The organism is Paenibacillus doosanensis, assembly GCF_025060755.1.
Lineage (GTDB): Bacteria > Bacillota > Bacilli > Paenibacillales > NBRC-103111 > Paenibacillus_S > Paenibacillus_S doosanensis.
The window spans coordinates 57672-99048 of the sequence record NZ_JANYUY010000028.1 but is presented as its reverse complement, the minus strand read 5'-3'; the positions used below and the strand labels follow the sequence as shown (position 1 = coordinate 99048).

Annotated in this window: 25 protein-coding genes (1 of these 25 running past the window's edge); 1 reads left to right on the top strand and 24 read right to left on the bottom strand. The window is 56.3% G+C overall.

The window, feature by feature from the left end:
- Positions 1-352: 352 nt before the first annotated feature.
- The 18 genes from N0M98_RS19945 to N0M98_RS19860 all read right to left on the bottom strand — a co-directional run bounded on the left by N0M98_RS19945 (position 353) and on the right by N0M98_RS19860 (position 22497).
- On the bottom strand, positions 353-817 hold the full coding sequence (locus N0M98_RS19945) for a nucleotidyltransferase domain-containing protein (RefSeq protein ID WP_259618938.1): 465 nt from the start codon (positions 815-817) through the stop codon (positions 353-355).
- Between the two features lie 85 nt (positions 818-902).
- Positions 903-3257: an AraC family transcriptional regulator gene (locus tag N0M98_RS19940; RefSeq protein ID WP_249865259.1), complete on the bottom strand. Its 2355-nt coding sequence runs from the start codon at positions 3255-3257 to the stop codon at positions 903-905.
- A gap of 35 nt (positions 3258-3292) precedes the next feature.
- Entirely contained in the window at positions 3293-4618 is a 1326-nt protein-coding gene (locus tag N0M98_RS19935) for a sulfatase-like hydrolase/transferase (protein ID WP_259618937.1), read from the bottom strand.
- 72 nt (positions 4619-4690) lie between these two features.
- Positions 4691-6211 carry an extracellular solute-binding protein gene (locus tag N0M98_RS19930; RefSeq protein WP_259618936.1) on the bottom strand — a complete coding sequence of 507 codons (1521 nt, stop codon included), beginning with the start codon at positions 6209-6211 and terminating at the stop codon, positions 4691-4693.
- A gap of 58 nt (positions 6212-6269) precedes the next feature.
- Positions 6270-7148, bottom strand: a complete 879-nt coding sequence (locus N0M98_RS19925) for a carbohydrate ABC transporter permease (RefSeq protein ID WP_259618935.1) — start codon at positions 7146-7148, stop codon at positions 6270-6272.
- Position 7149: 1 nt separating this feature from the next.
- The gene (locus tag N0M98_RS19920) at positions 7150-8115 is read right to left on the bottom strand and encodes an ABC transporter permease (RefSeq protein WP_375295506.1); all 966 of its coding nucleotides are present in this window, start codon (positions 8113-8115) and stop codon (positions 7150-7152) included.
- 224 nt (positions 8116-8339) lie between these two features.
- A complete protein-coding gene (locus tag N0M98_RS19915; protein WP_259618941.1) occupies positions 8340-9257 on the bottom strand; it encodes an NAD(P)/FAD-dependent oxidoreductase in 918 nt (305 codons plus the stop codon).
- 23 nt (positions 9258-9280) lie between these two features.
- Positions 9281-10168: a class I SAM-dependent methyltransferase gene (locus N0M98_RS19910; RefSeq protein WP_375295508.1), complete on the bottom strand. Its 888-nt coding sequence runs from the start codon at positions 10166-10168 to the stop codon at positions 9281-9283.
- A gap of 107 nt (positions 10169-10275) precedes the next feature.
- Complete coding sequence (locus N0M98_RS19905; protein WP_259618934.1) at positions 10276-10683, bottom strand: Rrf2 family transcriptional regulator; 408 nt, start codon at positions 10681-10683, stop codon at positions 10276-10278.
- A 120-nt stretch (positions 10684-10803) separates the two neighbouring features.
- Positions 10804-11634, bottom strand: coding sequence for a response regulator (locus N0M98_RS19900; protein ID WP_259618933.1), 831 nt, complete (start codon positions 11632-11634; stop codon positions 10804-10806).
- Positions 11635-11813: 179 nt separating this feature from the next.
- Positions 11814-13625, bottom strand: a complete 1812-nt coding sequence (locus N0M98_RS19895) for a cache domain-containing sensor histidine kinase (protein WP_259618932.1) — start codon at positions 13623-13625, stop codon at positions 11814-11816.
- A gap of 181 nt (positions 13626-13806) precedes the next feature.
- Positions 13807-14592, bottom strand: a complete 786-nt coding sequence (locus N0M98_RS19890; RefSeq protein WP_259618940.1) for a carbohydrate ABC transporter permease — start codon at positions 14590-14592, stop codon at positions 13807-13809.
- Between the two features lie 159 nt (positions 14593-14751).
- On the bottom strand, positions 14752-15621 hold the full coding sequence (locus N0M98_RS19885) for a carbohydrate ABC transporter permease (RefSeq protein WP_249865267.1): 870 nt from the start codon (positions 15619-15621) through the stop codon (positions 14752-14754).
- Between the two features lie 133 nt (positions 15622-15754).
- Positions 15755-17089 (bottom strand): ABC transporter substrate-binding protein, encoded by a 1335-nt coding sequence (locus N0M98_RS19880; RefSeq protein ID WP_249865268.1) that lies wholly within the window; start codon positions 17087-17089, stop codon positions 15755-15757.
- A 248-nt stretch (positions 17090-17337) separates the two neighbouring features.
- Complete coding sequence (locus N0M98_RS19875) at positions 17338-18636, bottom strand: NCS2 family permease (RefSeq protein WP_259618931.1); 1299 nt, start codon at positions 18634-18636, stop codon at positions 17338-17340.
- A gap of 60 nt (positions 18637-18696) precedes the next feature.
- Entirely contained in the window at positions 18697-20205 is a 1509-nt protein-coding gene (locus tag N0M98_RS19870) for a bifunctional metallophosphatase/5'-nucleotidase (RefSeq protein ID WP_249865270.1), read from the bottom strand.
- Positions 20202-21674: a sulfatase family protein gene (locus tag N0M98_RS19865; RefSeq protein WP_249865271.1), complete on the bottom strand. Its 1473-nt coding sequence runs from the start codon at positions 21672-21674 to the stop codon at positions 20202-20204. The genes N0M98_RS19870 and N0M98_RS19865 overlap by 4 nt, the downstream gene beginning before the upstream one ends.
- Before the next feature lies 1 nt (position 21675).
- Positions 21676-22497 carry a purine-nucleoside phosphorylase gene (locus N0M98_RS19860; RefSeq protein ID WP_249866274.1) on the bottom strand — a complete coding sequence of 274 codons (822 nt, stop codon included), beginning with the start codon at positions 22495-22497 and terminating at the stop codon, positions 21676-21678.
- Positions 22498-22815: 318 nt separating this feature from the next.
- Here N0M98_RS19860 and N0M98_RS19855 point away from each other — a divergent pair, with 318 nt between their 5' ends.
- Positions 22816-24033 (top strand): ROK family transcriptional regulator, encoded by a 1218-nt coding sequence (locus N0M98_RS19855; RefSeq protein ID WP_259618930.1) that lies wholly within the window; start codon positions 22816-22818, stop codon positions 24031-24033.
- A 31-nt stretch (positions 24034-24064) separates the two neighbouring features.
- Here the strand turns inward: N0M98_RS19855 and N0M98_RS19850 are convergent, their stop codons facing one another.
- The 6 genes from N0M98_RS19850 to N0M98_RS19825 all read right to left on the bottom strand — a co-directional run.
- On the bottom strand, positions 24065-26239 hold the full coding sequence (locus N0M98_RS19850) for an arylsulfatase (protein ID WP_259618929.1): 2175 nt from the start codon (positions 26237-26239) through the stop codon (positions 24065-24067).
- Between the two features lie 91 nt (positions 26240-26330).
- Positions 26331-27740 carry an MFS transporter gene (locus tag N0M98_RS19845; RefSeq protein WP_259618928.1) on the bottom strand — a complete coding sequence of 470 codons (1410 nt, stop codon included), beginning with the start codon at positions 27738-27740 and terminating at the stop codon, positions 26331-26333.
- 639 nt (positions 27741-28379) lie between these two features.
- A complete protein-coding gene (gene csaA / locus N0M98_RS19840) occupies positions 28380-28709 on the bottom strand; it encodes a chaperone CsaA (protein ID WP_259618927.1) in 330 nt (109 codons plus the stop codon).
- A 213-nt stretch (positions 28710-28922) separates the two neighbouring features.
- Complete coding sequence (locus tag N0M98_RS19835) at positions 28923-29609, bottom strand: S1 family peptidase (protein WP_249865277.1); 687 nt, start codon at positions 29607-29609, stop codon at positions 28923-28925.
- Between the two features lie 30 nt (positions 29610-29639).
- A complete protein-coding gene (locus N0M98_RS19830) occupies positions 29640-39263 on the bottom strand; it encodes a chitobiase/beta-hexosaminidase C-terminal domain-containing protein (protein WP_259618926.1) in 9624 nt (3207 codons plus the stop codon).
- A gap of 134 nt (positions 39264-39397) precedes the next feature.
- On the bottom strand, positions 39398-41377 hold the end of the coding sequence (locus tag N0M98_RS19825) for an S-layer homology domain-containing protein (RefSeq protein WP_259618925.1). 5649 nt of this gene lie beyond the right edge of the window; the window shows 1980 of its 7629 coding nt (coding positions 5650-7629); its start codon lies beyond the right edge, outside the window; the stop codon is at positions 39398-39400.

Genomic DNA, 41377 nt, shown 5'->3' with positions numbered 1-41377 from the left:
TCGATACGTCTAAGCCTACGTATTTTATGGTATCCTTCATAGTACAGACTCTCCTTTGCAATTTAGCTCTGATTTTGGTTTTGGTTTAGCTTCTACTACACCATTATTCCCAAAATTAACCTAAGACATTGCACTGACGGGGAGTCTGTCTCGTTCATGATAACTGTTGTAGCCGGATTTCTTTCATTTTAACCCCTCACACGGGGAAAATCCGTCTACAAAGGCGACCGCGTACGCTGTTCCAACTCTCTACCGACTCTCCGGCCACTTTTTCACCGCTCTCTTAGAAGCGTGGTGAAAAAGTCCGCTGCGGCGTCCATTTGATCCTCCAATCGCTGTCGATAGCTTCGCTTTAAGACGACTGCCACAGTCTGATCATTTCCGCCTTCTCGAATCTCCCCAGCTTCCGGTACGCCTCCGCTTCATAGTCCGGCGACAAGACGGGAAGCCGCATATCCCCCGCTTGCACGATTCGCTTTATGGACGCGAGCGGAGGCGTCTTTTCCCACTGTCCGTCTACCAATTTTTCGATATCGCCCATTATTTCCACTTCGATGCCGTCAACGAGCAGCTTGCCGAAATGAGATCGTATCCGGCCGTTGGATGAATAGGCTACCGGCTTGGCGATATAGCTCGCAAACATGCGCTCCATTGCATAAGCTCCCGCTTCATCGGTTTGAATATCTATATCGTTGGGCTGTACAGGCAAGCCTTGATAAGCCAAGCCGGCACTGCCCGTCAAAGCCCAGTTCAGTTCCGTTGCGGCAAGCCGCGAATAAATAAATTGCACAACAGAGGCAATTGCAGATGAAACCATTCTTTCCCACCGGCCTTTCTTTATCTCAAAATGTTCTTAACGTTCGGCCGCTTATCCTCCAAACCCAACCGGGCCGGAAGCGGCGCTACAGTTTGACCGCTTCCCGGTAGCGGCTCGGCGTAACTCCTTCGATCTTTTTGAAAATGCGGTTAAAATACGTCGGCTGGTAGCCTACGCGCTCGGCGATCTCGTTGATCTTCAAATCCGTTTCCGCCAGCAGACGCTTCGATTGATCCATCCGGATTCGGGTCAAGCAATCGATAAAGTTGCTCCCGGTCGCCTGCCTGAATATGCGGCTGAGCGTCACCGGATTGACGCCGTAGGCATCCGCGTACGACTCCAGCGATACCTCGCTATGATACGAAGTGCGGAGCGATTCGACCATGCTTTCGACGATCCGCCTGTGCTTCGCCTCATGCGTCTCGGCCGTTTGCCGGACCTCCTCCACATAAGGACCGACGACCTTGTGCCGGAACCAGCCGACCGCTTCCTCGGGATCGGTTATCCGGCTCAGCTCCGCATACGGATCGAAGGATGCCGCGTGCGGGTACGGATCGAAACCGGCCTTCAGAAAGTGGAACTGCATATTGCCGAACAGCTGAAGCAGACCTTGCGAGAATAACCGCTGCGTGCTCCTATGCCGGTGGAGCTCGCGGCAGAATCGTTCAGCCGCCTCCATCGCTTCGTCCAGCTGCCCGTCCCGGATCGCCTGATGCAGCTCCGTCTCAGCCACAAACGGATAATGGACCGGCGCGTGCTCTTCGCGGCTGTGCTCCTCGGCGTCCAATATTTGATTCCCTTCGATCAGCTTGCGGTTGCGAATTTCCTGTCTCGCCTCGTCCAGAACGACGGGAATCCGCGTTGCAGCGGGAGTGATCCGGCCGAGGCAAACCGTGACCTCCATGCGGATCGTCGAGCTGATCGCTTGGGTCAGCTGCTCGGCGAATTCATACAGCTCCAGCTTCGCCTGCCGGCTTGACACCCGCGCCGGATAACGGACGAGAAGACCTGCGGACATATCTTGAAAGTTAATCACTTCCGCATGATCGAATTTCGATTGGGCCAGCTCTTCCGTAATATTGGAAGCGGCATAGGACAGATGCTGAATATCGCGCTCCTTGTAATGGGCCGATGACCGCTTGGTCATGCCGTGAAGCTGAATGACGACGACGGCAAAGCTGTCGTCCCCCGGCTCCCAGCCCAGCTCCTCCATCCGGCTTCGCACCTCCGTCTCCGTCCAGGTGTAGAAGTGCCCCTGCACCAGCTGCAGCAGGAAGCCTACGCGCAAGCTCGGCAGCTGTCTGGCCGACAGCTCCCGCAAGCTTTGGCTTTCCAGGCTCAGCTGCCTCCATTCCCGCTCGATGAACGCGACCTCGTTATGCTCGCCGTCCGCGTCGGCCGGCCTTCGGTTGACCCGGATCAGCCCGGTCAAATACCGAATCGGCTCGTACAGCTTGCGCGAGGCGAAGATGGAGATCACGATTCCCGCGAGCAGCCCCGCCAGGCTGACGGCATAGAGCAGCCTGGAGGTAAGCAGAACCGGCGCGGTCATCTTGGATAAGGATACTGCGGATACATAGATCCAGCCGCTGCCGAGCCGGTTCAAGGTGCTGTAGGAGACGGAGTAGCTCTCCTTCCCGTTTGCCGCCGCATAGACGAAGGTGCCGCTGCGCCGGCCCTGGGACAGCACCGCCCGCTTCAGCTCCTCCTCCCTGGCGGAAGGCTGTCCGGAGCCGGCCTCGGCGATCCATACGCCGTCTGCCGCAACCATAAAGGAACTGGCCTCTCCCCCCGCAGTCGGTTCGCTCAGCAATTGCGCCAAGGCGCCCTTGTTCAAATAAATCGCAAGCGCGGCAAAGGGCTGACCGATATCGGCCGGAAGCCGGTAAATCAAGGCCGGCGCCTCCTTGTCCATCTGCTGCAGCAAACCAAGCGACGGGAGCCAGTACGTCGTGTATGGCCCGGCCAGCAAGGAATGGAAGCGCTCTCTATCCAGCGCGCCGAGCGCCGTCACGCCGCCGTCCTCGGAATAGACGGTTCCCGGCCGATCCATATACAAATAAGCCTCCTGAATCAGCGGATTGGAGCCCTTCAGCAGCACCAGCGAGTGAAAAATCTCCCTGATATGCTCGTAGTCGTAATCGGTTTGCAGGTTTAACAGCTTCAGGCCGAATACCGGATTAAACGCCCATTGAGTCGCATTTTTCTCCAGATGCGTCAGCAGCTCGTCCGCTCGAACGACTGCCTGGCTCACCTGCAGCTCCCTCGTGGCGGCGACGGATTTCTCCAGTTGTCCGATGCCGATCCGGTTAACGCAAATGCCGACCAATAAGGTCGGCAAACAAGTAATCGCGAGCACGATAAGCAAGCTCTTGCGGTAAGTTCGGCGCTGTACCCATGAGATAGCCGGCATGTGAAAGGGAAGCTTCCATCCGTTCATCGGTCATCGTACCGCCTTTCTCCTTCGTCTCAGCGCTAAAAGCGCAGCTCCTTCGCGCGCTCGCGGAACTGTGCGACGGCTTCCGCATACTGCGGGTCGGCCATGTAATTGACCGTCTCTTCCTTGTTGCGCGCCAGATCGAACAGCACTTCCGATCCGTCCGTATCGTAATACTGGTATTTCAGATGATCGCGTTTAATCATCAGATTGGTTCCCCCGAATTGGGACACCGTCTCGTTATCCCATCCGGCGGAATCTCCTGCCATCAGCGGCTCAAGGCTGCGGCTATCCAGCCCTTCCGGAGCGGGAATGCCGCACAGATCGCAGATCGTCGCGAACAGATCGCATAGATTCACATTTTCCTCCAAGGTTCTGCCGCCTTGAAACCCGGCCGGATATCGGATGATCAGCGGCACTCTGGCGCTCGCTTCGAAAAACTTCTGCTTCTCCCATACGCCGTGCTCGCCCAGCATCTCCCCGTGGTCGGACGTATAAATGATGATCCAATCGTCCAGATTTTGGCCGACATGCTCCAGCGCCGCCATCACTTGTCCAAAATATCCGTCGATCGTCTCGATCATTCCGTAATAAGCCGCCGTCGCCCGGCGAATGTCCCGCTCGGTTGCGTCGACTCCGGCATGTACGCGGAATTTGCTGAGGAACGGATGGTCGAACAACGGTTCATTGAAATTCGGCGACACCCTGTTCAAGTAATAAGTGAATTTCTCCTCGCTCGTAAAGTAAGGATAATGCGGCTGCAGGAAGCTGACTTTCAATAGAAGCGGCTGAATCTGCTCGCGGTCGTAGTACGTGCTGTTGAAATAATCGTCGATGAATTGCAGCGCTCCCTCCAGCGCATATTCATCGTGGGAGATACACTGTCCGCGGCCGACCCCGGCCCGGCTCACTTCTTTAGGCTGCGGCCATTTCTGGGACGGGACGCGGTACTTCGCATATTCGTCCTCCTGCTTGCCTTCGATATAGCCCGGCTCTGTCTGCATATCGCCGCAGATCCGCCGCGTCCAGCCCATCATCTGGTCGGTTCCCGTATGATGAAGCTTGCCGCTGACGACGGTCTGGTAGCCGTACTGCGACAATCGTCTGGCAAAGGTCATATGCCCGGGCGGCAAATCCTGCCCGAACGTTTCGCATCCGGTCGTTCGCGGGAACTGTCCCGCCATCATGCTCTGCCTGCTTGGAATGCAGATCGGAGAAGGCGTATACGCATTGCGGAACACCGCGCCGGTCGATGCGAGCCGGTCCAGATGAGGCGTGCGTATAACCGGATTGCCTTCATACCCCGTCACGTCCGCCCGATGCTGGTCGCTCATCAAAAACAATATGTTCGGCTTCTTCTTCATCTCGCCAACCACTCCTTTTTTTTTCATTTTTATCCACATGGACCATGAACGAGTCAAAACCGGCGAAGCGACCTACTTTCCTTTTCGCTTCGCATACTCCGCGTTAATCTCCTCGTCTATTTTCCGATACTGTGCATCGGCCTTCAGCTTCGCTACGAACTCGTCCCATGCCGCAATCGGCTCCCGCCCGAGAATAATTTTCACTTTCAAATCCTGAATCTTTTTATCGTAATCTTTGCCTATTTTCAAATAAGTTTCCGAATTCAGCCCTACGGCGGGGTCGGCTACGCTGTATTTGGCCCGCTCGTCGATAATCTGCTTGTTTCTGTTCAAGAAATCGGCCGGAATGCCGGTCTGGTACGCCCTTTCATAGCGATCCAGATTGGCGAACAGGTGCAGGAACACCCCGACATTATCTTTGGCAGCCTGCTCCGTAGGCGCGATGACGCCGTCCTTCACGGTATAATGAACGTCCTTCAAGCCGAAGCTCGCCAGCATCCATCCTTCCTCCGTCGCTCCGTAATCCATGAACTGCAGCAGCTTTTTCATTTTGGCTTCGGGCACCGTCTTCGGGATTACATACATCCCGTACACTCCGGAGTCCTTGGGAACGAATTTGCCGTTCGGCCCTTCCAGGTAAGTGAGCGGCAGCAGATCCGCCTGCGGGTTCGTCTTCCGCATCTGCCCGGTCAGCAGCCATGACGGCTTGATCGCATCGGCAAATATGCCGGCCTTGCTCGTCGTGATCAGGTCGCGCACCTGCGTCGTCTTGAGCGTCGGGAAGTCGGGGGCGATGATACCGTCCTGATACGCCTTCGTCAGCCATACCAGCGCCTCGCGCGTACCCGGCTCATATACTGTATTCAACAATTTGCCGCCCTTTTCCTTCCACCGCCCGTTCGTTCCGTTGAACACGTTCTCTACCCAGCCGAAAGAGCCCATCCCGTCGGAGCTCACCAGTCCGGAGAAGCCGATCGTATCGTTCTTGCCGTTGCCGTCCGGATCTTTCTCCTTGAACGCCTTCATCGTCTCGTACATCTGATCCATATCGGCAGGCACCGGCAAGCCGAGCTTGTCGAGCCAATCTTTGCGGATGAGCGGGAAGGAGCCGGAGCCTTCGAGCGGCCTGACCCGCGGAATGCCGTAGCTGCGGCCGTTGATGCTCGAATTTTGCCAGGACAGAGCCGGAAGCTCGCTTAAATGCTTGTAATCCTTAATATAAGGCGTAAGATCCCAGAACGCCCCTTGGGCGGCCATCGTTTGGACTTGCGGATGATAAGGGTCGAGCACGAGCATCAGCTCCGGAATGTCTCCCGACGCCAGCGTCACATTCATTTTATCGTCGTAATTGTTGCCCGATACCCAGGAGATGTTCAGCTTCGTATTCGTATTTTTCTCGATTTCCTTCTTCGTCACATCGTCTTCCCCCGGAGGCTCCGGCGTGAAGAACACGGTCATGACACTGATCTGCGTCGGACCGGCGTCCTTGCCGGCGTCCGCTCCATTCTGCTCCGCGCCTCCCGAACAACCAGAGAGCAGCGCCGCCGCTCCTACGACGGATGCCAGCGCCAACGTCCATGCTTGCTTTCTCATCTGTATTCAGCCCCTTTAGTTTAATATGAACCCGTGCCTTGGCAGCGCCGACCGGCAGTCATTCCTTAACCGACCCGACCATCGCTCCTTTGGCGAAATGCTTTTGCAAAAACGGATATACGAGCAAAATCGGAATCGTCGCGACGACGACGGCGGCCATCTTCAGCGTCTCCGGCGGAATCGGCTGGTCGCTGGTCAGCTCCAGAGCGGCCGAACCTCCCGATGCGGTGGACGCGTCGATCAGCATATTTTGCAGCAGCACCTGCAACGGCCAAATGTTATGGTTGTTGATGTACAAGATGGCCTGAAAAAACGTATTCCAATAGCCGACGGCGAAAAACAGCCCGAAGGCGGCCATCGCCGGAAGCGATAGCGGCAGAACGATGCGGACCCATGCCTGAATATCGTTGCAGCCGTCCATCGTAGCGGCTTCCTCCAGACTGTCCGGTATGCTGTCGTAGAAGCCTTTCATAAGCAGCACGTACCAGCCGCTGCTCAGCACGGGAACGATCAGCGACCATACGCTGTTGATCAGCCCCAGTTCCCTGACGAGCAAATAATTCGGGATGATGCCCGGCTGAAATAAAGTCGTCAAAAGAACCATCAGCATCAGCATTTTGCGCCCTTCCATCCGTTTGCGCGACAGCGTATAGGAGAGCGCCGAAGTAACCGCCAGCGAGAGCAAAGTGCCCGCCGTTGCGAGAAATCCGCTGATTCCGATCGCATTAATAAACGATTTGGTCGATAAAATATACCGGTAAGAGATAAGGCTCCACGATTCCGGGAACAACACGAAGCCTCTGCTGAAATATTCGTCCGGGTTCGTAAATGAAACGATAAACACGTAGTACAAAGGAAATACGCTGATCAGCCCTACCATTGACAGGATCAGCACATTGACTGCCGTAAACCACCGGTCCGCCGCTTGCCCCCGCATATCAGTACACTCCTTCCTCGCCCATTTTTTTAGCCGCTTTGTTCGCCGCCACGACAAGAATCAAGCCTACCAGCGATTTGAACAGCCCGATCGCCGTGCTGTAGCTGAATTGCCCCTGCTTGATGCCGACCCGGTATACGTAGGTTTCGAACACGTCGGCCACATCGGAGACGGCGCCGTTCATCATCAGGAACACTTGCTCGAACCCGACGTCCATCATATGGCCGATTCGCAGGATAAGCAGAATGACGACGACGTTGCGGATGCAGGGCAGCGTAATATGCCATATTTGCCTGAGCCTGCCCGCCCCGTCCATTTTCGCCGCTTCATACAGTTGCGGATCGATGCCGGCAATGGCCGCCAGGAATATAATCGTCCCCCAGCCCGCGTCCTTCCAGATCGTTTGGGCCGTCAGCAGCAGCCAGAAATAACGGGGATTGGTCAAAAAGTCGATCTGGCTCCAGCCTGCGCTCTGCAGCATCTTGTTTATAACGCCTTCGCTATGCGACAGCATTAAGAAGGTAATCCCGACAATGATCACCCACGAGAAAAAATGCGGCAGGTAGACGATCGTCTGCACCGTCTTCTTGAATGTTTGCTGCTTCAGCTCGTTCAGCAGAACGGATAACAAAATCGGCAGCGGAAAGAAAAGCACAAGGTTCATCACATTAATGCCAAGCGTATTGCGGAACAGCTTCAGAAAATCCGGATTGGCGAAAAATCGCGCAAAATGCTCGAAGCCGACCCACGGGCTGTGCAGCAAGCCTTGGTAAGGGGAGTAATTTTGAAACGAAATCAGAACGCCCCACATCGGCACATATTTAAAAATAAGAAAAAACAAAATGCCCGGCAGCGCAAGCAAGTACAAATACCGGTTGCGCCTCCACATTTTTATCCACCGCTTCTCCTTAGGCCTCTCCGCAAGCCGGTCGACGCCGCGGACTCCGCTGGCGCGTATTGGTGTCATCGCTATCCCTCGTTTCCTCCGTAATGTACCCCCATCATAGCGATGTAAGCGATTACCGGCAATAACACTTTTTTTTGCCGTCCGCCGCGCGCGGTAACACATTTTTAACGCGTTGCACTTTTTTTCGCGAACGCCAAAAAACCGCTCCTCTACAGAAGAAAGCGAGTATTGCCCGCCGTATCTGCAACAAGGAACGGTTTCTTTATGTTGTAGCTTCGCGCTTCTTAGCCGTTGCTTCTCCAAGCTTCCAAGTTCATTTCATTGTTCATGGCTGCCGCGGCGAATGCGCCCATAGAAGCGGCAGCAATAACCTGATGGCGCTGCGAGGCCGCATCCCCCGCGCTGTAGACGCCGGGAATGTTCGTTTTGCCGAACTCGTCGGTAACGACGACTCCCGCTTCCGTCACTTCGCATCCGATAGCCTGCGGCAAATCCGATCCCGGAACCAGCAGCGGTTTGAAAAAGATCCCTCGGCACGGAATCGCCGTTCCGTCCTCAAGAACGACTTGGCGCACGATGCCTTCATTCGAATCAACCGAGCGGATCGGCGCATCGAATAACGGGATTTGCCGGCGGCGCAGCTCCTCGCGCTCCGCATCGGACAGCCCGTCCGGCCCGTTCGTGCAAACGACAAACCGCTTCGTCCAGCCGGATATAAGGGGAGCGAAGTGCATGAGCTCAGCCCCCTGGTGAATAATAACAAGCGGTTCGTCTCTTAATTCCCAGCCGTCGCAATACGGGCAGACGAAGGCGCTTTTCCCGTATACCTCCGCCAGCCCCGGTATCGCCAGCGGCCGGTCCTTCATGCCGAAGGCAAACAGCAGCTTGCGGCTCGCAAAGGTTTGTCCATTCGCCGTCGCTATGCGGAAGCTCCCGTCCGTCCCGGCAACCGATACGGCTATGTCTTCGACGAACGAAACGGACGGATAAGCTCCGATCTGTTCCTTGGCGATCCGCCGAAATTCGTCCGGTTGAATCCCGTCGCGGGTCAGAAACCCGTGGGATTCCCGCGTGACCGCATTGCGCGGGCGGCCTTCGTCGATGACCGCCACCTTTTTCCTTGCCCGTCCCAGCATGAGCGCGGCATTAAGCCCCGCCGGGCCTCCTCCGATAATGACTGCATCGAGAAGCTGATCTTCCATCATTTCTGCACCTCCGTAGTATATTAACCTAGCATATGCTGATGCTTCAAGCGAACCAGCACCTTGCCGAAACGGCCTCCCTGCCGGATTTCCACCTTGCCGTGCGGGTAATTGCTTGCCAAGTAATCGGCGACGATGGTCCGGTTCCGCTCGTCCGTCGGCACCTTCCACATATTCAGCCAGTTGATGGCGTCCTCGAGCGCCGTTTCAACGGAAACCTCCGTCGTTTTCATTTCCCTTGTGACCAGCGTCTCGAAGGAATATCCTTTAAGCAGCAATAAATTCAGCAAATAGGACATCTCCAAATGCTCGGCCCTGCGGGGCTTGTCTGCGAGCAGCGGCCAGACGGCATCGACCAGGCTGTGCTCTCTGGAGCCTACCGAAAGACTGATATAGCAATAATCCCGAGCGCAGCTCAGCACCTTCTCCACGCTCTCCCAATCGACAATGACCGGACACATCGAGACAAACACGAAATCGAAAGCTTTTTCCCATCCTTTGGCTTGAATATCAATATCCTCAAACCGCTCGGCGGCAATTTCCACTTTCCCCGGGGCGATCCCCGCGGCCGCGGTGTTTTCCTTCAGCAAGTCCACCAACGGGGGAGAAGACTCCACGGCGGTGACGCTGGCGCCTCTTAAGGCGAACGGCACGGTAAATCCGCCCGACGCCGCTCCGATATCCAATATCGAGGCGTCTGCAAAGGTTACGCCCCGTCCTTCCAGCCAGTTCATAATCCGCTTCGCTCTTCGTCTGCCCTCTTCGTTGAACGCTTGCTCGTTGAACGCCTTGGCCTTGTTGTCAAACGAGCGCGCCGGATCGATGCCGGCCTGTTTCATCTTGTTCACTGCCGTATGCGCATCTTCCTTCCAAGCCGTTTCCCAGACGTTCTCATCCCATAGTTCCTTGATCACGCTGCATGCCTCCTCATTTTTGGTAAAATACATTCATTGCAAGCAATTATAAAGATATTAAAGACATATTATATCTATAATATAACCAAAAATAGAGCCGCCCTTCACGAAAGAGGAAGATGCGGTAAGTTTTTGGCGAGCTCCGCCATATTTTGCTTTCGTAAATAAGCTTCCATCTCCTCTTCCGCAGCTACCATCACCTTCCGGATCAAACAATCCGGCCCGTGATTGAAGTCGCAGTCGAATAAGGAAGCGGTCCCTTCAATGGCATGAATAATATCGAGGAACGAAATGTCTCCCCAGTTCCGTCTTAACCTGTATCCGCCGTTGGCGCCGGATGCGGATTCAACCATCCCCGCCTTGGCCAGCTTGGTAAGAATTTTTGATAAATACGTAGGCGAAACCTGCTGGTGCTCGGCCAGCTGCTGAACGCCGATATGTTTATCCGGGGCGGCTGCCGCAAGGAAGAGCATCGTGTGAAGAGCATAATTCGTCGCTTTGGAAAACTTCATTGCGCAGTGTCCACCTCGATTACAGACTTTATTTATCTACAATAACCTTTATTCAGACAGTTGTCAACAACCCGGCAAGATTATAAAAAAGCCGCCGAAACCATCGGCAGCCGTGCCTCGTCAGCCCCGGCCGGATAAAAATCGGGCACGGTAGGCGCTTGGCGTCAATCCGGTGAACCGTTTGAATATTTTAATGAAATAATTGTCGTTCTCATACCCGACCTGCGCGCCGATCTCCGATACCTGCAAGCTCGTTTGCTCCAGACGCCGCTTCGCTTCGCCGACACGGATTTGATGCAGGTAATGAATGACGTTCGTCCCCGTCTTTTTCTTGAACAGCGCGCTGATATATTTCTCGTCCATCGACACTTCTTGAGCCAGCGTCTTCAGCGAAATCATCCGGTCGTAATTATTCTTCATAAACCGGATCAGCTTGTCGACTTCCTTATGCCCCGTCTCGCCTTCCGGTCGGCTCGGCCCGGATAACAGCGGCGCATCGCGGTCCTGCTCCCGGCTTAGCTCCGCCTCCCGCGGCCTTGCCTCGCCGGCGGCAGTCTGCCCGCCCGGCTTCCGCTTCTGCAGCTCCGCCTCTACCTTGACCAGCGCATCCACCAGCGACTGCACGTTCATCGACAGCTTCAGAATATAGTTGGAGGCTCCGAGCTCCATCGCCTGCCGTACGTATTCGAAATCGCCGAGGCAGGAGAGCATAATAAACCGGCTTTCGATCCCGGCCTCGCGCACCCGCTGCAGCAGCTCCACGCCGTTCATCTTCGGCATCAGAATATCGCAGATGACCAGGTCAGGCCGCCGCTGCACGATGAAGGCGAGCGCCTCCTCGCCGTTGCCCGCCTCGCCGATCACATCATAGCCGAGACGATGCCAATCGACGATGCGCCTGACGGATTCGCGGACGAACACTTCATCTTCTACCAGCAATACGGTCCACATCGTTATGCCCCCTCCGCTCCTCGTCTTGGCGTATCCCGATAATACCATGCATTCATCTCTCATCGTACCACGGAGAAACCCGCGGCGCATATGAACAAATTCCTGCTCCGAATAGAACAAAATCCTGCATTTTTACGGCATGGCCCCTACGCAATAGAACGATTTCCCGCAGCTCGCCGTCATTCGCCGCCGGCAATTGCCGGATCGTCCGGCGGGCTAGTCCGGACCGGGGCTTCATACGGCTTCGACAGCAGCAGCGGCAGCGAGAAGCGGATCAGCGTCCCCTGGGCAAGCGGCACGATGTCCAGCGCCGACCGCCCCTTGAACAGCAGCTCCAGCCTTTCCCTCAGGTTGCTGATGCCGATGCCCGGGCGCGTGCGTCCCGTCTTCTCCCGCGGCTTGATCCCCGCTCCGTTATCCTCCACCTCCAGAATCAGGCTGCCGCCCCGTGCATAGGCCCGGATCGTGATCAGCCCTTCGCCGTCCAGCTCCATCAAGCCGTGCTGAATGCTGTTCTCGACCAGCGGCTGCAGACTCAGCTTCGGAATCAGCGCGTATTCCAGTCCGGGCTCGGTTTCGTAGCGCATCTCGAACAACTGCTTGTAACGGAAGCTTTGAATATGGACGTAAGACTTCACAAGCTGCAGCTCGTCCTGCACATGAATGAGCTCCAGCTCCGAATTGAGTCCCGCTTCCAGCAGCTTGCCCAGACTGACGCAAATGTCGGCGATATCCGTCTGCTGCTCCACCAAAGCGAGCCATTTGACCGTATTGAGCGTATTCAGCAAAAAATGCGGATTTGTCTGCGACAGCAGCACCTGGAAGCGAACCGCCTCCTTCTTCCGCTCCTCCACCTTCAGACGCTGAACCAGCTCCTCCATATCCTCCATCATCCGGTTGAATGCCCGCGTCAGCTCCAGCACTTCCCCGCGGCGGTTCGCCTCGGGCAGCTTCACCCGAAAGCGCCGGTCTACGGCATCGGCCATCCTGCGCTGCAGCTGATGCAGCGGCTTCGTGATCGCGGAGGAAATCAGCAGCGTAATCGTGATGAAGGCGAGCGTCAGCGATACCGAGACGGTGAAAAACGACTGCTTCAGCTTGTCGACCTCGGCGTAAATGACGTTCAGCGGAACCTGCTTGACGATCACCTTGTCCAGCCGCGGCAGCTTCGAATAAATATGGAGATAACTGCCCGAGACATAGTAGCCCTGCTCCTTCAAATCCGGCAAGTCCCGGAGCACGTCCGTCTGAAGCCTTCTGCCCGTCTTGTTGTCGGCCAGCACCGTCCCGCCTTGATCCAGCAGCAAATACGTCTCCTGCGAAAATTCGGTCGCAATGCGGAACCATTCGTAGATATCGACGCTAACGCGCAGGGCGGCAAACGGCGTATTGCTGGCGCTCTTCAGCGCCGCGGCATAAGAGAGCAGCTGCGGGCTGCGCGACACGTCGCGGCTCGTGTAGTTGTCCTCCCAGCTCCATTCATATACGGCGGGCTGTCTCATCGCCTTGGCATACCAAGCTTCTTTAACCGTCCGCTCATAAGACAAGCTCTCGTACGGCTGATACGAAGCATAGACATGACCCGTAAAATCGGCGATCGTATAATAGGCGGGAGAGAGACTGATGAACAAGCTGTTCATAATCGATTTGAACTTCGTGTCGATCAAATAGACCCGCTGCAGGCTGTCGTATTGCCCGGGATTTTGCAGCACGGCCGCGACTGCAGCGTCCTGCTCCAGCAATATGACCGTTTTGTACACCACATTCAAATAATCTTCGAGTGACTTGTTCATCGCAATCATCTGATCCAGATTTTGATCCGCCGTCTGCTTCCGCAGCACGCCCTCCACCCGGTTGAAGTTGTACAGATTCAGCCCGGCGTGAGGAATGAGAATCAACAGCACAAAGGCCAAAAACAAGCGGTTTTTGAGCGTTTTGGGCGCCCAGTCGGGCAGCTTGAACCATGCTTGTCTACGGGGTGGCAGCCGCATCGGGCGTCTTGCCTCCTTTGATTGGATTTGCCGATTCTTAGATCGATACCTTCAGCTTAATATATCGGGGCATCAAGCGTCCACCGGGAAATGTCCCGGCGGCAGACGAATGTCTCAAGCAGGAGGTCATTAAAACAAGCCTTCCTTGATGGAAGGCTAAAGACGAATTCGGCTTACGCCTTTATCCCTTGACCGCCGTGCCGGACAAGCCCTGAATAATGAAGCGCTGGCCGATCAAAAACAATGCGAGCATCGGCAGTATCCCGGCTGACGCCGCCGCCATCATCCCGTTGTAATCGACATTGAATTCCATAATAAAATTTTGCAGCCCGAGCGGCACCGTATACAGCTCGCGGCTGATCAGAAAGACGAGCGCGTTCTCGAAGTCGTTCCAATGCCACGAGAAATCGATCACGGCGAGCGTGGCGAGCGCAGGCTTGGCCAGAGGCAGCATCATCTGCGTAAAAATCCGCGCATGGCCCGCCCCGTCGATAAACGCCGATTCGGAAATTTCCTTCGGTATCGTAATGAAAAACTGCCGCATCATAAAGACGCCGAAAATCGTAATCATTCCGGGCAAAATAAGAGCCCAATGCGTATTGAAGATGCCCATCCATTTGAACATAATAAATTTCGGCACGAACAGCACCTGCGGCGGGATCATCATCATCGCGATATAGATCAGAAACAGCGTGTCCCGGCCTTTAAACTCGACCTTGGTAAAGCCGTATGCGGCCAAAGCCGACAGAAACGTCGCTCCCGCCGTGCTGAGCAGCGAAACCTTGAGCGAATTAAGATAATACGGTACGAAGCTGGCCGTTCCGGTCCATATTTTCAGATGATGCTCCCAAACGAAATGCGCGGGAATCCACTGAATCGGATAAGCGAATACTTCTCCCGGCGTCTTAAACGAAGTGGAGATCATCCACGCGAACGGCAGCACCATCGCGACGGCGAACAATAGCATAACCGCCGTAACGGCGCCCTTTCGCAGCCTGCGGATCGTTTCTTTGCGAATCGCCGCGGCTTGCGGCGGGCGGCTCGAAGCGGCGTAATCGACGTTCGATTGCATGACGGCAATCGCCTCCTTGAACAGTTATGAATAATGCTTCGGATCGCACAGATGTCAATAATGGACCCATTTTTTTTGCCCGATCCACTGGATGGCCGTAATGACGAGGATGACCGCGAACAAGGCCCACGATATCGTGGCCGCATAACCCATCTCGTAATAGCGGAAAGCGGTCTTGTATACGTACAGCGACATAATGAGCGAGCTGCTGCCGGGTCCGCCTTGGGTCAGCGCTTCGATCATGCCGAACGTTTTGATCGTCATGATCAGCCCGGTCACGACCAGCATGAACGTCGTAGGGCTGACCAGCGGAAGCATGATCCGCAGGACGGTCTGCGGCGCGGTGGCTCCGTCGATTTTGGCCGCCTCCAGCAGCTCCGGCGAAATTTCCTGCAGCGCGGCCAAATAGATGATCATATTGTAGCCGAGCATAAACCAGATCCAGATGATGTCGACGGCGGCCATCACGGTGTCGGGAGACGTCAGCCATCCCGGGGGATTGCTTAAGCCAAGGCTTGTCAGCAGACCGTTAATCGGCCCCTGCTTCGGCTGAAACAGCAGCATCCAGACGAAGGCGACCGCGACCCCGCTCGTAATGTAGGGCATAAAGTAGAACGCCCGCAGCAGCGTTTTCCAATACACCGATCGGTTCAAGACGACCGCGACGAGGAAGGCCAGCGCTACCGACACCGGGACGCTCGCCAAAAACAGCAAGGTGTTTTTCAAAGAGACATAGAACAGCTCGTCATGAAACAAACGTTGTATATTATCCAGGCCGATAAAATGAAACACCGGGCTCGTAAACTTCCAATCCGTGAACATCAGCACCGCCGAGAATAGCGCAGGGATGATGAAAAACAACAGCACCCCGAGCAGATTCGGCAAGATGAAAGCATACCCGATCCACAGCTGCCTTTTGCGCATCACAATCCGCTCCCTATAGGCCGGTCGGCGAAAAGAAGCGGCCGCTGCCCGCGGGCTTCGGGACCGCAGGGCCGGATCGACCCGGAAACCGAAGCTCTTCGGGCGTGCCGGCCGCTCTTTCCCGCCACCCGTTTTATTTTTTATTTTGCTTCAAATAGTCGTTATGCCGGCGGGCGATAGCCTCCAGCGTCGCCTTGACATCCTTCTTGCCCGTGAAGAAATTCTCGTACTCCTCCTGGCGCAGGTCCATCACCTGCTTCGGCAGGGAGCGGGTATATTTCGCCGAATCGTTGAACAGCACTTTCTTCAGCGATTCTTGATCATAGGTCGCGGCGTTGTCCCCAAGCAGCAGCTTCAGCGTTTCATCCGCGTTCACCGATTTGGAGGCCGGGAATCTTCCGCCGGGCACCATCGGCAGCATGCCGCCGTCCGCATACCACGTCAGGAATTTCCAGGCGGCTTCCTTGTTTTTCGACTTGGCGTTGATCGAGATGGCATCGCCGGTTCCACCCCGCGTAACGAAATCCTCCGCCTTGTCGGTCAGCCGCGGCACCGGGGCGAAGGCGATCTTGAACGATCGCGGGTTATCCTTCATATTGTTGGCGCTGCGGAAAATCCACGTTCCCGCGTTCAGCATCGCCGCTTCGCCTTTGAGAAATACGGTTTCCACCGGCATCTTGGAGGTAACCTGCTCGGCGTAAGGCACCGTCGTCCGGCCGTCCTGCATCATCGCTTTGAGCGTTTCCAGCCATTGGCCGTACAGCGGATGATCCATATTGGAGCTGCCGTCCGGCTTTGTGTAGCCGTATTTGGTCGAGACGGAATCGAGCGGGTCCGGGAACGGCTCCAGATGCTGAACCAATCCGTAGCGGCTGTCGCTCTTCAGCTTTTCGGCGTACATCTTCATATCCTGCCATGTCCAGGCATCGGGAACCTTCAATCCGGCCTGATCGAGCAAATCCTTGTTAAACCATACGAAAAACTGGCTTTTGCTCGTCGGCATCCCGTAATATTTGCCGTTCGTCTTCCATTCCGCCGCTCCGGCGATTTTCTCGTCGATGTTGTAGTCCTTGAAGGTGCCCAAATCGACGGCGAATCCGGCGTCCACCCGGCGCTGCAGCAGCGTCTGCGAGTAGCTGACGAACAGATCGACGCCCTGATCCGTGGTCAGCGCCGTGTCCAGCTTCATATTGCCCGCGTCGTCATTGACGAAGCGCTCGTATTTGACCTGAATGTCCGGGTGCTGGGCGTTCCAGGCGTCGACGACCTCCTGCGGACCGGATTCGGCGGGAACGCCGCCCCACATCGTCAGCGTTATTTTCTCATTCGGCTTGCTCTGAGCCGCTTCTCCTCCGCTTGAAGGAGCGGCCGTCCCTTCCGTCGTAGCCGTTCCCGTCGAACAGCCGGATATCGCCGCGCATACGGCCGCCGCCGCCAATAACGTCATCGTTTTTTTGTTTATTGTCATCGCTAACCCCTCCGTTATCTCCATCGCTTCCTTCCTGCTACTACAATATATCACCCGGCCATCCGGCCGGTAAGGAACGATTTCCACCGATGCGTATAACGATCTCGTGAACTTGGCGGCTTCGGCGATAGAACGATTTCGTCTTGTTATCCGTTTATGCAAAAAAGCAGGCCCGGCCGCGGCCTGTCTGTCGTTTGCGAAAAAAAAGACCGAGACGCCGGTCACTGTTCCGGCAGCCTCGATCCTGTCTATCCTATCGCATGAAAAATAAAATTGATTAAAAACAATCCTGCAATCAAATACAGCGGAAACGAGATTTCCTTCGCTTTGCCCTGCGCCAGCTTCAAGACGACATAGGCCATAAAGCCGAACGCCATGCCGTCGACAATGCTGTATGTCAAGGGAATCAGGGCGATGATGAGAAAAGCGGGAAAGCCTTCCCCGAACTTCGCAAAGTTAATGCGCTGGACGCCGGCGCTCATCAGTCCTCCTACGATCATCAGGATCGGGGCAATCGCGCTGTCCGGAATCAGCTTAATTACCGGAATGCAAAATATCGCGACCAGGAACAACAGCCCCGTCGTGATGGCCGTCAGCCCTCGGGTTCCTCCGGCCGATATGCCCGCGGCGCTCTCCGCGGTCGAAACCGTAGGACTCGTACCGAAAATACCGGCAGTGATGACGGATACCGCGTTGGCCTGCAAGGAACGGGCGAATTTCTGCGGCTCCCCGGCCATGCGCAGGTGGCTGTGAATCATGCCGATATTTTCGAATACAATGACTAGCGCCAGCGTGAAAGCCGCGATCCAGAACGATGCGGAGGCGATGCTTGCGAACGACAATGCGCCGATAACGTCCAGATAAATCTGCGGCGATACATGACCGCCCGCCGCCTCGCTCAAGCTGACTTGACCGAATCCGATGGCAAGCGCGGTGCCCGCCGCGATCGTGATCAGGAAGCCTCCCGGCACATTGCGGACATGCAGCACTAGCGCAACGAGCAGCGTCGCTAAAGTCAACGCCGTGTGCGGGTCGGCGAAATCGCCGAGCGCTACGAACGTCGTTGCGCTGGAGACGACGATGCCTCCTTTTTGCAGGCCGATAAATGTAAGGAATAATCCGATGCCGACGGTCGTCGCCTCCTTCAGCGAGTCGGGAATCGACTGCGATATCGACTGCGCCAGCGGAGTAAAAGCGACGAGCGCGAACAGCAGCCCCGAGACGCAAACCGCACCCAGCGCTTCCTGCCAGGAAAGCCCCATCGTTTGAACGACCGTATACGTAAACAAGGCGTTGATTCCCATACCGGGAACGAGAATAATCGGCGCGTCGGCCCATAATCCCATCAGCATGCAGCCCGCGAAGGAAGTTAGCGCGGTCGCAATAATCCCCGCTTCCAGCGGGATGCCGGCATCTTCCAGGATAGAGGAATTTACGGCGATAATGTACACAATCGTGAAAAAAGATACGACGCCGGCAAGCAGCTCTTTGCGCACCGGGCTCCGGGATAATCCCGTTTCCGCCGGCCGGCCGGCTTGTTTACTCATTCATGCTGAACCTTCCTTCTGTATAGCCCCTCGCCCACCCTATGCTTTTTATAACATCAATCAGGTTGTCGCTGCAAGCGGCGGGACGACAACGATCCGATCCTCAAGCTGCGGCCGAATCGTTCCCAGCTTGCGGATATGCTCGATCACGAGATCGCGCATGATCATGGAAGTGTCGCGCACCCGCGCTGCGGCCGCGAATGCGGTAAATCCGTCCCCGCCCTTGCACGTGAAATCGTCGGAGGCGACCTTGTAGATACGGTTCTCGTCCAGCGGCAGACCGCCGATCAGCGCCTCGGAGACAAGGCTGCCTGGCTCGGCCGAAGGATCGACGACCATCGTTACCCCCGACTGTTCGAGCACTCCGGCGTTCATCCCCGCGCTCTGCTCCAGCACTTCCCTTAGCTCGCGTCCCGTCATCTCCATGACGAGCACATTATTGTTGAACGGCACGACACTGATGATATGCCCGACCGTAATATCTCCCTGATCTACGTCGGCGCGCAATCCGCCGGGATTGGTGAACGCGACATCCGCCTCTGTGTAGAGCCTAATGGCATCCGTAATGATATTGCCGAGCACCGACTCGCCGAAATAATTGCGCGTCAGCGCTTCCTCGGCATAGCCGATTTTCTGATCGATCAGCTGCTTCAAGCGGTCGTCCCAATATTGCACGCGCGCCTCCACCGCCGGGTCCGGCTCGATCCGGTCGGAGTAAATCGGCTCCAGATGCCCTTCATAGGAGACGATCCTGCGCTGTGACTTATCGACCCGGAGCTTCAAATAGCCGACGAACGTCCCGAGTCCGCGCGTCGAGCAGAGCAGCGTTCCCGTTTCCTTCACCACGTAAGGCTTCGCGATCGATTTGTGGGCGTGGCCCGTAATCATCAGATCGATGCCTTTGACATGGCTGCACATCCGCACATCCTCTTCAAAGTCTTCCTCCACATGCACCTCGCGGTCCGTCGTCGACTGCTCCGCAGGCACCCCTTCGTGAGCGAGCACGATCACCAGATCGACATGCGGCCTCAGCAGATTGACATACTCCTGCAGCAGCGATTCCTGCTCGCGGAAGTCGAGATCCCGGACGAGATCGACTTGTATCGTTTCGTAACCGGCCTTTTTCCCGTGAATGCCGATGACGCCGATCTTCAAACCGCCCTTCTCCAGTATTTCATACGGTTTGGCGAATAAAATATTCGTTCCTTTATAGAAAATGCTGCCCGACAAAAAAGGAAACTGCGCCTGCGCCACCAGCTTGCGCGCATTGGGCACGCCGTGATCGAATTCGTGGTTTCCGATGCACGAGGCATCGATGCCGATCGCGTTGAACAAATCGACGGGGGCTTCTCCGCTGGTCAGGAAGCTGATCGCCGGGCCGGTAATAATGTCTCCGGCATCGAGCACAAGCACGTTTGGCTCGCCGGCCCGAACCTTGTTAATATAGGAAGCCATATAGGCCGCGCCGCCCATCATCGGCTCCCCTTCGATCCAGGTCGCCTTTACAGGCTTATCTTGCGCATGGAAATCATTTGTATACAAAATGGTCAATTCGATTGGCTCCGTCATTCGTCGCTCTCCTCCGTTGTCTGCCTGGCGGCCGAGATAAGCCGCTCCTGATTTTGCCGTTCCTTAAACAGCCGCCCGTTCTGGTTAAACGCGGGCTTGCCCGTTACCCCCGGCCCGGCCAAATTGCTCTGTCCCGTCCCGGTTACGGGCAGCCTGGCGCCGTCGAGAGCCGGGTCCGCGTATTGGAGAAACCAGCGGTCCAGCCGGCTCCGCAGCTCTTGCACCCGCTCCTGATAGTCCGGGTCGTCGTACAGGTTCGTCCGCTCGCGCGGGTCGCGCTCCAGATCGTACAGTTCGAACGGGCCGTACGGATAACGGTGAATATATTTGTACCGCTCCGTGCGGATCATCCGAACGGGGCCGTATTCGTCGTATACGACGACCTCGCGCCGCTCGTCGCCGCCCTGTCCTTCCAGGATCGACAGGAAGCTGCCGCCCGGCAATGCGTCGGCCTGCGGATGGCCGATACCGACATAATCCAGCAGCGTCGGCATCACGTCGTATTGGCTGAGCAGCGCCCCGTGCACCCGTCCTTGCGGAATGCGGCCGGGATGGCTGAAGATCGCGGGAATTTTGACCGAATTGTCGTACATGTTCTGCGGATACGTCCCGTTGCCTTTGCCCCAGATGCCGCCCTGGCCGCAGCTGAAGCCGTTGTCGCTCATGAAGACGATCAGCGTCTGCTCGCGGATGGCGAGCCGCTCCAGCTGATCCAGAATCAAGCCGACGTTATGATCCATCGCCGTCACCGCCGCAAAGTAGCCCTTCAAGTTGTCGCGCGGATTCGTGCGGACATCCGCCGGACTCGTCAGCTCAAGCGACCAGGGATGCTCCGGCTCCTGCGGGCATGAATCGAACGGGCAGTCGTCGTACAGACCGACATACTCCTGCGGATGCTCTCCGATCCACAGATGATGCGGAGCCGTATAGTGCACGCTTAGATAAAACGGCCGCTCCTCCCGCGCCTGTCTGTCGATAAACGCCATCGCGTCTTCGGTAATAAGGTCGGTCAAATAGCCCTGCTCCTTGACGGGCCGGCCGTCGCGAACCATCGTCGGATCGAAATAATGGCCGCCGTCGTAAATGTAGGTGTACCAATGGCTGAAGCCTTTTTGCGCTTCGGTATCGTTGCACAGCCCCCATTTGCCGCTGAGGCCGCAGACGTAGCCCGCTTCGGCCAGCAGCTCGGTGTAAGCCGTATGTCCGTCCAAATATTGCAGGCGCGGATTGTCGTTCTCCCGGATAAAATCGTGAACTCCGTGCTGCGACGGCATTTTCCCCGTCAAAATGGTTGCACGCGCGGGAGCGCATACCGGCGAGCTGCAGAAAAAGTTCTCGAATCGGACGCCCTGCCCGGCGAGCCGGTCCAGGTTCGGGGTTCTGATCTCCGGATTGCCCGCGCAGCCCAGCGCCCAAGGTCCCTGATCGTCCGTTAAAATAAACACGATATTCGGCTGCTTCGCGCTCATGCTACATCTCCCCGATCATGCCGAGCACAAGCCGCAAAAACTTCGGCTTAACCTGCTCCGCAGCCTCCATCACTTCCTCATGCGACAACGGCTGATCCAATATGCCCGCCGCCTTGTTCGTAATGCAGGAGATGCCCAGTACCTCCAGTCCGGCGTGTCCGGCCGCGATCACCTCGGGCACCGTCGACATGCCGACCGCATCGGCTCCCAAGATACGGGCCATGCGGATTTCCGCAGGCGTCTCGAAAGACGGGCCGAGATTGCCCATGTATACGCCTTCACGAAACGCGAAGCCTTGACTTTCGGCAACCCGGTGAGCGAGTCGGATCAGCCGTTTGCTGTAAGCTTCGGACATATCCGGGAACCTCACGCCGAGTTCTTCGTCGTTCGGGCCGATCAGCGGGTTTACGCCCATGTTGTTTATATGATCGGTGATCAGCATCAAGTCTCCGACCTCAAAGCCGGTATTGACCCCGCCCGCGGCATTGGTGACGATCAGCCGCTTCACGCCGAGCGCTTTCATCACGCGAACCGGGAAAGTGACGGCGGACGCGTCATATCCTTCATATAAATGAAAGCGGCCTTTCATCATGACGACAGGCTTGCCGTCAATCATCCCCCCAACAAGCTCTCCGGCATGGCCCTCCACCGTCGAAACCGGAAAATGGGGAATGGCGCGATAAGGAATCACCCGCGCTTCTTGTATTAATTCGGCAATAATACCGAGCCCGGAACCGAGAATCAAACCGATTTCCGGTTGAAGCCCGAGCCTGTTTTCGATAAAAGACGCTGCCTCGCGAATTTGCTGTTTTGCATCCGACATCATGTGCGGCACCTTCCTTATAGTCAATTTAGCTTAGTCGTTCCATGTGTCCATCATAAAGCACAACGGCGATTTTGTAAATATAATAAAATTCAAATTGATAAAAAGTATTTAAAATTACATGTCTTTTCCGCGAATTTATTATGACATTTCCCTGAAACCTAAAGGAGTATAGCGATTTCCTTGCTAGTTTTTATCATTTTTGATTTTAATTATAGATTGCAAGCGGTTTACTATTGGCTCCCGAATCGTGTACAATTGAGAAAAACCTGTATAGATCGTTTACGATACTTTCGCTGCTTACACTGGAGGATGACCATGTTACAAGAATTTGTCGGCCTAATGTCCCCGAAGATGAAAAGCTTGAAGCATCTTTACTATTTGATCAATAAGCTCGGTCCGGTCCGGATCAACACCCTGGTCGAGCAAACCGGATATAAGCACTCTACCTGCTCCCGTCTGGTCGAAGAGCTCGTACAAGCGGGGCTAATCTACGACAGCGGTCTCGGGGAATCGAAGGGCGGGCGCAAGCCTGCGCTGTACGTCATTAAACCGGACTCCTTTTATTTGATCGGGGCGGAAATATCGAGCCTGTTCACGACCGTGCTTCTGCTCGATCTGCAGCTGAACATTATTGCCGAGCACAAGCTGAAAATGAATGAAACATCTACCCCCGAATACACCTTGAACTTTATAAGCGAGCGCATCGACCGGATGCTGGCCGAGCACAGCGTGCCGCGGGAGAGGCTGCTCGGCATCGGTGTCGGAGCGATCGGCCCGATCGACCGGAATGCGGGAACGCTGCTCTCCCATGAGCATATGTTAGCCGGCTGGGAGCGGGTTCATATTGTCGACTTCCTGCAGCGGCGATTTCAGACGACCGTTCTGCTCGATAACGGGATTAATCTGGCCGCGCTCGGCGAATACCGCAGCAAATACTGGAAGCAGGCGGACAGCCTTGTCTACACATCGTCCGGCGTGGCCATTCGCTGCGGCATCATTTTGCAGGGGCAGGTGCTCGGCAGCAAGCTGGATATGGACGATTCGCTCGGGCATATTACGGTGGACGTGCACGGCCGCCGCTGCTCCTGCGGCGCTTACGGCTGTCTGGAAGCGTACAGCAGCTTCCCGTCCGTACGCGAAGAAATCGTGCGCAGAATCAAGCGCGGCAAAGCTTCCGTTCTGCAGCAGATGGTCGGGCAGGCGGACGAGGTGCAGTTCCACCATATCCTGGATGCGCTCGAACAGAACGATCCGCTCTGCTATGACGTCGTAAGAGACGCCGCTTATTACTACGGCATCGGCCTGTCCAACCTGATCCATCTGCTGCGCCCGGAGATGGTTATCGTCGGCGGCGGGCTGGGAGCGAACCTCACCTTTTACGAGATCACGGCGGAAACCGTCCGCAGCCGGCTCCAGCATTACCGCAGCTCCGAAGTGCAAATCGTCAGAGCTTCTACCGGCTATAACGTCGTGGCCGTAGGCGCCGGCTGCATGGTGCTCGACTATTTCATTGAAGAGAAACAAACCGCGTGATCGGCTCACGCGGTTGTTTTTTTGCCTGTTCTTATGCCGGGTCCTTATCGTCGCCCAGTTCATAAACGACTTTCCGGATCGTGCCGCCGTACGGATATTCGCCTTCCTCCATGTACGTTTCCGTGACGGTAGGAAGCGCATCGCGGCCGACGCTGAGCCCTTTGCGGGAAATTTTGAATTTGTACGTGCGCGGGAATTTCCTTTCCCCGACGAGTTTCCCGTTAATATACAAGGAGCCTGTGCCTGCGGTCGACAACGGCTGCTTGGCGAAGACGAAGCGAATCTCCAGCGTCCCCGTAGGAACCTCGCACTCCGAGATCAAAGGAAATAAAGTGCGCATATGATTATACTCAAAATACAGCCGGTTATTGCGGATATAAAGCGTATAACCGCCGTCGTAATTGCCCATCGCCACAAGCACGCCTTCGCATGAGGCGTCCGGACGTTCAATAGCAGCCGTGATGGAATACGACCTGTTCACGGTCGGAGGCGCAGCCGCCGAGCCGATGATCGACACCCCGCCGTAGTAAGTGAACGTATTGCGGTCCGTCACCGACTCCGGATTCGGTTTGGCCAGATCCTTCCAGCCGGCATTGCGCAGCGGCAGCACGTCATAGCGTTCCGCTTCCTGCCACCACAGCTCGATAAGCTGCTGCAGCCGCTCCGGATGTGCGCCCGCCAAATTATTCACTTCATTATAATCGCGGCGCACATCGTACAGCTCCCATACATCGTCCTCGAACGCCGTCCCCATCTTATGATTGGTCACAGCCTTCCAGCCTTCATGGATCATGGCGCGGTTGCCCATCATCTCAAAATGCTGCGAAGCCCGACGCGTCGGCTCATCCGGCTGCGCGAACGTGTAGGCCATGCTCCTGCCGTGAATCGGCATTTGCGGCACGCCGCGAATCGTATCCGGGGGCTGGATATTTAACACCTCGTACACCGTCGGAGTAATATCCGTAATATAATGAAACTGCGAGCGCACCTTGTCGCTGTCCGCGATGCCGCCCTGCGGCCACCGAATAATCAGAGGCACGCGGATACCGCCGAAATACGTCTGCTGCTTATAATAGCGAAGCGGCGTATTGCATACTTGAGCCCAACCGCTCGGATATTCGCAGCTGACGCGGTCGCCGTACATTTGGTCGTAATAGGGCAAAATATCGTCCAGCGTTTCCGTAACGCCTTCGACGATTTTCGAATAATCGACGCTGCCGTTGGCGCGCCCGGTGCTGCTCGCCCCGTTATCGGAGATCAGCACGATCAGCGTATTGTCGTATTGGCCGATTTCCTTCAGGTAGCCGATAAGACGACCGATTTGCGCGTCGGTATGCGTCAGAAATCCGGCGTAAATCTCCATGAACCGCGCCGCAACTTTCCGTTCGTCGGCGGACAGCTCGTCCCACGGGCGGACATCCGGATTGAACGGCGGAAGCTCGGCGTCCTGCGGAATGATTCCCAGCTCCTTTTGCCGCCCGAACCGCTGCTCGCGGACCCGGTCCCAGCCGATATCATATCGGCCCTCGTATTGACGAATGTACTCCAGCGGCGCCTGATGAGGCACATGCTGGGCTCCGAACGCCAAATAGAGGAAGAACGGTTTCTCCGGCATGATCGAGGTCTGATCCGTAACAAATTGCCGGGCGTGATCCACCAAATCCTCCGAGACGTGATACTTCCCGTCCCCCTTGTCCGGACGCGGCACGAAATGATTGTCGTAGACGAGATCCGGATAAAACTGGTCGGTCTCCCCTTCCATAAAGCCGTAAAAGCGCTGAAACCCTTTGCCGAGCGGCCAATAATCGTAAGGCCCCGCCGGCGACGAATGATGCACCGGAGCAAGATGCCATTTGCCGACCGCAAATGTGCCGTACCCGTTATCCTTCAACACTTCCGCGACCGTCCCGGCATGATGCGAGACGCGCCCTCTCGTATTCGGGCTGTCCGGGCCGAGATCGAAATTCGTGATCGTCGCCATGCCGACGGAATGATGATTTCGTCCTGTCAGCAGCGACGCCCGAGTCGGCGAGCATAGCGGCGTAGCGTGAAAATTGTTGTAGCGCAGCCCCTCCGCCGCCAAAGCGTCGATGTTCGGAGTCGCGATTTCCGAGCCGTAGCAGCCCAAATCGCCGAACCCCATATCGTCAAATACAATGTAGATCACATTGGTTTTTTCCTCATTTTTGCGTAAAGCCGTGTTCATCTTCCTTTTTCCTCCTGTATCATTCATTGAATTCCAAGCCGCCCTTTACGGCAAAAACCGGATCACACACGTGACCCGGTCGGTGACGAATTTAAACTTGAGCTTGTGTTCCGAATTCTTCCGTCCGGTTAAACTTCTTACTAAACACGCTGATAAAAATCATTGTGGCTGCCGCGATCATCAGCATCAGGATTAAGGATAAATTGCTGTATTGAGCGGATTTGGCGTTCGCCGAAAAATCGATGATTTTGTGCATCATATACGGCTGGCCGTACAGCATCGCCATGAATGCGCCTCCCAAGGAGCTTCCGATGTTGAGCACCAGCTTCTCGATCCCGATGCCGGCGCCTCTTTGATGCTCCGGCAGCAATTGCGTATAGTTGGCCAAATATCCGGAGAAAAATAAAGCGTACCCGATATTGAACAGACCCATTCCTACGAAGGCGACGACAACCGAATATCCTACCAGCAACGCTACGAGAGCCAGTCCGGCGAAAATAAAGGCGCCTCCCATCAAAGCGATATTGCGATAACCGATCCCCTTGATGATTTTCCCGGACAGCATCCCTACAATAAAGGCTGCGATATTCGTAACCATATAGAATACGCCTATCGTGCTGGTCGAAATGCCGTAAGTTTGGTTGACAATGAACGGGAAGATGAAGGCGAAGCCGACCTGCGTGCCATAGAACAAAGCGCAGACGATCAGGGAAGCGATAATCCCTTTTACCTTGAACAGCTCCGGTTTAACGAACGGATTTCTGCTTTGCTTCGTATAAACGACAAAAATAACAATAAAGATGAGCGCCAAAATAAGCAGCACGGTGTATTGCATTTTAAACGTCATATAGGTGATTAATAAAGTGGAAATAACGGTCAGCAATATCAAACCGATATAATCGAAGGAGCCGCGTTTGCTCTCGTCCTTCGGCATGTTCTTATAAATGATCGGCACGCCTATCAGCGTGACAAGCGGAATAAGGAACGTAACGTTCCAATGCAAATACTCCGTGATATAGCCGCCGAACAAATGTCCTGCCGCCGACGCTAGCTGGAAAATCGCCGTATTGTATCCGAAATATTTGGCTGCGGTCAGCTTGTCGAAATATTTGATCGCAACCATCACCTGCAAGGCTAAGGGCGCGGCAATCGTAATGGCGAACAGCGCGCGGAATACGATCAGCAAAGTAAAGCTGTGCTGCGAGAAGAAACCGAGCAGCGTGACGACCGGAAAGACGAAGCAAGTAAACAACAGCAGCTTCCTGATGCTTACTACGTCGGATAAAGCCGTAAATACAATCGCCGCTATCCCGAAAAATAATTTGCCTAATGTGACAATCAAGCTCACCGTAGACGGAGTAACGTTAAACTCTTGCGTAAGATCGGGTGTAATTAAGTTGAATACGTTTTCATTAAAAACTTGAAAAAATTCATAGAGCAAAATCCAGGGCATGCACTTGATGACTTTTCTCTGAATTTCTTCCTTCTGCAGACCGGTCATGGTCTTCCTCCTCTTCATAATGAAAGATGCTTTTTGCGTAAGCTGCGGGAGATAGTTTGCTTCTATAGAAATTTCAATGATTTTGCTACTTGCTTCGCCTGCTTCAGCCCCCTAAATTCAGCTTTAAAATCGATATTCTAATCATATACGATTTAATCTCAATTTGTAAATGTATTTTATTCATTTTGATAAAAAGTTTATTGGTTCAATTCCCACATCATACAATCCGGTTGTTGTTTTTGGAATAATGTGGATTGAAACACTCAATTTTCTAGTTTTATTCGCTCTTTCGCCATGATTTCATTTTTTATTTTTCTCATATTGAATATAAAATCATACAGCTTCCAAAATAATAAAAAAGCACCTATTCGCAGCCTTTTCCACGAGTACGACCAACTTTATGAAACGCAGAACAAATCCCCCAAAAGTGACGTGATGCTCTGAAGCTTATTCCGTCCGCATCCAGCCTAAGCTGGATCGGCGTCTAACCATTCAGCTAGGATCGTTCTATGGTTAGACATTACTTTCGGGGGAGCCCCCGGATATCCACAGGATATTGCTGCGCATCATTTCCTAAACAACAAAAAAGACCGCCGCGGCGGTCTGTGAAATTCCTTTTGTGCAACGCTGCAGGATCCGTTAGGCGATAGGAGTCCCGTCGGCAACCCGCACATCCGGCCGTAACAGCACCACATCGCCTTCTTCGGGCACTCCCCCGAGGACAAGCACTTCCGAGTTAAAGCCGGCGATACGTCTCGGCGGAAAATTAACGATCGCCGCCACCTGGCGCCCGATCAGCTTGTCCGGCTCATACCGCTTCGTAATTTGGGCGGATGAACGTTTTATCCCCAGCTCGCCGAAATCGATTTCCAGCTTAATGGCGGGCTTACGCGCCTCCGGAAACGGCTCTGCGCGCCGAATCGTCCCGATTCGGATATCCAATTTCAAAAAATCGTCGATAGCAGCCATAACTAACTATACCTCCATATGCTCTGGTCAGCGGGCTTCCGGCCGAATCTCGCTGTTATGCAAACTCTATCGCTATATTGTATCCGATAAGCTGCACCGAACAAAAGGGAAAAGAAGCTTATAACGGAAAAAGCCGGCATCGCCCGAAAGCGTGCCGGCTCTTGTTGCCGATTCAAAATGCGCAGCTGTTTCGCCGCGACGATCGCCCCCGCCTTACTGCTTAGGCAAAAGAGACTGTAAATCGCTGACCGGAATAACCAGATGGATATTGTTCATCGTCTTCAGCGATCCGGATATAATGCCGGCCAGCCGGCCGTACCGGTCGATGAGCGGCCCTCCGGACATGCCGCTGACGATTTGGGCGGAGGTTAATATTCTGCCTCTCCCGTTAATTTCCGCATGCGGCGAGTTGATAATGCCTTCGGTGATGATCGGAGTATCCTTCATCGGGTACCCGAGGGCGAATACGTTCTCGCCGTGCTTGACCGCCGTATCCCGGATCGGTAAAGCCGGGTACGCCGCATTCCCCTCCACTCCCGCATCGGGAGCGGGGAGCTTCAGGAGCGCCGCGTCCGTCTCTTGATCGCAGCCGAGCACCTCGATCGAGGATACCGCGCGTCCGTCGCTCAGCACCGCTTCCAGCCGTGCGGCCTCGGTTAGAACGTGGCAGGCGGTAGCGGCCAATCCGTCGGCGGAGATTATCACTCCGGTTCCCGTAGCTTTGAGAGCATCGTCCGCGTTCAAAGCCCTGATGTAGAATACGGCGCTTTGCGCCCGCTCATACATCTCCTCCGCGTTGTAAACCGCCGCTTCATCGGCGTTAGCTTTGGTGAACAGGCTCATGCCGGACAACAGCAATACGAGCAATCCTAAGCCAAGCGCCGCCGCTTTTCGTTTCATGGTTCATTACCGCCTCTCCGGTTCTAATGCTTATTTCTTCGCTGCCATAATATCTTGATAAGCCCAATGATCGGAAGGCAGGTCGCTGAATGCCGCAGGCAAATCCTGCTTCTCCTTGCCGATCACACGATTGATCAGAACGACGGCCTGCGCCCTCGTCATCTCGCTGTCGGGCTGGAACGTGCCGTCCGGGAAGCCGTCGACATAGCCCGCTTTTGTAAAGGCGTTGATATACTTCTCCGCCCAATGACCGGATACGTCGGATAAGGAAGCTTCTCCGGTTTCTTGAATATCCAGCTTCAGCACTCTGGACATAATGACGACGAATTCGGCTCTCGTCAGTCCCTTGTCCCCGCCGAACGTACGATCGGGATAACCGTCGATAATGCCCGCCGATGTAAAGAACGCGACGTCGTCTTGCTTGCGGCTGCTAACATCGCTCAACATGTTGGCAACGTTGACGTCCTCCATATTCAACAGCGGCTTGAGCATATCCGTAATTTCATAACGGTTCAGCGTAGCATCCGGCCGGAATTCGTTGTTATCGTAACCGGAAATATACTTCACTTGGCCGGCGTCGCTTTTCAATTCGTACTTGGCGTTTTCGACCTGGCAATCGATCGTCACGACTTGATCGTTTTGATCGGTAATCATCTTGACGGTCATATTCCGCGTAATGATCAGTTCCCCGGTATAACGGAGACTGTCCTTGGTCGGAGTCGTGCCGTCGGTTGTGTAGTAGATCGTTTGCCCTTCCGGCGCCGTCAAAGCCAATTTGCTGTTTACGGCAAAAGTGACCGGCGTGCCGTTATCGGTCGCAACCGATTTTTGACCTACTTTAGCCGTGATGACCGGTTCCGGCTGGGCAGGCAGTGCAAAACCGCCGCCCCCGCCTCCGCCTCGCGAATGCTCGCGCATCGTCCAGGTCCAGGAATAGATCTCGCTAGGCTCCTTATCCTCCGCAATCGTAACCGCCTTGATCGTTGTCGTGCCGTACAGCGTGATCGGCGAGCTGTACACCTTCGACCACCGGTCCGGCTCGCTGCCGTCCAGCGTGTAATAGATCGTTCCGTTCGCTTCATCGCTTGCCAGAGCAACGGAAGTCATGTCCGTGAACGGATTGCTGCCGGAAACCGCCTTAGGCTTCTGCGCAGTCTCTGCAAACGCAAAGGCCGGTTTGTTCACGGTGAACGATCTGGACTCTCCGCCCACCGCGGCTTTTAATACCGCGCTGCCGGACGAGATCATCGCGCCCTTCAGCGATCCCGAAGTGCTGCCGATGGAAATCTCCTTCGGATCGGCGCTCCATACCACATTCTTATCCGGAGTCAGTCCGAACTCGGATCGGATCTGATGAATCGTATCCTTCTCTCCCGGAATGACGGCCGCTGCGCTCAGCTTGGACGCCAAGCTGCCGCCGAAAGCGACCAGCTGCGGATAAAATCCTTGAACCGCCTGCCATCTTTCCTTGCTCAGGGTTAACGGCAGCGAGCCGCTAACCAAATCTTGAGCCGTTAATCCGGACGCTTCGCCCGCCGCCCCCGCCGATCTTGCTCCGGCGGCGCTGTAGTACGCAGTATCCGATTTGAGCATCTGCTTGTTAAAGGCCGTATTGCTGATCGCAGCCGCCTCTTCCTTCAGCCCGGCAATCCCGCCGAAATACGTTTTGCCCGGAATGATGAGCCCGTTCACCGCCGCGCCGATCTCGCCGTCATTCAGCGAATCGCGGATCGTGCCCGCTGCGGCGTATCCGGCAATGCCTCCGGCCCGCACAATGGCAGTTCCTTCGGCGGACAGTCGTCCCGAATAGTACGTGTCGGCGATCGTACCGCGATTGATCCCCGCGATGCCGCCCGCTGTGGCCTGCTCCGCCGCGATCGTGAGATCGGCATAGGAGAACGATTCGCCGATGACGCCGGACGGCCTGTTCTCTCCGGCGATTCCGCCGGCAACCGCCGGCTGCGCCCCCTTCGTCATGCCGATGCTGCCTCTGGAATAAGCTTGGCTTATATTCCCTTCATTGACTCCGGCAATGCCGCCCGCCGTGCCGCCCGTCGCGTCAACGCTGCCGCTCACGGAGATATGCTCCGCGCTTCCGCTATTGATGCCGACGGCTCCGCCGATATTGTCCTTGCCGGTCAAGGTCAGAGCTTGAATGCCGACGTTCGACAGCGTGCCCTTATTGCTGCCCGCCGCGCCGCCGGTATTGCCGGCTCCGTCCACAAAGACGGCTTGAGCGTTCACTTCGGCCACCTTATTGCCGTTGGCTCCGGTAACGCCGCCGGTATAATCGGAACCGGTGACGTTCGCCGATTGAATGTCGGCATGCGTTAGCTCGCCTTCATTCGTTCCTGCCACACCGCCGGTATATCCGGCGCCGGTGACGTTCACCGATTGAATATTCGCTTTCGTCAGCTCGCCTTCATTGGCTCCGGTTACCCCGCCGGTATACCCGGCTCCGGCTACGTTCAGCGATTGAATGCCGATGTCGGACATCAAGCCTTTGTTTAAGCCTGCCGCGCCGCCGATATACTCCCCACCGGTTAAGCTCAGGGACGGGATGCTGATATTGGTCAGCGTGCCTTCATTCGTGCCGGCTGCGCCTCCGGTATAATCCGCGCCCTTCACCGAACCGCTAATGGCAATGCCGCTGATCGTCGCTCCCGCATGGTTGATCCCGGCGACAATCCCCGTATTCGTCCCTGCCGTGATGTTCGTTTCGGCGAAGATAACGTTCTTGATCGTTCCGTAGTTCTCGGCCGCGAAGCCGTAAGCCGCGGAATCCTCCGCCGTGCCTTGAAGCCCGCGGATCGTTTTTCCTTGGCCGTCGAACTCGCCCCGGAACGCTGCGAAAGGTTCCCAAGCGGCCCCTTCCAGCGAAATATCCGCTCCGAGAGCAAGATGATTCAGCGCCGGTCCGGCATCCGCCGTCCGGTTGAACAAACGGTAATACGTCGTGTCCGCATCATTGTACAGCTTCACGATGCCTACGAATTGTCTGCCGCTTTGAACGGCGATGTCCGCGGAGCCGTATTGGCTCAGGAACGATGCGTCGACGTCAAAGTTCCAGCGCCCGAAGCCGTAAGAGCTTGTCAGATCGCTGTCCGCTTTCGCCGCTTCCGCGGCCGCCAGACTGCGCCCGATAGGCTCCAGCTTGCCGAGATAGAAGGACCCGGTTACGCTTGCGTTCCTGAAGTTGTAACCGATCAGCGCTCCGCTGAACGCATTGGCCCCGCTCACATTCATCGTAACGTCTGCGGTGCCCGCATACGCGCGCTCGATCACGCCGTCGTTATATCCTGCGAAGCCGCCGGTATAAGACCGGCTCGCATAATTGACGCCGCTCGCCGCCACCTTCCCTTGCATCGCATACGCATTCTTCACGCTTGCCGCCCTCTCGACGATCCCGGCGAAGCCGCCGGTTCTCGTATCGGAGCCCGCATTCGTCACATTGCCCGCAGCATAGGCGCCCTCGATCCCGTAACGGTCCGCGGAGCCGGCGAAGCCGCCCGCGTACGCGCCCGTGATGCCTTGAACGTCGACGGTCCCTTTGGCATACGCCCGCTTGATCGTGCCCGAGCCCGCCGGATCGAGATCGCCGAGCAGGCCCGCAAAGCCGCCTGCGTAAATCGTATTGTCCTGATTGTCGCACACGACTTGCACAGGTATATCGGCAAAGGAATCGGCGAATAACGTATTATCGGCCGTTCCGACAAAACCTCCGACATGAGTGGCCGGTACCATCCCCGGCTTGGTCACGGCGCTGGCAACCGCAATCTTCTCGCCCGCCGACGATACGGCGTTCGAATAATGGATCTCGCCGCCTGCCGCTTGGCCGACTACGCCGCCGACATGATAGACGCGGCTGGTGTCGGCTGTTATGCCGCTATGCGCCGCCGTGCTGACGATGATGCCGGTGCTGAAGCCTGCCGTTCCGCCTGCGGAAACCGTCTTCCCTCCGCTGACCGCTATCGGCGCTGCGGATACGGAATGATAGATGGAAGCCGTGTGATTCCGGCCCGCGATACCGCCTACATACAAATCCCCGCCGTTATCCGTACCGGCGGCTTGGATCGCACCGGACGATACCGAAGCGTTGTACACCCCTTGGTAGAAAGGAGCAAGCTTGCCGAAATCGAAGCTCTTGTTGACGTCGCTCGAAGACAACATCCCGGCAACGCCGCCGACGATACCATCGCCCGCTCCGGATACGGAGTGAATATCCGATTTCACGTCAAGCATATACAGAATCGAATCTTCCGCTTGCCCTGCGATGCCGCCTGCTGCAACGCTCTTTCCCGCAGCCCGCAGAACGCCGCTCACCGCAGCGTCGCGCACGGCCGCATGAGCAAGCTTGCCCGCAATGCCGCCGAGCACCGCATTCTCGCTGGAGTCGTAGGTAGCCAGATTGAGCTGACCCGCCTTCACCTGATCCAGGTCAAACGCACTAATGCCTTGGCCTTCCTTGCTTCCCACGATGCCGCCGACCGTTCCGTTGCCCGTCATAACCCAAGTGTCGGCTGCAGCTGCAACCTCCGCTTGATGAATCGGGTTATCGGAGCCGGATTGCCCGATGAGTCCGCCCAGGATCGAGCCTGCTCCCGGCGCTTCCAGCTTGCTATCCGCTGTGAAGGACAGACGGATCGCATCCGCTTTGCCGGATACGTACTGGCCGATCAAACCGCCGGCCGTGCTGCCTGCTCCCGAAGCGGACAGCTGCGCCGCCGTATCGATGCTCAGAGCGCTGACATCGCCGGCTTGCTTGCCGACCAGTCCGCCGATCGTCGCATTGGCCGCAGAGCTGACGACATTGCCGCCGATCGTCGTGAATTTGACGATACCCGGATGAAGGGCAACCGTATTCTCGCCGATAAACCCTCCGGCAATCGGATTCGTTCCTGTCGCTTCTACCCGTGCTCCGCTTTCCGAGCTCAGAGTGAGCTCAGAGAGCGTTCCTGTGTTTTTGCCGATCATGCCGCCCGCGGTGCTTCCGCTGACGGCGGCGCTGCCCGTCAGCTTGACGCTGATATGGGACACCGCGCCTTTATTCAATCCCGCAAGCGAACCTGCATATTGCTGCCCGGTTACGGATAGAGGCTCCAATTTGACGCGGTCCACTTTGGCCTTCTGTCCGATGACTCCGAACAACCCCGAATACAGGGAGTTCGCCGGAGCCGTCAAGGTCAGACCGTCGATCAATTGATCCCCGCCGTCAAAACTGCCTTGAAACGCGCTTTCTTCATTAAACCCGATAGGTATCCACTGCTTCGACTGGATGTGAATCGGCTTCACGACCTTAATCGTTCTTCCTTCGAAAGAGAACTGGGAGACGCCGGGAATCGTCCCGTTCACAATCGCCGCGAGTCCGGCAAGCTCAGCCTCGCTCTTCACTTCGAAGGTGATTGCTCCCTTATCTCTTACGTACCAGTTGATATTGGCATTGACATCTTCGCCGCCTCCCGTCTCTCCGCCGTCATTGGCAGTGCGGATGAGTTCGGGATATTTATACTCGGCATCGAGCGATCCGTATCTCCAGGTCGTATTGAAATCCCAGCCGGACAAGCCCGGGAAGTAGCTCCGGTCCTTCAGCGTTGCAGCGAGGATCGTGGTGAGGCGCGCCTGCGCGTTCAGCCAGAGGAAGCTGCCGTCCGCAAAATCCGGTAAATCCCCGTTGATGTCGTTATCTACGTCTTTTACGTAATACGCTTTATACAGCAGTTCTTTGTTGTTGTTATCGTAGCGTCCGGCAAAGCCGCCCGCATACGAGCCTTCGGCCGCAGTTACCTTGCCCGCCGAATAGGCTGTCGTTACCGTACCGCTTGTAATGCGGCCGAGAAGCCCTCCGGCATAAGAATGATCGGCTCCGGCAATAACCTCTTTGGCTGCGTAGGAATTCGTAATCTCGCCTGCGGCATGCTCGCCCACCAGGCCGCCGACGATCGAGTAGCTGCCGCGCGCGGTCACGGTGGAAACCGAGTACGATTTGTCGATATTACCGCTGTTACGGCCGATGAGTCCGCCCAAATAGACGGAATCTCCCGCGACTCCATGCGCATTGCCCGTAATTGCGATGTCCACATAGGATGCGGTCACTTGCCCCCGGTTTTCGCCGGCCAAGCCGCCGCCCATCGTATGCTCGCCCTCAATGCTCAGATTGGCATTCGAATAAGTGTAGTACAAGATGCCGTTTTCCGTATTTAAACCGGCCAGACCGCCGACGATACCGGAGTTTCCTTCGGAAGTCACCGATATCTTATCGGAAATGCTGTTATTGGCAATCAGGCTCCGGTTCTCGCCGACCAGACCGCCCGTCACCGCGGACTCCGCGCTGACGAGCATCGTACCGACGATTCGGCTGTTCTGAATCGTGCTGACGGCTTTGCCCGGTTCGGCACTCGGATCTCCCGCGCGCCGGTCATTGATCCCGGCGATGCCCCCGACAATCGGCGACACCGCCGTAGGAGTAACCTTCAAGCTGAGCGCATCCGTGTTGTTATTGATAATAACGGCGGTATCTGTGCCCAGATTATAGCCTGTCATGCCGCCGACGACCGCATTAGGGCCGCTGATGACCAAATTAACCGAGCCGGAGAACACTTTCTCCACCCGGGTTTTATCGTTATAGCCCGCGATACCGCCGGCATAAGACGATGCTGCGGCAGCCGATCCGACGATAAATACATTGTCCGCATTCGTCTTGCTTGCGTCGCCGGTAATGCTGCCGTTCTCGATTTTGCCGGCGATGCCTCCCGCTATCGTGTTAACTCCGTCGTAAGATAGCGTAGCGTAATCGGGAAGCGCGGCGTCAACGACGGAATCCTTGATCTCCGTGCGTTTGGCGTATCCGGCAATACCGCCGATCACATCGCTCACTCCGGTCGCCTTGATCAATGTTCCTTCTCCGGCATGAACCCAAGCATTGCTGATGACAGCCGGCGACGCGCTCCCGTCGGGAGCTTCTGAGCGTCCGGCAATGCCGCCGGCCTCGCCCGCTTCGCCGCTAATCTCAAGCTGATGCGCTTTAGCTGACGAGCCTGCGATCGTTCCGCTATTATTGCCGGCAATCCCGCCGACTTGGTTCGCCGTTCCCGACGCCGTCACACGCACATTTTCGGCCAAGCCTTTCGGAGCTACGCTCCGGTTTTCGCCGAACAGTCCGCCGATCTGAAGATGGTCTCCCGCCGCCGTAACGGCAACGTCTTCGGCCTTGACGACGAATCCGTCGGCAGCCTCGCTGCCTTGGGCCGTATCTTGAACGCCTGCGGCGCCGCCGAACTTGATGCCGTTAGCCGGGATTTCGACCGTCACGCCTTCGATAGATAGAAACGCCTGATGCGCGCGGTTTACGCCGACCGCTCCGCCGACTTGGCTGTTATCGGCGTTCACCTCGATAGCCATTTGCTTGACCTGCAGCGGCGATCCCGCAGCCCCAAGCTGCGCTTCCGGCGTCAATACGCCCGCTACCGCGCCCAAGCTATAATCGGTTCTTCCCGCTTCGTTCAGCAGGGCGGTGCGGGTAACCAGGGCGTCCGTCACCGCCAGCGGCCCTTCATTGCGCCCGACGATGCCGCCGGCCGTCAGCCGGTCGATGCCTGCCGCAGCGGCAAGCTGCACACTGTCGCTGCCAGCCGCGGCCGCATCCCCGACCGTTGCGCCGCTAATGGAGCCCTGCGCCGTACCGGCAATGCCGCCCGCAAAGCCGTCCGCGGTTTGCACCGTCGCGCCGGCATATTGAACGGCCGCATGGCTGACGCTGCCGTTCAAATACCCCGCAACGCCGCCGACGAAGCCGTCGGAGACAAGCTGCGTGTAGCTTCCGGCCGTATTTCCTACGTTGGCTCCCGCAATGGAGCCGCCGTCGACATAGCCTGCAATCCCGCCGGTATAGGTTCCGGCTCCGCCTCCGGTGGATGTAATCGTACCGCCCTTATAGGTCGGCACCCCGTCGACAACCCCGGCCGGCGTCCGTTTGAACGAAGCTCCGCTCACGGTTCCGCCTCCGGCGAAATAACCGACGACGCCTCCCGTGCTGATCGTGCTGCCGGGCGCGGACGCCGCGGCCGTGACCGTAATGTCGCTTGCGAACGATGCGTTCGTGATTTGTTTATCCGGGCTGTCGGCGCCGACCATGCCGATGAATCCCCCGGTATACAGCTTCGTTTTCCCGCTGACCGTCAAATTGCCGACGCTGGAGACGTTGCTCGTTTCTACCGTCGACGTTTGAGTGACATCCGTCCTTGCATAAGCCCGGTTGGAAACGATACCCCCCGTATAGACTCCCGTGCCCCCGCTTACGGTGATGCTTCCGCTGTTTTCGTAAGCCGACGGGCTGCCGTCCTGAAGCAAGACCCGCTGCTCGGCGTAACCGATCAAGCCGCCGGTATACGCCTCATCCGGTTGACCGGACAGCGCGCCGGATACGCGGATCGCCCCCGTATTTTTGCCGGCTCCGTTCAAGGCGAGGTCGCCTGTTGCATAGCCGAACAGACCGCCGGTATAGACGTGGTCTTTACCTGTCGCAGTAACCGCCACATTGTTCACATAGCCTTTTTTCCAGGAAAAGGCGCCTTCGATATAGCCGGCGAGCCCGCCCGTGTGGACGCCCGTTCCGCCGTTATTCGTAACGGCTCCGGTGTTGCCGAAGGGCAAATCCGCATTCCCAGTGCCCAGCGAGCCTGCCAGCCCGCCCGCATACGTTCCGGCTGCCGCCGGAGCGTTGATCGTAACCGCAGCGCTGTTGGTGGTTGCCGCGGAGAAGCTCAATACCCCGTTCGCCTTGCCTACAATACCTCCGGCATACAGCTTCGAGCCTCCGGCAACCGTTACGGCGCCCGAGTTGGATATGATCGTATTGTCTTGATTCATCGCTATGGATAGAGGTGAATAACCGACAATGCCTCCGGCATATACGGACTGGTCCGCTTTGCCCGTTGCATTAAGCGCTCCGGTATTCCATATTTTGACCATTTTCCCGTATACGCTGCCTGTAACTCCGCCGGCATACACATTGCCCCCGGAGGCGGTTACCGCACCGGTATTTCTCAGGTTGGATAACGTGCCTGCGCCTTGACCTACGATGCCCCCGACATACGTATCCCGGTTCGGCGAATCGACGGTAACGGGCACATTGCTTGTAATATCGTACAAAATGCTGTTGTTAACCATTTTGCCGACCGCTGTGCCTGCGTAGACATCAGAAGTAACGGAAGACAGCGAAATCGCCCCGGTTTCCGTAAAATGGAACCCGCCCACCGTCGCGCCGTCCATGTACCCGATAAAACCGCTGTACATCGTATTATCGCTGATCTTCATGCCGCGAATTTCAATGGTGGCACCATGAGCCGTAATTAATGTGCCTTTGAACGGATTGGCTTCCGTTCCGATCGGTACCCACAGATAAGCGGACAAATCCAGATCTTGATTGACCTCCAGCGTTTTACCGCTAAATCCGTTAATCGGTACGTCGTTTGCATTTTTTCCCGCATTAACGAGCTTGGCGACACCCGCCAGCTTCGCCGGCGTATCGATGGTATACGTCTGGAATTCTGTGTAGTTATCGAACCAGCTCGTATCCGCATGATTGCCGTCGGTCCAACGGCTCGTGCTCGCATTCGCGTGAAAGGTCATCAAGCCTGCCAGTAACAGAAGAAACATAACAGCAAACCCAATCGCATAGATTGATTTTTGCTTTACCGCCATCATTACACCGCCTTCATTTGGTAAAAAAACCGCTATAGTAGAGCTACCGGCAAACGTCATAAAGACTTGTGCCGGTAGCCCTCCTTATATTAATTGTTTACAATCCACGAGCTAAGTCTTATCGCAATAGCCGCCGCCTGCGCTCTCGTCAGCTCATCGAGCGGATTCACATGATTGCCGTCTCCTTCGATGATGCCGTTCTTGATGCAGAGCGCCGCCGGGATTTTCGCCCAGTCTGGGACTTCGTCCGCATCGGCAAAACCTGCCAGCGCCTGATCCGCCTCTTCCTCGGAAATGTCGCCCGCGCGGCCGAGCGCTTGAAGCAGCCGTCCCGCCATCGTCATCGCTTCGATTCTCGACATTGTAGCCTGAGGAGCGTAAGTGCCGTCCGCCAGCCCGTTCACAATGCCCATTTGCGCCGCTACCGACACGCTGCGGTTAAACCAGTCTTCTGCGCCGACATCTGCAAAGGAGGCCTGGCCGTTCTTATTCATCAAGCCGGCGACTCTCAGTAGGATGGTCGGATATTCGGCCCGGGTAATATAGCTTTCCGGATCGAACGTATCTTCACCCTTGCCGAGCACGAACAGCTTGGCTGCCGCCTGGCTGATGCTATCCTTGCCCCAGTAGCCGTCATCGACATCGCTGAACGATTTCGCGTTTCGTACGAATACCAGATTGCCGTTTCCGGTCAGTTGAACCAGAACATAGGCTCCGTCTTCGGAGTATTCCGGTTTCCACGGCAGCGGCGTCCATGCGTCTTCGGGGCTTTTCAGCACCACGGCCGTAAGGCTCGCCGGGTCAGCCGTTTGCGGCAGCGGCACGCGTACAGCCGCATAGGAATCCCAAGCGGACGCCGGAAGGTTCGTCTTGATGGAAACGCCCTGACCGTCCGCAAGCAATGCGGAATCCAAACTATCCGCTATGTCCTTGAGCGCCGGAAGCTCGTAGCTCTCATTCGGGAACAAGCTCACTTCCAGGTTGTCCTTCAATCCCGCCAGCTGCTTAGGCGTCAAAGTCAGCTTCGCCAAAGGCGTGTCAATCACGATGTTTTTCTGCTTGGCAACCGCAGCTTCGGCAATGCTCCGGTCCAAACGGAATGTGTACCCTCGGACCGTGGAGTCCTCCGTCCGGATTACAATATCTCCGCTGCCGTCCAAATCCACATCGCCCGCCGCAATAACGGCTTCAAGCACATTGTCGTTCTTCTCGGCGCTGATCGTACGCTGACCGACGGTAATTTGCGCCGTATCGGCCGGGATGACGCCGCCACCGCCGCCTCCTCCACCGCCTCCGCCGCTGCTAGAAGAAGAGCTCCATACGTTGGCAGTCAGCCTGCCCGATGCGGCAACGGCCAGCTTATCCTTCGAGGTTCTTTTCGCCACGACGACGATGTCGCCGGATTTAGCGCTGACCACGCCGCCCTCCGGCAGGAAGCTCCAGCCGCTAATATCTTGGCCGAGCACCGGAACAACCACAGGGGTCAGAGTCGGGGTGAACACTTTATACACCAGCTGATAGCCGAGCATTTCGCCCGGGTTGGCCACGGTCACCTTTGTCAGGCTGCTATTGCTTTTTATAGCCGAAGTGCTGGCTTGCAGATTGCCGAGCTCCGTCTCTGCCGGAACTTGAACGGCGGCAGCCGCCATCGCTTCCAGCGTGACGCCATCGGATACCTGATAGCTGGCCTGAACCAGACTGGCTCCGGTAGCTTGCGCCGTTATCGTGCCGTCGCTGCCGAGCTCAACCGCATCGCCCGACAAGATCGAGTAGCTGATCTTATTCTGAGGCACTTCCACTTCCTTGAATTTCGGCTTGCCCTTGGCGTCTTTGCCGTCGGAGATGCGCAGACGCGCCTCCAGCTTCAGGCTGTCGCCCGGCTTCATCGTCGGAACCTGTTTAATAACAAGTCCTGCAGGCACATCGTACTTGTCATTCGTAATATCGACGACGGCCTTATTTTCATTCCCCGCTCCGTCGCGGGCTTGTACGGTCAGCTCTGCGTTCGGATCGTTCGAGTCCACCGCGACTTCCCCGGAGAACCGCCCGTCTTCACCCACTTTGAGCGC

What these genes read in the sequence shown, in the direction of transcription:
- N0M98_RS19945 (WP_259618938.1), bottom strand. Translation starts at nt 817, where the DNA reads ATGGTTTCATCTGCAATTGCCTCTGTTGTGCAATTTATTTATTCGCGG.
- N0M98_RS19940 (WP_249865259.1), bottom strand. Translation starts at nt 3,257, where the DNA reads ATGAACGGATGGAAGCTTCCCTTTCACATGCCGGCTATCTCATGGGTA.
- N0M98_RS19935 (WP_259618937.1), bottom strand. Translation starts at nt 4,618, where the DNA reads ATGAAGAAGAAGCCGAACATATTGTTTTTGATGAGCGACCAGCATCGG.
- N0M98_RS19930 (WP_259618936.1), bottom strand. Translation starts at nt 6,211, where the DNA reads ATGAGAAAGCAAGCATGGACGTTGGCGCTGGCATCCGTCGTAGGAGCG.
- N0M98_RS19925 (WP_259618935.1), bottom strand. Translation starts at nt 7,148, where the DNA reads ATGCGGGGGCAAGCGGCGGACCGGTGGTTTACGGCAGTCAATGTGCTG.
- N0M98_RS19920 (WP_375295506.1), bottom strand. Translation starts at nt 8,115, where the DNA reads ATGACACCAATACGCGCCAGCGGAGTCCGCGGCGTCGACCGGCTTGCG.
- N0M98_RS19915 (WP_259618941.1), bottom strand. Translation starts at nt 9,257, where the DNA reads ATGGAAGATCAGCTTCTCGATGCAGTCATTATCGGAGGAGGCCCGGCG.
- N0M98_RS19905 (WP_259618934.1), bottom strand. Translation starts at nt 10,683, where the DNA reads ATGAAGTTTTCCAAAGCGACGAATTATGCTCTTCACACGATGCTCTTC.
- N0M98_RS19900 (WP_259618933.1), bottom strand. Translation starts at nt 11,634, where the DNA reads ATGTGGACCGTATTGCTGGTAGAAGATGAAGTGTTCGTCCGCGAATCC.
- N0M98_RS19895 (WP_259618932.1), bottom strand. Translation starts at nt 13,625, where the DNA reads ATGCGGCTGCCACCCCGTAGACAAGCATGGTTCAAGCTGCCCGACTGG.
- N0M98_RS19890 (WP_259618940.1), bottom strand. Translation starts at nt 14,592, where the DNA reads ATGCTATTGTTCGCCGTCGCGATGGTGCTGCCGTTCGCGTGGATGATC.
- N0M98_RS19885 (WP_249865267.1), bottom strand. Translation starts at nt 15,621, where the DNA reads ATGCGCAAAAGGCAGCTGTGGATCGGGTATGCTTTCATCTTGCCGAAT.
- N0M98_RS19880 (WP_249865268.1), bottom strand. Translation starts at nt 17,089, where the DNA reads ATGACAATAAACAAAAAAACGATGACGTTATTGGCGGCGGCGGCCGTA.
- N0M98_RS19875 (WP_259618931.1), bottom strand. Translation starts at nt 18,636, where the DNA reads ATGAGTAAACAAGCCGGCCGGCCGGCGGAAACGGGATTATCCCGGAGC.
- N0M98_RS19870 (WP_249865270.1), bottom strand. Translation starts at nt 20,205, where the DNA reads ATGACGGAGCCAATCGAATTGACCATTTTGTATACAAATGATTTCCAT.
- N0M98_RS19865 (WP_249865271.1), bottom strand. Translation starts at nt 21,674, where the DNA reads ATGAGCGCGAAGCAGCCGAATATCGTGTTTATTTTAACGGACGATCAG.
- N0M98_RS19860 (WP_249866274.1), bottom strand. Translation starts at nt 22,497, where the DNA reads ATGTCGGATGCAAAACAGCAAATTCGCGAGGCAGCGTCTTTTATCGAA.
- N0M98_RS19855 (WP_259618930.1), top strand. Translation starts at nt 22,816, where the DNA reads ATGTTACAAGAATTTGTCGGCCTAATGTCCCCGAAGATGAAAAGCTTG.
- N0M98_RS19850 (WP_259618929.1), bottom strand. Translation starts at nt 26,239, where the DNA reads ATGAACACGGCTTTACGCAAAAATGAGGAAAAAACCAATGTGATCTAC.
- N0M98_RS19845 (WP_259618928.1), bottom strand. Translation starts at nt 27,740, where the DNA reads ATGACCGGTCTGCAGAAGGAAGAAATTCAGAGAAAAGTCATCAAGTGC.
- csaA (WP_259618927.1), bottom strand. Translation starts at nt 28,709, where the DNA reads ATGGCTGCTATCGACGATTTTTTGAAATTGGATATCCGAATCGGGACG.
- N0M98_RS19835 (WP_249865277.1), bottom strand. Translation starts at nt 29,609, where the DNA reads ATGAAACGAAAAGCGGCGGCGCTTGGCTTAGGATTGCTCGTATTGCTG.
- N0M98_RS19830 (WP_259618926.1), bottom strand. Translation starts at nt 39,263, where the DNA reads ATGTTTCTTCTGTTACTGGCAGGCTTGATGACCTTTCACGCGAATGCG.